This window comes from Sphingorhabdus arenilitoris (assembly GCF_042651485.1).
Lineage (GTDB): Bacteria > Pseudomonadota > Alphaproteobacteria > Sphingomonadales > Sphingomonadaceae > Sphingorhabdus_B > Sphingorhabdus_B arenilitoris.
The window spans coordinates 1-57,671 of sequence record NZ_JBHSDH010000013.1 but is presented as its reverse complement, the minus strand read 5'-3'; the positions used below and the strand labels follow the sequence as shown (position 1 = coordinate 57,671).

Annotated in this window: 49 protein-coding genes and 1 tRNA gene (1 of these 50 running past the window's edge); 26 read left to right on the top strand and 24 right to left on the bottom strand. The window is 54.2% G+C overall.

The window, feature by feature from the left end; genetic code table 11:
- Nucleotides 1-70, bottom strand: partial view of an RrF2 family transcriptional regulator gene (locus ACFOWX_RS04345; RefSeq protein WP_381421686.1) — the beginning only. Its footprint begins 365 nt before the window's first position; the window shows 70 of its 435 coding nt (coding positions 1-70); it begins with the start codon at nucleotides 68-70; its stop codon lies off the left edge, out of view.
- 80 nt (nucleotides 71-150) lie between these two features.
- Between ACFOWX_RS04345 and ACFOWX_RS04340 the strand changes: the two genes are divergently transcribed.
- From ACFOWX_RS04340 to ACFOWX_RS04330, 3 genes are read left to right on the top strand one after another with little or no spacing between them, the layout of a single operon-like run.
- Complete coding sequence (locus ACFOWX_RS04340; RefSeq protein ID WP_381421684.1) at nucleotides 151-603, top strand: group III truncated hemoglobin; 453 nt, start codon at nucleotides 151-153, stop codon at nucleotides 601-603.
- Between the two features lie 4 nt (nucleotides 604-607).
- A complete protein-coding gene (locus ACFOWX_RS04335; RefSeq protein WP_381421682.1) occupies nucleotides 608-1,045 on the top strand; it encodes a hypothetical protein in 438 nt (145 codons plus the stop codon).
- An 11-nt stretch (nucleotides 1,046-1,056) separates the two neighbouring features.
- Nucleotides 1,057-1,356, top strand: coding sequence for a DUF1971 domain-containing protein (locus ACFOWX_RS04330; protein WP_381421681.1), 300 nt, complete (start codon nucleotides 1,057-1,059; stop codon nucleotides 1,354-1,356).
- Between the two features lie 32 nt (nucleotides 1,357-1,388).
- Here the strand turns inward: ACFOWX_RS04330 and rimO are convergent, their stop codons facing one another.
- Nucleotides 1,389-2,783, bottom strand: coding sequence for a 30S ribosomal protein S12 methylthiotransferase RimO (gene rimO, locus ACFOWX_RS04325; RefSeq protein ID WP_381421679.1), 1,395 nt, complete (start codon nucleotides 2,781-2,783; stop codon nucleotides 1,389-1,391).
- Between the two features lie 10 nt (nucleotides 2,784-2,793).
- Here rimO and ACFOWX_RS04320 point away from each other — a divergent pair, with 10 nt between their 5' ends.
- Nucleotides 2,794-3,294, top strand: coding sequence for a DUF1761 domain-containing protein (locus ACFOWX_RS04320; RefSeq protein ID WP_381421678.1), 501 nt, complete (start codon nucleotides 2,794-2,796; stop codon nucleotides 3,292-3,294).
- Between the two features lie 17 nt (nucleotides 3,295-3,311).
- Here ACFOWX_RS04320 and ACFOWX_RS04315 read toward each other — a convergent pair whose 3' ends face one another.
- From ACFOWX_RS04315 to serS, 5 genes are all read right to left on the bottom strand, one after another.
- Complete coding sequence (locus ACFOWX_RS04315) at nucleotides 3,312-4,175, bottom strand: diacylglycerol/lipid kinase family protein (RefSeq protein WP_381421676.1); 864 nt, start codon at nucleotides 4,173-4,175, stop codon at nucleotides 3,312-3,314.
- Nucleotides 4,172-5,203, bottom strand: a complete 1,032-nt coding sequence (locus ACFOWX_RS04310; protein WP_381421674.1) for a potassium channel family protein — start codon at nucleotides 5,201-5,203, stop codon at nucleotides 4,172-4,174. The genes ACFOWX_RS04315 and ACFOWX_RS04310 overlap by 4 nt, the downstream gene beginning before the upstream one ends.
- Entirely contained in the window at nucleotides 5,200-6,315 is a 1,116-nt protein-coding gene (locus tag ACFOWX_RS04305; RefSeq protein WP_381421672.1) for a peptidoglycan DD-metalloendopeptidase family protein, read from the bottom strand. The genes ACFOWX_RS04310 and ACFOWX_RS04305 overlap by 4 nt, the downstream gene beginning before the upstream one ends.
- A gap of 69 nt (nucleotides 6,316-6,384) precedes the next feature.
- On the bottom strand, nucleotides 6,385-7,155 hold the full coding sequence (surE, locus tag ACFOWX_RS04300; RefSeq protein WP_381421670.1) for a 5'/3'-nucleotidase SurE: 771 nt from the start codon (nucleotides 7,153-7,155) through the stop codon (nucleotides 6,385-6,387).
- Nucleotides 7,155-8,435, bottom strand: coding sequence for a serine--tRNA ligase (gene serS, locus ACFOWX_RS04295; RefSeq protein ID WP_381421668.1), 1,281 nt, complete (start codon nucleotides 8,433-8,435; stop codon nucleotides 7,155-7,157). The genes surE and serS overlap by 1 nt, the downstream gene beginning before the upstream one ends.
- 226 nt (nucleotides 8,436-8,661) lie before the next feature.
- On the opposite strand from serS, the gene ACFOWX_RS04290 reads away from it, so the two are divergent.
- The 3 genes from ACFOWX_RS04290 (at nucleotide 8,662) to ACFOWX_RS04280 (ending at nucleotide 11,337) form a co-directional block, all read left to right on the top strand.
- Entirely contained in the window at nucleotides 8,662-9,594 is a 933-nt protein-coding gene (locus ACFOWX_RS04290; RefSeq protein WP_381421666.1) for a hypothetical protein, read from the top strand.
- 697 nt (nucleotides 9,595-10,291) lie between these two features.
- Nucleotides 10,292-10,756 (top strand): RNA polymerase-binding protein DksA, encoded by a 465-nt coding sequence (gene dksA / locus ACFOWX_RS04285; protein ID WP_381421664.1) that lies wholly within the window; start codon nucleotides 10,292-10,294, stop codon nucleotides 10,754-10,756.
- A gap of 173 nt (nucleotides 10,757-10,929) precedes the next feature.
- Nucleotides 10,930-11,337 carry a PilZ domain-containing protein gene (locus ACFOWX_RS04280; RefSeq protein WP_381421662.1) on the top strand — a complete coding sequence of 136 codons (408 nt, stop codon included), beginning with the start codon at nucleotides 10,930-10,932 and terminating at the stop codon, nucleotides 11,335-11,337.
- A 33-nt stretch (nucleotides 11,338-11,370) separates the two neighbouring features.
- On the opposite strand, the gene pgl is transcribed toward ACFOWX_RS04280, so the two are convergent.
- From pgl to ACFOWX_RS04245, 7 genes are all read right to left on the bottom strand, one after another.
- A complete protein-coding gene (gene pgl, locus ACFOWX_RS04275) occupies nucleotides 11,371-12,078 on the bottom strand; it encodes a 6-phosphogluconolactonase (protein WP_381421660.1) in 708 nt (235 codons plus the stop codon).
- Between the two features lie 73 nt (nucleotides 12,079-12,151).
- Nucleotides 12,152-12,766 carry a bifunctional 4-hydroxy-2-oxoglutarate aldolase/2-dehydro-3-deoxy-phosphogluconate aldolase gene (gene eda, locus ACFOWX_RS04270; RefSeq protein ID WP_381421658.1) on the bottom strand — a complete coding sequence of 205 codons (615 nt, stop codon included), beginning with the start codon at nucleotides 12,764-12,766 and terminating at the stop codon, nucleotides 12,152-12,154.
- 20 nt (nucleotides 12,767-12,786) lie between these two features.
- Entirely contained in the window at nucleotides 12,787-14,601 is a 1,815-nt protein-coding gene (edd, locus tag ACFOWX_RS04265) for a phosphogluconate dehydratase (RefSeq protein WP_381421656.1), read from the bottom strand.
- 58 nt (nucleotides 14,602-14,659) lie between these two features.
- On the bottom strand, nucleotides 14,660-15,583 hold the full coding sequence (locus ACFOWX_RS04260; RefSeq protein WP_381421654.1) for a glucokinase: 924 nt from the start codon (nucleotides 15,581-15,583) through the stop codon (nucleotides 14,660-14,662).
- Nucleotides 15,576-17,021 (bottom strand): glucose-6-phosphate dehydrogenase, encoded by a 1,446-nt coding sequence (zwf, locus tag ACFOWX_RS04255; RefSeq protein ID WP_381421652.1) that lies wholly within the window; start codon nucleotides 17,019-17,021, stop codon nucleotides 15,576-15,578. Before zwf ends, ACFOWX_RS04260 begins: the two co-directional genes overlap by 8 nt.
- A gap of 178 nt (nucleotides 17,022-17,199) precedes the next feature.
- Nucleotides 17,200-18,234 carry an ACP S-malonyltransferase gene (locus ACFOWX_RS04250; RefSeq protein WP_381421650.1) on the bottom strand — a complete coding sequence of 345 codons (1,035 nt, stop codon included), beginning with the start codon at nucleotides 18,232-18,234 and terminating at the stop codon, nucleotides 17,200-17,202.
- Entirely contained in the window at nucleotides 18,231-20,438 is a 2,208-nt protein-coding gene (locus ACFOWX_RS04245; protein ID WP_381421648.1) for a thiamine pyrophosphate-dependent enzyme, read from the bottom strand. The genes ACFOWX_RS04250 and ACFOWX_RS04245 overlap by 4 nt, the downstream gene beginning before the upstream one ends.
- A gap of 220 nt (nucleotides 20,439-20,658) precedes the next feature.
- Here ACFOWX_RS04245 and ACFOWX_RS04240 point away from each other — a divergent pair, with 220 nt between their 5' ends.
- On the top strand, nucleotides 20,659-23,181 hold the full coding sequence (locus tag ACFOWX_RS04240) for a TonB-dependent receptor (RefSeq protein ID WP_381421646.1): 2,523 nt from the start codon (nucleotides 20,659-20,661) through the stop codon (nucleotides 23,179-23,181).
- Between the two features lie 101 nt (nucleotides 23,182-23,282).
- Here ACFOWX_RS04240 and ACFOWX_RS04235 read toward each other — a convergent pair whose 3' ends face one another.
- Nucleotides 23,283-24,422, bottom strand: coding sequence for a CaiB/BaiF CoA transferase family protein (locus ACFOWX_RS04235; protein WP_381421644.1), 1,140 nt, complete (start codon nucleotides 24,420-24,422; stop codon nucleotides 23,283-23,285).
- Nucleotides 24,423-24,954: 532 nt separating this feature from the next.
- Between ACFOWX_RS04235 and ACFOWX_RS04230 the strand changes: the two genes are divergently transcribed.
- The 3 genes from ACFOWX_RS04230 to ACFOWX_RS04220 all read left to right on the top strand — a co-directional run bounded on the left by ACFOWX_RS04230 (nucleotide 24,955) and on the right by ACFOWX_RS04220 (nucleotide 29,610).
- Nucleotides 24,955-26,163, top strand: coding sequence for an N-acetylmuramoyl-L-alanine amidase (locus tag ACFOWX_RS04230; RefSeq protein ID WP_381424906.1), 1,209 nt, complete (start codon nucleotides 24,955-24,957; stop codon nucleotides 26,161-26,163).
- Between the two features lie 71 nt (nucleotides 26,164-26,234).
- Nucleotides 26,235-28,778, top strand: coding sequence for a penicillin-binding protein 1A (locus ACFOWX_RS04225; RefSeq protein WP_381421642.1), 2,544 nt, complete (start codon nucleotides 26,235-26,237; stop codon nucleotides 28,776-28,778).
- 43 nt (nucleotides 28,779-28,821) lie between these two features.
- Entirely contained in the window at nucleotides 28,822-29,610 is a 789-nt protein-coding gene (locus ACFOWX_RS04220) for a M48 family metalloprotease (protein WP_381421640.1), read from the top strand.
- 82 nt (nucleotides 29,611-29,692) lie between these two features.
- Here the strand turns inward: ACFOWX_RS04220 and ACFOWX_RS04215 are convergent, their stop codons facing one another.
- Complete coding sequence (locus ACFOWX_RS04215; RefSeq protein WP_381421638.1) at nucleotides 29,693-30,247, bottom strand: LemA family protein; 555 nt, start codon at nucleotides 30,245-30,247, stop codon at nucleotides 29,693-29,695.
- 78 nt (nucleotides 30,248-30,325) lie between these two features.
- Between ACFOWX_RS04215 and ACFOWX_RS04210 the strand changes: the two genes are divergently transcribed.
- From ACFOWX_RS04210 to ACFOWX_RS04200, 3 genes are all read left to right on the top strand, one after another.
- Nucleotides 30,326-31,252 (top strand): DUF3137 domain-containing protein, encoded by a 927-nt coding sequence (locus ACFOWX_RS04210; protein WP_381421636.1) that lies wholly within the window; start codon nucleotides 30,326-30,328, stop codon nucleotides 31,250-31,252.
- A gap of 105 nt (nucleotides 31,253-31,357) precedes the next feature.
- Entirely contained in the window at nucleotides 31,358-32,485 is a 1,128-nt protein-coding gene (prfB, locus tag ACFOWX_RS04205; protein ID WP_381421634.1) for a peptide chain release factor 2, read from the top strand.
- A gap of 12 nt (nucleotides 32,486-32,497) precedes the next feature.
- Nucleotides 32,498-32,986: a hypothetical protein gene (locus tag ACFOWX_RS04200; RefSeq protein WP_381421632.1), complete on the top strand. Its 489-nt coding sequence runs from the start codon at nucleotides 32,498-32,500 to the stop codon at nucleotides 32,984-32,986.
- On the opposite strand, the gene ACFOWX_RS04195 is transcribed toward ACFOWX_RS04200, so the two are convergent.
- A complete protein-coding gene (locus ACFOWX_RS04195; protein ID WP_381421630.1) occupies nucleotides 32,983-33,612 on the bottom strand; it encodes a LuxR C-terminal-related transcriptional regulator in 630 nt (209 codons plus the stop codon). The genes ACFOWX_RS04200 and ACFOWX_RS04195 overlap by 4 nt on opposite strands.
- A gap of 499 nt (nucleotides 33,613-34,111) precedes the next feature.
- On the opposite strand from ACFOWX_RS04195, the gene ACFOWX_RS04190 reads away from it, so the two are divergent.
- The 3 genes from ACFOWX_RS04190 to ACFOWX_RS04180 all read left to right on the top strand — a co-directional run bounded on the left by ACFOWX_RS04190 (nucleotide 34,112) and on the right by ACFOWX_RS04180 (nucleotide 39,144).
- On the top strand, nucleotides 34,112-36,808 hold the full coding sequence (locus tag ACFOWX_RS04190) for a ribonuclease E/G (protein WP_381421628.1): 2,697 nt from the start codon (nucleotides 34,112-34,114) through the stop codon (nucleotides 36,806-36,808).
- 117 nt (nucleotides 36,809-36,925) lie between these two features.
- On the top strand, nucleotides 36,926-38,335 hold the full coding sequence (locus tag ACFOWX_RS04185) for a M48 family metalloprotease (RefSeq protein WP_381421626.1): 1,410 nt from the start codon (nucleotides 36,926-36,928) through the stop codon (nucleotides 38,333-38,335).
- On the top strand, nucleotides 38,332-39,144 hold the full coding sequence (locus ACFOWX_RS04180) for a DsbA family protein (protein WP_381421624.1): 813 nt from the start codon (nucleotides 38,332-38,334) through the stop codon (nucleotides 39,142-39,144). The genes ACFOWX_RS04185 and ACFOWX_RS04180 overlap by 4 nt, the downstream gene beginning before the upstream one ends.
- Nucleotides 39,145-39,171: 27 nt before the next feature.
- Here the strand turns inward: ACFOWX_RS04180 and ACFOWX_RS04175 are convergent, their stop codons facing one another.
- Both ACFOWX_RS04175 and ACFOWX_RS04170 read right to left on the bottom strand, forming a co-directional pair.
- Nucleotides 39,172-39,855: an RlmE family RNA methyltransferase gene (locus ACFOWX_RS04175; RefSeq protein ID WP_381421622.1), complete on the bottom strand. Its 684-nt coding sequence runs from the start codon at nucleotides 39,853-39,855 to the stop codon at nucleotides 39,172-39,174.
- A 14-nt stretch (nucleotides 39,856-39,869) separates the two neighbouring features.
- A complete protein-coding gene (locus ACFOWX_RS04170) occupies nucleotides 39,870-41,114 on the bottom strand; it encodes a Ppx/GppA phosphatase family protein (RefSeq protein WP_381421620.1) in 1,245 nt (414 codons plus the stop codon).
- 179 nt (nucleotides 41,115-41,293) lie between these two features.
- Between ACFOWX_RS04170 and ACFOWX_RS04165 the strand changes: the two genes are divergently transcribed.
- A tRNA-Gln gene (locus ACFOWX_RS04165) sits at nucleotides 41,294-41,367 on the top strand.
- Nucleotides 41,368-41,411: 44 nt separating this feature from the next.
- Here the strand turns inward: ACFOWX_RS04165 and ACFOWX_RS04160 are convergent.
- The 3 genes from ACFOWX_RS04160 to ACFOWX_RS04150 all read right to left on the bottom strand — a co-directional run bounded on the left by ACFOWX_RS04160 (nucleotide 41,412) and on the right by ACFOWX_RS04150 (nucleotide 44,156).
- Nucleotides 41,412-42,125: a hypothetical protein gene (locus tag ACFOWX_RS04160; RefSeq protein ID WP_381421618.1), complete on the bottom strand. Its 714-nt coding sequence runs from the start codon at nucleotides 42,123-42,125 to the stop codon at nucleotides 41,412-41,414.
- A 1-nt stretch (nucleotide 42,126) separates the two neighbouring features.
- Entirely contained in the window at nucleotides 42,127-43,335 is a 1,209-nt protein-coding gene (locus ACFOWX_RS04155) for a toxic anion resistance protein (protein WP_381421616.1), read from the bottom strand.
- A 119-nt stretch (nucleotides 43,336-43,454) separates the two neighbouring features.
- On the bottom strand, nucleotides 43,455-44,156 hold the full coding sequence (locus ACFOWX_RS04150; protein WP_381424904.1) for an arylesterase: 702 nt from the start codon (nucleotides 44,154-44,156) through the stop codon (nucleotides 43,455-43,457).
- A 52-nt stretch (nucleotides 44,157-44,208) separates the two neighbouring features.
- Here ACFOWX_RS04150 and ACFOWX_RS04145 point away from each other — a divergent pair, with 52 nt between their 5' ends.
- The 3 genes from ACFOWX_RS04145 to ACFOWX_RS04135 all read left to right on the top strand — a co-directional run bounded on the left by ACFOWX_RS04145 (nucleotide 44,209) and on the right by ACFOWX_RS04135 (nucleotide 48,064).
- The gene (locus tag ACFOWX_RS04145; protein ID WP_381421614.1) at nucleotides 44,209-44,880 is read left to right on the top strand and encodes an ABC transporter ATP-binding protein; all 672 of its coding nucleotides are present in this window, start codon (nucleotides 44,209-44,211) and stop codon (nucleotides 44,878-44,880) included.
- Nucleotides 44,877-47,384, top strand: a complete 2,508-nt coding sequence (locus ACFOWX_RS04140; protein WP_381421612.1) for an ABC transporter permease — start codon at nucleotides 44,877-44,879, stop codon at nucleotides 47,382-47,384. The genes ACFOWX_RS04145 and ACFOWX_RS04140 overlap by 4 nt, the downstream gene beginning before the upstream one ends.
- Before the next feature lie 164 nt (nucleotides 47,385-47,548).
- Complete coding sequence (locus tag ACFOWX_RS04135) at nucleotides 47,549-48,064, top strand: hypothetical protein (protein ID WP_381421610.1); 516 nt, start codon at nucleotides 47,549-47,551, stop codon at nucleotides 48,062-48,064.
- A gap of 4 nt (nucleotides 48,065-48,068) precedes the next feature.
- Here ACFOWX_RS04135 and ACFOWX_RS04130 read toward each other — a convergent pair whose 3' ends face one another.
- A complete protein-coding gene (locus ACFOWX_RS04130; protein WP_381421608.1) occupies nucleotides 48,069-49,025 on the bottom strand; it encodes a bile acid:sodium symporter family protein in 957 nt (318 codons plus the stop codon).
- A gap of 43 nt (nucleotides 49,026-49,068) precedes the next feature.
- On the opposite strand from ACFOWX_RS04130, the gene ACFOWX_RS04125 reads away from it, so the two are divergent.
- From ACFOWX_RS04125 to ACFOWX_RS04105, 5 genes are all read left to right on the top strand, one after another.
- Nucleotides 49,069-50,127, top strand: coding sequence for a TIGR00341 family protein (locus tag ACFOWX_RS04125; protein ID WP_381421606.1), 1,059 nt, complete (start codon nucleotides 49,069-49,071; stop codon nucleotides 50,125-50,127).
- A gap of 17 nt (nucleotides 50,128-50,144) precedes the next feature.
- A complete protein-coding gene (locus tag ACFOWX_RS04120) occupies nucleotides 50,145-50,756 on the top strand; it encodes a hypothetical protein (RefSeq protein ID WP_381421604.1) in 612 nt (203 codons plus the stop codon).
- Between the two features lie 65 nt (nucleotides 50,757-50,821).
- Nucleotides 50,822-52,639 (top strand): translational GTPase TypA, encoded by a 1,818-nt coding sequence (gene typA, locus ACFOWX_RS04115; protein ID WP_381421602.1) that lies wholly within the window; start codon nucleotides 50,822-50,824, stop codon nucleotides 52,637-52,639.
- Between the two features lie 3 nt (nucleotides 52,640-52,642).
- A complete protein-coding gene (locus tag ACFOWX_RS04110) occupies nucleotides 52,643-53,194 on the top strand; it encodes an AAA family ATPase (RefSeq protein WP_381421600.1) in 552 nt (183 codons plus the stop codon).
- 68 nt (nucleotides 53,195-53,262) lie between these two features.
- Nucleotides 53,263-54,960, top strand: a complete 1,698-nt coding sequence (locus ACFOWX_RS04105; protein ID WP_381421598.1) for an alkaline phosphatase family protein — start codon at nucleotides 53,263-53,265, stop codon at nucleotides 54,958-54,960.
- Nucleotides 54,961-55,316: 356 nt separating this feature from the next.
- Here the strand turns inward: ACFOWX_RS04105 and ACFOWX_RS04100 are convergent, their stop codons facing one another.
- Nucleotides 55,317-57,083 (bottom strand): hypothetical protein, encoded by a 1,767-nt coding sequence (locus ACFOWX_RS04100; RefSeq protein ID WP_381421596.1) that lies wholly within the window; start codon nucleotides 57,081-57,083, stop codon nucleotides 55,317-55,319.
- Nucleotides 57,084-57,671 lie beyond the last annotated feature (588 nt).

The window sequence follows — 57,671 nt, the reverse complement described above, 5'->3', positions numbered from 1 at the left end:
CCATCTCGCCATGCTGCGCCAAAAACATCAGCATTCTTAGCGAATAATCTGTGTGTAAGCTTAATCTCATAAAAGTGGTATATTATATGTTGCTTTAATCGGCAAGCATTCATAAGATGTATTTCAAATACCACTTATTGAGTCGTCACGATGGAACCACATCCAAAAACAATTGCTGCTCGGGAAGATAAAACCATAAAGGCCGAAGCCATCGGTATTGACCCCAGTTTCATCTCCAACATGGTCGAACGTTTTTATGCCCGTGTGCGTGAAGACACGCTTTTGGGCCCAATATTTCAAACTCGTATCGACGATTGGCCTACGCATCTGCACAAAATGAAGGCCTTCTGGAGTTCCATCCTTTATAAAAGCGGCGGTTTTTCGGGGAACCCGATGATGAAGCATGTCGCCATTCCCGGCATCGAAGAGGCTGAGTTTGAACATTGGCTCAAATTGTTCCGCGCCACATTAGAGGAAATTGAAATCAATGACGCGGCAACCAAAACCATTCACGCCCGCGCCGACATGATCGCCGACAGCTTGCTGACCGGCATCCGCATCCACCGCGACGGCAAATTACCAAACAAACAAAGGAAGGGATAATATCATGCTTCATCAAATGAACATTGCGTCTGTCACAGAATATGCCGACTTTGCACCAGCCGAGACAATCGAACTTCCAGTTACAAAACCGCAGCCAGAGCATAGCGGCTTGGAAATACCGTCTGCGATCTGGAAAGCCATGTTCGCTTCTTATGCGGTTTTCTTTGCTGGCCTGGGATTTGCAACAGGCCATAGCGCTGGAGCGATTTTCATGCTGACAATAAGCATCGGATACGTCGTGATGTATTTTGGTACCGCAAGCTTACTATTCAACATGAACGCACCCGAACGGCCCGGCCTGTTTCAAAAAGGCATTGGTCCTTTGCAAACCAATACTGGCTCTATGTCTTACGGCGCGGTTGCTGCCCAAATACTAACAATTCCGTTTTGCCTCGCCTTATTTGGTGTCGCGATGGTTGCGTTCCGTGCACTACTATTTTGAAGGAACACATAATGCCAGACGCGGAAATCCCAGCAGGTGCGATTTGTTACCGCGAGCTTGGCCCGTGGAAGGCCGATCAAGTACCGACCGGCCTGCAGAAACGGCATAATGTCAAAGAAGGCTGCTGGGTGAAACTGCAAGTTCTGGATGGGCAAATATTGTTCATCTGGGATGACAGCGATAATGAAACTAGGGACACCGAAACTTTGCTCAGCGCAGGCGAGCATATCATCATCCCGCCGATCAGACCGCACCATCTGGAGCTGAACTGGGACACGGAAATCAAACTGGATTTCTACCGCGTGGAATAGCGCAAGGCCGCGCCTTTAAAACGCCGGCTCTGTTATCTTTCCACCACGCCAAACAAATCATGCTCGTCTGCATCCTCTATGGCAACATTGACAATATCACCCGGCCGCAAGTCAGCAGCCACATCACGCAGGAATACATTTCCGTCAATTTCCGGAGCATCGGCCTGTGACCGGCCAGTGGCGCCGATGCTGCCATCTTCATCCGCTTCGCCTACTTCATCAATAATCACAGGCAAGATGCGGCCAATTTTCGCCTGTAATTTCGCGGCGCTGATCGCGGCGGTTTTTGCCATGATCCGTTGATAGCGCTCCTCCTTGACCTCTTCTGGAACTGCACCGTCAAGCGCATTGGCCTGCGCGCCTTCAACGGGCTCAAATCGGAACGCCCCCACCCGGTCCAACTGCGCCTCTTCCAGCCAACCGAGCAGATATTCAAAATCTGCCTCACTTTCACCGGGAAACCCAACAACGAAGCTCGAACGTACAGCGATTTCAGGACAAATGCTGCGCCAATTTTGCAACCGCTCCAAAACCTTGGCCTCATTTGCCGGGCGCTTCATGCGTTTCAGCACCGATGGCGCTGCATGCTGGAACGGAATGTCGAGATAAGGCGTCAAAAGCCCCTCAGCCATCAGCGGTATCACGGCGTCTACATGGGGATAGGGATAAACATAATGCAGCCTTGTCCACGGCGCATGGCCATCCGTGGTTTTAAGCTGTCCCAGCTCGCGCGCCAGATCGGTCATATGGGCGCGGACCTCCCGGTCCTTCCACATTTTCGCTTCATGCCGTGTATCGACGCCATAGGCCGATGTATCCTGCGAAATAACCAGCAGCTCCTTTGTCCCAGCAGCAAGCAGCTTTTCCGCCTCGCGCAGCACCGCGTCAATCCGGCGGCTGACCAGCTTGCCGCGCAAATCGGGAATGATACAAAAAGAACAGCTATGGTTGCATCCCTCGGAAATTTTCAAATAGCTATAATGGCGCGGGGTTAGCTTTAATCCGCCAATCGCGTCCAAATTGGGCACCAAATCCACAAATGCCCCGCGAGCAGGAGGAGCGGCTTTATGCACCGCGCCCACGACATCTTCATATTGATGCGCGCCAGTAACCGCCAACACCTGAGGAAAGCGGTTCATAATCAGCTCCGCCTCATTGCCCATGCACCCGGTGACGATCACCCGGCCATTTTCGGCAATCGCTTCGCCAATCGCCTCTAAGCTCTCTTCTTTCGCCGAATCCAAAAAGCCGCAAGTGTTGACGAGCACAACGTCTGCCCCTGCATAATCAGGCGACATATCATAGCCATCGGCGCGCAATTTGGTAAGGATCCGCTCGCTGTCGACCAGCGCTTTGGGACAGCCGAGAGAAACCATGCCCACTTTGGGCGCCTGTTGAATTTTAGTAGCCATAACGGGCTTGCGCATAGGCGCTTTCATGCCGCTTGTCATCAATGGTATTTACGAGCAAGTATCGCACAGCCTTTTGCAACAGATTGCGGGGCAGGCGTGGGACCAACAAGAAAGGGACTTTATGGGAAATATCAATCTATTGGCGGTCTTTGCCGCTGCGGTATCTGCGTTTATGGTGGGCGGATTATGGTATGGGCCGATATTTGGTAAAGCATGGATGAAAGAACATGGCTTTACCGAAGAAAACTTGGCCAAGGGTAACGCTGTTAAAATTTACGGGCTTACCTTTGCTTTCAGCCTGCTTTCCGCTGTCATGCTGGGCCATCTGCTTGCCCGAACGGGAGTTAGCGAAGCGCATATCATCATGATGATGTCGGTCGGTATCGCATTGGGCTTCATTATGCCTGCGATCGGAAGCAATTATCTGTTTTCACATAAATCGGGCCGGCTATTTTTCATCGACGCTGGATATTGGATCACCTTTTACGCCGTGATGGGCGGGGTATTCATATTGCTAGGCGCATAGGTGCGGGGCTCAGACACTTACACGAATATGATGTTGTTTTCCGCCATCCGAACTTGAACCGGTAAGTGGCAGGCAATATCACCGTCCACTTGCACCGGAACCCGCTCCGGCCCTTCAATATCCACGGTCCGGGACGGGAGCCGCAGCCATTTTTTGCTACCCAATGCCGGGTGGATAATTGTCGCGAGTATTAGCCGCAGATAGTCGCGTCGCCGCGCCACTGGCAATAACAGCAGATTAAAATGATCATTCATCATGTCGGCAGCCGGATCGATCATCCAAGGACCAGCGAAATAGCGCCCCTTGAGAACAAAGACAGCTTCGCAGCGATATTCGGCCTCATCGGTCCGCACCTGAATCGCCACACGAGGCCAGCGCCAGAGCAGTTTAGCAAAGGCCGCAGCATAAGCGAAACGTCCAATTCGTTTCTTCAAATCTTCGGAAACCAAATGAACTGCCCAGCTTTCTGGGCCAGCGGACAAGCAAACCAGCATCGACGCATTCCCGGCAACACCATGATGGTGCACGCGCAATTCGCCGGCATGCGGGCCCGTTGTCCGCGCAACAAAGGCAGGAATATCAGCCGGATAACCAGCCTCCCGGGCAACAAGGTTGATGGTGCCGCCGGGAAACATGCTGATCGGCGGTATGGTTTCTGCGCCGTTTAGCCGGGCGATCACATCGCGCAGCGTGCCGTCACCGCCCGATACGCAGAGCTGCGCTGCACCGCTAACCTGTGCTAAAAAATCCGGCGCATAGCTGTCGATTAACAAGCTATCATAACCTGCGGCATCGTAGGCTGATGCCAGCTGTTCCAAACGGTCCAGACGAAAGCTGCCCGATTTGGGATTATACGCTATTGCAATGAATGGCCGGTTCAAAGCGTATCCACGTTAGGAATAATCTCAACGATCGTATCACCTGCTTGCAGGCTGCCCGCTTCCGGCTCCCAAAATCCATAGGCCTTCTCGCCCCTGTATACGCGCAGCCCAACTGCATTTTCGCGCCCGCGCAAAGGCTTGCCAATTTCGTCTTTGCTGACCACTCGTTCGCGCAACATAACGCGCCCCTTCACGGTGGCCAGGTCGCTCATATATTCGGAAATATGTTCGCCATGGCAGGTACCAGCGAGGAGGAAGCCTGCAAAATTGACCGGATTGATAACATTATTGGCCCCGGCCTGACGGGCGAGTAACTCATTATCCGATGCGCGGACAACCACGCTGATCGGCACATTGGGGGCCAGATGCCGGACCGTGAGAACAATCAGGATCGACGTGTCATCGCGCCCTGCCGAAACGATCACGCTTTTTGCCTGCCTTACCCTAACGCTGACCAATGTTTGGTCACGGGTGGCATCGGCATTCAACACATTGCAGCCCAATTTTTCGGCATTTTCCAAATTGTCGTCGCCGCTATCGATGACCACTATTTGCCGCGGATTTTGTCCCCGTCCAATAAGCTCTTTGACAGCTTCGGATCCGGAAACGCCAAAGCCGATCACCACGATATGGCCTGTTAAATTGCGTTGCAATATTTTCATACGCCACCTGTTCCATGATTTTTGCAGCACGAAATTATACGCCGTGCCAAGGAAGATTAACACCACAAACACGCGGATCGGCGTAACTACCAAGGCATCAAACATCCGGGCGGTTTCGGTAACCGGAACAATATCGCCATAGCCAGTGGTTGTGATGGAAATCATTGTAAAATAGACGATATCTAGAAAACTGATATGTCCGTCGTAATTGTCTTTCAGCCCCTCTCGGTCGAACCAGTGGACGGCGATCGCCATTCCCACAAGGCCAAGGACAAAGCCAACCCGCACCATGACATCGGCCCACAAAGGCAAACCCGATTTACGGGTTAGCGTTCGGTAATTACCCAAAGGCGCCTTGCCGCTCATCGTGCAGGCAACATTGTTACAGGGTCAACCGGCTTGCGGTCCCGGCGGATTTCAAAATGCAGCTGGGGCCGGTCAACATAGCCGGTTTCCCCAACGCTGCCCAATTTCTGTCCAGCCTTTACCTTGTCCCCGCGCGCGACGGTCAGCTCGCCCAAATGGCCATAGGCGGTCACCCATCCGCCGCCATGATCGACCAGCACTAGGCCGCCGAAAACGCCAATTTCATTGCCGCTATAGACAACCACACCATCGCCCGATGCGCCCACAGCGGTGCCCAATTCAGCGGCAATATTGATACCGTCATTGACCTTTCCCCCGCCTTTGCTGCCAAAGCTGGAAATGGTTGCCCCCGACAGCGGCCAAGCAAATCGCCCGCCAAAGGCCGCAGGCCGGTCAACCGCTGCGGCAAAGTTGGTTCGTACAATCGGATTGGACGGTAGGCCCGCGTTGGTCTGCGCGAATGCAGGCTCGCTGCCGGTAACAACATCGTCAATATTTAAGCTGAACCGTGCGGCGCGTTGCTCCGGGGACAAATCGCCATTATTGACGGCATAGCTGCCCTCACCGCCGCCGCTGGCGCCAGCGGGCAATTTCAACCTTTGCCCAACACCCAGAATATAGGGCGCTTCCAATCCATTGACCGCTACAATATCGCTCCACGCGACGCCATAGGCCCGCGCAATGGCGATGCCGGTTTCGCCCGCATTCACGCTGTGATACAGGCCAGTTGGGATGGTGAGCCGCTGACCTACCCGCAAAATATAGGGCGGGGAAAGGCCATTTTCGGCCGCAATATCTGCCAAAGATGCCCCGGTTTCCGAAACAATTTTGGACAAAGTATCGCCGGGTTGCACCATATAGCTACCGCCATCGACCTGCCGCGAATTGCGTTCAACAATGGCCGGGCTCCAGCTCGGCGTCGTGTTTATCACTTCATTTTCGGGAACCAGCTGCGGCGCGCTTTCGGTCGGGCGGATGTCGGCCGCACCAGAGCTTGCCGTGCCGTTTATGCGATAATCACCCGAACCTTGCGGTATGCAGGCCGAAACCGCCATGGCAGCCGCGCTTAGCGATATTGTTGCGACCAATGTCCGATTATGATGCCCACTCATGCAGATGTCTTTACGAGCAGAATCGGTTAATGCCAATAAAATAGCGGCTGCGCCCGCTCATCAACGATGCTAATCTCCGCCATAAGCCTGCCCCAAATGGGCCAATGACGGTTGGTGGGTCAGGTCCAGCTGAAGCGGCGTTACGGAGATAAAGCCGTCGCCAATCGATTCCAAGTCGGTTTGATGTTCCGGCGTATGTTCGATGCCATGCAGGCCGAACCAATAATAATCATAGCCGCGCGGATCGGTGCCTTTTACAATGGCTGCACGGGCATAGTCGTGAAATCCCTGCCGCACTACGCGGATACCTTTTACCTGATCGGCGGCCATGGCGGGGAAGTTGATGTTGATCAGCGTGCGGGGCGCAAAATCCATGCCGATAATCGGTTCTAGGACTTTTTTTCCCCATTGCTCGGCTGCGTCAAAGGACACATTATCGCCGGAGGCTGCCTTGATAAAAACCTGGCTCAGCGCGACCGACCTGACACCGGCCAGCGTGCCTTCCATCGCGGCGCTGACTGTCCCGGAATAAGTGACATCATCGCCCAAATTTGCGCCGCGATTGACGCCGGACAAGATGATATCGGGCGGCGTGTCCTTCATGATCACTCCCACCGCCAGCATCACCGCATCGGTGGGCGTGCCGGTTACAGAATACCTTTTTGGCCCATGTTCGCGTATCCGGACCGGATGTGTGAGCGTGAGCGAATGACCCGCGCCGCTATTCTCCTCCGCCGGAGCCGCAACCCAGATATCATCGCTAAACTGACGCGCAATTGCCTCCAGCACTTTGAGGCCGGGGGCATTTATGCCGTCGTCATTGGTCAGAAGTATACGCATCAGGCGGCAGGCTCCAATTTTTCGATACCGCCCATATAGGGGCGTAATATTTCGGGAATGATGACACTGCCATCGGCTTGCTGGTAATTTTCGATGACAGCGACCAATGTCCGGCCCACGGCCAGACCCGATCCGTTAAGCGTATGGACAAATTGGGTTTGCTTTTCCCCTTCAGGGCGAAAACGGGCATTCATCCGCCGCGCCTGAAAATCCCCGCAGTTTGAACAGCTGCTAATTTCGCGATATAGCCCCTGCCCTGGCAACCAGACCTCTAAATCATAAGTTTTGCGCGCGCCAAAACCCATGTCGCCAGTGCACAGCAATAATTTACGGTAAGGAAGCTTCAGAGCTTGCAGGATCGATTCCGCCGCGCCGGTCATCCGCTCATGCTCCGCCGCGCTGTCTTCGGGGCGGGTGATCGACACCAGCTCGACCTTTTCAAATTGATGCTGACGGATCAGGCCCTTGGTATCCTTCCCCGCCGCGCCGGCCTCACTGCGGAAGCAAGGGGTCAGCGCGGTCAAGCGGATCGGCAGCGCCGCGTCTTCCAATATTTCGCCTGATACGCTGTTGGTCAGCGAGACTTCGGCGGTGGGGATCAACCAGCGGCCATCGGTGGTCTGAAACAAATCCTCGGCAAATTTAGGTAGTTGCCCTGTGCCAAAGACCGCCTCATCGCGCACCAGGTAGGGCGTCGCGCATTCGCTGTAGCCGTGCACCGCCGTCTGCTGATCGAGCATAAATTGCCCCAGCGCTCGGTTCAGCCGCGCCATGCCACCGCGCATGAAAGTAAAGCGGGAGCCGGAAATCTTCACGCCGGTTTCAAAATCAAGGCCGAGCGCCGGGCCGATGTCGGCATGGTCTTTCGCTTCAAAATCAAATATGCGCGGCTCGCCCCAGCGGCCAATTTCCACATTGTCATTTTCATCCGCGCCTTCCGGCACATCATCGAAAGGCAGATTAGGCAAGCCAGCAAGCAGCGCGTTTAGCTTTGCCGTAATATCCCGCTCCTGCTCCTCCATTTCAGGCATTTTGGTCTTGAGCGCAGCGACCTCCGCTTTCAACGCCTCCGCCTTATCACTCTCGCCCTTGCCCATGGCAGCGCCGATCGCTTTGGATGCGTCGTTGCGGCGGGCCTGCGCTTCTTGCAATTGCGTTTGAACGGCGCGCTTTGTGGCGTCCAATTCGATGATCGTTGCGGCAACCGGTTCAGCCCCGCGCCGCGCCAGCGCAGCATCGAAGCTTTCGGGATTTTCACGAATATATTTTAAGTCATGCATAATGCAGCGGGCTATGCCGCCCTGCCAAGGCTTAGGCAATAGGAAAGAGGGCTGAATCGAAAAGGGCGGCCATTGCTGACCGCCCTTTTGCTTGAACGTTGAACTTGTTTGGTGCCGTAATTAAGCGACCTGATTTTCATTCGCCTTTTTCTTTGACCGGCGGCGGGCAAACATTGCGGCTGCCGCTGCGCCAAAGAGTAGGACCATTGGGGGTGCAGGAACATCGGTGCCGCCGGTTGAACCGCCGGTTGAGCCACCACTTGACGTGCTACCCCCACTTGAGGACGACGAACTGGTCGATGTTGAACCTGACGAACTGCTGGTCGATCCACCGAAGCTGGAACTGCCGGTTGATCCGCCGAAGCTGGAGCTGCCGCTGGAACCACCGCTGGACGAAGACGAGCTGCTACTTGATGAACTGCTGCTCGACGAGGATGAAGAACTGCCGCCGGACGAACCGCCTGATGACCCACCGGAGGAGCCATTTGAACCGCCGGACGAGGTGTTGCCGCTCGACGTGTTGCCGCTCGACGTATTGCCGCTGCTCGATGGATGCGGGTCGCCGCTGCTAGTCATGCCCGAGCTTGTCATGCCGGAGCTGGTCATACCGGAACTTGTCATGCCGCCGGTGCTCGTAACACCGCCAGAGCTAGATGATGACGAACTGGATGAGGAGCTGCTCGATGACGAACTGCTCGACGAAGACGAAGATGATCCGCCGGTGACATTGCCGCTCGAACTGCTGACGCCGCCCGTTGACGAGCTAACATTTCCGGACGAGCTGCTTACGCCGCCGGTCGATGAAGACACATTAACATTGCCTGATGAACTGCTGATATTGCCCGACGAAGTACTGGTAGAGCCGCCGGTTGAAGAAAAACCACCCGTTGAAGAGCTGGTCGAACCACCAGTCGATGAGAAACCACCTGTCGAAGAACTGGTCGAACCGCCGTTATTGCTATTGTCGATATCAATAACGACGCCCCCATTGGAACCACCATCGCCGCCGCCACTCGAGGTTGACGAGATCACGACGGTACCGCCGCCGCCACCGCCGCCGGAGAAGCCGCCAAAGAAGCCGCCGCCGAAGCCGCCGCCGCTGAACCCGCCAGAGCCGCCGACAAGAACAGGTGCGCTGCCGCCAAAGCCGCCTTCATAAGGTATCGGTGCAGGAGGCGGCACATAAGGTAATGGCACGGGCGGCAAAGGAGCCGCTTGCTGCGTTGCGATTTTCACCACGCTCGGTGTGCAGCTGGTCGTTGTTTTTGTTGTCCGTACAACGCGGCGCACTCTTTTGGTCGACCGTGTGGGCGCTTTGGCAGCGACTTTGCGCGCCTTCACCTTTTTCTTGGCGTAGCTGACCTTACGAACCTGTTGATATTCTGGTCCCGGTGCCCCTGCGGTCACGGAAACCGCGCCCCCACCAATGAGTGCTCCCCCGCAAGTGCAGGCACATAATTTTGCTAAAGCCATGCGTACTGACATAATAATAACCTTCTTCAGCTTGGAAAGCTTTGGGTCTTTTCACCAATATGAACAAAACCAACCGCTTTCGGATGGGCCTAGAAAGACAGAAGAAAAGCAGGCCGACAATCGCGTTAACCCTGTTTGAGCCTGTCCATTGTTGTTTTTTGTGAAAAATCTGTGGCCTGCTGCCCAATCGTCCCGATGTGGAACTGTTTTTTGGTAAAGCGTTGATCGGTGACTCATACGAAACTGGCTTTTCGCCGCTTGCACCTGCGCTTTACCAATTGGGTCTTGTGCCATTATCGCCCCGAGTCTATACGCCGCCGCTAAGCGGTAGGCTTTTGAATCGGCATGAGCATTAGCCGTAAAAAAATGGCGGAGAGTATATAATGGGCGCAGGCGCCACATCAGACAATAAAGCCAATAAACATAATGGCTTGGACATTGACCTTGATCCCGATTATGTCCCCAGCGACAGCGAAGAATTTATGAATGAAAGGCAATTGGCCTTCTTCAAAAATCAGCTGAATAAATGGCGTAATGAGCTTTTAGAAGAATCGCGCGGTACGTTGAATCAGCTTCAGGATGCACCGATCCGCGAACCTGACCTTAATGATCGCGCATCGAGCGAAACCGATTGGGGCATAGAATTACGGACCCGGGACCGTCAGCGTAAATTGGTGGCAAAGATTGACGCTGCGCTGCGCCGGATCGAAGAAGGCGAATATGGTTATTGTCAGGTGACAGGCGAACCAATATCGCTGGCACGGCTTCAGGCTAGGCCGATTGCAACCATGACGTTGGAAGCGCAGGAGCGCCATGAACGGCAAGAGCGCGTTTCGCGCGACGATTAACCTTCGGCGTTACCCATGGATTGGCCCGATGATAGGGCCGAATGGCTGATCAAGCGATAATTTTTCGCCTTTACAATATTCTACAATTCATACCGGCGTTAACCTTTTTGCTACGATTATCTGTCACATCATGGCGGATAACATAACTGAAAAGCATTTCGGAACCGCGCAAAATGAACGAAGCCTTTGAAAAACATTCCGTTAGCAGCCCTGCCGATATTAAACGCGGTCAGGACCGGGACAGCTTGTTTTTAAAAGCAATATTACGCTTTCCCTCTTCAGAGGCCGAAGGCGAAGTGCGTATCCGCAATTTGTCTGCTGGCGGTTTGATGGCGGAAGCCCCCGTCCGCGTGACACGCGGCGAAAAAGCCGAAGTTAATTTGCGCAATATCGGTTGGATCAGCGGCAGTGTCGCGTGGGTGACCGAGGGACGCATCGGCATCGCCTTTGATCATCCCATCGATCCTAAAGCCGCCCGCAAGCCTACTGGGTCAAATCAGGCGGACAAACCGCTTTACCTGAAGAAGCTTGATGAGGCGTCGAAGATTAAAACCGACCCAAGCCGGTTGCGCCGCATATAAGGCGGGAATCGGTTTAACTTCGGGGCGCGCCCTTTAATTATCCAGCCAATATATATCCACCGGCACAGGAATTTTCGCCAAAACCTTACCTATTGGATATGCCGACTTTGCGCCTTCCTCAATCGCTTGATCCAGCACCGCTTTTTTCTCTGCGCCATTGCACACCACCAAAGTGGTCTTCGCGCTCGCTATTGCACTTGCGGTCAAAGTCACGCGGTTAACCGGCGCTTCGGGGGGCAGCGGATCCGGCGCAACGCCAACGGCGCGAATATCGTCGCCTGCTGTCATTGCTTCATCCAGATCAGGACCAGGGAATATCGACGCTGTATGCCCATCTTTACCCATGCCCAGCCAGATAAGATCAGGTGGCCATTGTAAATCCTGCAGCCGCGCATTGGCCGCGCTGCCCGCTAGCTTGTAATCTTCCGCCTCGCTATTCAACGGCAACACGCGCGCGCCCAGCGGCAAAAATGCCTTGGCGATCATCGCTACGTTGGACAAAGGATTATCAACCGGAACCAGCCGGTCATCGGTCGGAATGATCGTCACATTTTTCCAACGAATAGAAGATTCGGCAAGCTTGGCAAATATCGGAGCGGGCGTTGAACCGCCGGGAAAGGCGACCAATGCCTGACCACGGGCATCTAATGCGCTTTCGATGATGAATTTAATGTCACCCGCAAGCTGATCAACTAATTCATCCTGCGCATCAAAATCCCACCATTCAATTTCTTCTGCCATAAATGCCACACTCCCAAATCATTATTAAAGGCCCACAACTTCGGCCTGCGCCGCTTTTGCGCGGCCGGTAGGATCAATGCGCCAGAGCGGCCGCCGCTTTTGCTGCTGCGGTGATCGCCGCCGAATCCGGCTCGCCCTTTCCTACCAACCAGCTGCCACCAACGCAAAGAACCTGTTCAAGCGCAAGCCAATCGGATGCGGTTTCCTGCTTAATCCCGCCCGTGGGGCAGAATTTGCACTGGCCAAATGGTCCGATCAGAGATTTGAGCGCGGGCAATCCGCCATTTGCCTCTGCCGGGAAAAATTTGAAATGCGTCAGACCAAGGTCCAGCCCCCGCATAATATCACCCGCGTTGGCGATACCGGGCAACAACGGAATATTGCGCGCGATCGCTGCTTTGCCCAGCGTATCGGTGAGTCCGGGCGAAACAATGAACTCGGCGCCCGCTGCAATAGCGCTTTCCAGCCCGGCGACGTTAATCACGGTGCCAGCACCGACAATCGCGCCAGGCACTTTCTTCATCTCAGCAATTGCATCCAATGCGGCTGGCGTGCGCAATGTTACCTCAAGCACCCGCAAACCGCCCGCGACCAGCGCTTCTGCAATCGGCCGGGCATGGGCCACATCCTCAATCACCAACACCGGAATAACCGGTGACGTGCGCATCACCTTTTCTACTGCTTCCATTTCATACTCCTGAAAATAAATTACAAACCAGCCGCTGCGAGCATAGCAGACCCGCCTTTTTCGGCTTCGTCTGCGGTGGCGCGCATAATTGCGAATAATTCCCGGCCGGTGCCAATTCCGTCATGGGGGACAGCGGCCAGCGGACGGGCATCCCACTCCGCCGCATCGACCAGTGCGTTGAGCGTGCCTTTGTTGGCGCAGAGCCTAACGATGTCGCCGTCTTTCAACTTCGCAATTGCCCCGCCCCTTGCGCCTTCTGGGCTCAAGTGGATGGCGGCGGGAACCTTGCCCGATGCCCCGGACATACGTCCGTCGGTTAGCAACGCCACCTTAAATCCGCGGTCCTGAAGCACGCCAAGCGAAGGGGTCAGCTTGTGCAATTCGGGCATTCCGTTGGCCGCTGGCCCTTGGAACCGGATAACGATGATAACATCGCGCTCCAATTCGCCTGCCTTGAACGCCGCGACCGCGTCATTCTGATCGCTGAAAATCCGGACGGGTGCTTCGATTGTCCAGCGTTCCTTTTCCACGGCGCTGGTTTTGAAGGTGGCCCGGCCCAAATTGCCCGTAACCAGCCGCATACCGCCATCGGGTTGAAACGGGCTAGTCACAGGGCGCAGCATTGTGTCATCTGCGGACAACGCTGGCGCATCATGCCAAATGAGCGCTTCCCCGTCCATATCGGGCTGCTTTGCTCCATCACGCAGGCCTTTGCCATATACAGTCAAGATATCATCATGCGCCAAACCTGCGCCGACCAGCTCGCGAATGACAAAGGGCATTCCGCCTGCCGCCGCGAAATAGTTCACATCGCCCGAACCATTGGGATATACACGGGCAATAAGCGGCGTCACCGATGACAGCTCATCAATGTCATTCCAGTCGATTATGATCCCCGCAGCACGGGCGATAGCGGGAATATGCAGCACATGATTGGTCGACCCGCCCGTGGCGAGCAAGCCAATGACGGCGTTCACAATCGCTTTTTCATCGACGCAATGGCCGAGCGGGCGATAATCATCGCCGTCCCACCCAATTTCGGTGAGCCTATGCGTCGCCGCACGGGTTAGCTCCTGACGCAATTTGGTGCCGGGATTGATAAAACTGGACCCCGGCATATGCAGGCCCATCATCTCCATCATCATCTGGTTGCTGTTGGCCGTGCCGAAAAAGGTGCAAGTGCCAGCACCGTGATAGGATGCAGCTTCTGCTTCCAGCAATTCTTCCTTGCCGACTTTACCTTCGGCAAACAATTGGCGCACGCGCTGCTTTTCCTTATTGGCCAAACCCGATGGCATCGGCCCTGCAGGGATCAATATCGTCGGCAAATGACCAAATCGCAGTGCACCGATCAGCAGGCCGGGTACAATCTTGTCGCACAGACCCAGCAACATGGCGGATTCGAACATACCATGGCTTAGCCCAACGGCGGCAGCCATGGCGATATTGTCGCGGCTGAAAAGCGACAATTCCATGCTGTCCTGCCCCTGCGTCACGCCGTCGCACATGGCGGGAACACCGCCTGCAACCTGCGCCGTTGCACCGCGTTCGCGCGCGAATATCTTAATCTGTTCAGGATAACGGCCGTAGGGCTGATGCGCTGATAACATGTCATTATAGGCGGAAACTATGCCGATATTCATCGCCTTGCCGCCCCGAATGGCGGGCTTGTCGTCGCCGCTAGCGGCAAAGCCATGCGCCAAATTGCCGCAGGACAAGGCGTCCCTGTTTACGCCCTTGTCGCGAGCCTGTGAAATCAGGTCCAGATAGGCCTGACGCCCGGACTTTGATCGTTCGATAATGCGGTTGGTGACTTTTTCGACGACGGGATTCATAATCGCTTTCAACTATTGGGTGAGATGCTGTGTGGTAATAGAAGGGTAAGGCGCATAATCAACTGCTATGATGCGCAGCCATCATCTGCGCCACTCCCGGAAGATTGCTTGCTTCCCGGTTCGCTAGGAAACGCGGCACAGGCCGTACGACGCTGGAAAATCCAGCCTTGCTCTCAAATCGGCGGTTGAAAATGCTGGCCAGTTCCGCATTGGATAGAATTTGAGTTTGGTCTCCATGCAAATATAGCCCCGACCATCCAGCGAAAGCCAATGTCATATCGCCTGCAAAAGAACCTAAAATGCCGGCCCGGATGCGATCCTTTGCATGACCGTCCAGTGGCCGTGATAGCTGGGACCATAATGCATCGTCGCGGTCTATGAACAAAATACGTTCATAGGTGACGCGCGGATCTTTTTTGGCCAGTGCCTGCGATATTTCCAATTCCATATCATCTTGCGGCGAAAAACCGATGTGACCACATTCGCTTTCCGACGATAATAGAGGCTGCCCCTCTGCGCGAGTGAGGAGCGAAGCGCCAAGGCCGCGATGATAGTTTATCGTTGTCCATTTACCGGGCTTGGAAAAGTCCACCGCACTCATCCCGCCGATTTTCGGGAACATGCCTGCGCTGCTCCCCAGATTGAGCCAAGCTTTGGCGACGCTGTCGTTCATCACCATCGGACGGCTGCCCGTCAAATAAGCGATACCGGTGATAGAGATGATCCAGCGGCATCTTTGAATACGTAATGTATCGCCATTGACCGCGCCGGAAATGCTCATACCGCAGGGCCGGCCAGCCAGCCTGATACCAATGTCGCTGGCATAACGGCTGAAACAATCGGTAGCCGTTGGAAAATCGTTACTATTATAGGTTTTTTGGCTGTGAATAGCAGGCTGGGCGGCAGGTTTGGCCAATCCGAAAGTGACGATTTCTCCGTCAATATCGACCAACAACCAATCGCCCTCGTGCAAATCACTCATGCCAACTCACCCCTTCCCTCTCGGTTAGCGCGACCGATGCGCTGGGGCCCCAACCACCGGCAGCATACGGTTTTGCTTCAATATTGTTTTTCGCCCAATTGGCCCGAATGCCATCGACCCAAGTCCATTGAGCCTCCACTTCGTCGCGGCGGACAAATAAGGTTTGATCGCCCTCAATCAAATCCAGCAGCAACCGTTCGTAAGCAATCCGCCGCCGCTTTCCGGCAAATGCCGTCGTCAAAGATAGGTCGAGCGGTACTTCGCGCAGTTTTACATCACCCCGGTCCAGCCCGGGCTCTTTCGCCATAACCATCAACCGGACATATTCTTCGGGTTGCAGGCGGATAATCAAAACATTCGGCTCCAGCTTACCTCCGCGCCCACCGAAAATATTATGCGGTACGGATTTGAACTGAATCACAATCTCGCTGCGCCGCTGCGCGAGCCGTTTGCCCGTGCGCAGATAAAAAGGAACCCCCTGCCACCGCCAATTATCGACATATGCCTTTAACGCGACAAAAGTTTCCGTGTCCGATTGACCCTCCAAGTCGGCGGCATAGCTGCGCACCGCTTCGCCATTTACAGCACCGTCGCCATATTGACCGCGCACACTATCGCCCTCCGCTACGGGACGCAGGGACCGCAATACCTTCACCTTTTCATCGCGGATCGCCGTTGCATCAAAATTGGCAGGCGGTTCCATTGCAATGATCGACAGCAATTGCAGCATATGATTTTGCACCATATCACGCAACGCGCCGGTATCATCGTAAAAGCCAGCCCGCCCCTCAAGCCCAACAGTCTCACTGACTGTAATCTGCACATGGTCGATGGCATTGGCGTTCCACAGCGGTTCAAACAGCATATTTCCAAAACGGAGCGCCATTAGATTTTGAACCGTTTCCTTGCCAAGATAATGGTCGATGCGGAATGTCCGTTCTTCCGGAAACACCGCATTGACCGCATCATTAATCTGCGCCGAAGAAGCAAGATCATTGCCCAATGGCTTTTCAAGGCCAATCCGTACATTGTCTCCGGCGAGCCCGGCATGCTGCAAACCTTTGATCGTCGGTTCGAACAAAAAGGGTGCGGTCGACAGGAATATCGATAGCCCGCCTGAAATGTCGCCAATTTTCTTGGCCAGATCATCAAAACCGTCCAGCGTTGACGCATCGAGAGCTTGATATTGCAACCGGTCCAAAAAACTATCGATCATATTTTCCGCCTTGCGATCTTCAGGCAAAAATTCTTCCAATGCTGTGCGGGCAAATTCGCGATATTCATCGTCCGACAATCCGCTGCGCGCAGTGCCGAATATCCGCAAATCAGGGGCAATTAACGAATCTGAATGGAGCGCATATAAAGACGGCAGCAACATCCGCCGGGCCAAATCGCCGGTCGCTCCAAACAACAACATAGTGGAGCTACGGTCGCTCATCTGTTCGCTCATTACTGATAATCTCTCTATCTTTTTAAGTCATAGTGCCAATTTCGCGCCCTATATAACGATACGCTCCGATTTTCGAAGGCAAAATAGCTATTTCGGTGCAAAGTAAACATGTCACCCCATGACAACGATGCCATATTTGTATCAGATCATTTGCAAAAGTCACCCCTTAATGACCAGTCGCGATATGCCGTTGATCCTCCATGGCCATCGACAAAATAACCGGGTCCTCCTGCTGCGCGGCCAAGAATATTTTTTTGCTCGATAACCCCCGCCAACCTATTGCGATCAGCGCCTGCATCGTGGGCGCGCCCATTGTCGTACCGGGGCCAGTGATGATGATTTTTTCCGGCATATACTCCCGGACGGCAACTTGCACCGCACGAGTGAAATCATAAGTTTGGTTGATTTGCCGGCCTAAGGTATAGGCGTAAAGGGCCTCTACGGCGAATGCTGCCGGCGTCCATATCCGTCCTTCGCCATCAACCGCCGGTAATGTACCGATGCCAAAATCGTCCTGTGGATTGGTCGCCTGCGCCATCGGAATAATGGCGTTCAGCAATGGGCTGTGAAAAGCCGCATGATGACCCAGGCGCATTGGAAAACGGCCATCAGTGGGAAGCTGCTCGATAAGCCAGCGGAGCGCAGCCTCCTCTCCTGCAAAAACGATCATCGCGCCAAGCCGGATGGAAACACATAACAGCAGCCCTTTATCTTTCGCCGCCGCGAGCAGCTGGCTCGCCAAATCCTGCTTGGCGGGATCGATGCGCCAGTCTTCGTCTGCCATGGACCAGATCACCTGCCCGCCCGCGCCGTGATGATGCATCAAGGTGCCCATATTATTGACCAGCCTCGCCCCGGCTTTAAAGCTCAGCATACCGGCACACGCAAGCGAGAGGTACCAGCCCATGCTATTGCCCGTCACCGCAACAATGTCATAGGCATCGCGGTCAATCGCAGCAAAGTCAGCCATCGCACAGGCATAAATCAGCAGCGACGCATTATCCCCGGTCATATGGAGCGAAGGCGAGAATTTGTCTGCGCTGTCGAGGTCGGAAATGGTTACTTGATCCATTTGCCGCCGCAGCGCATCGCAACGGGCCACAATATCACCGCCTCCGCCATGATATTTGCGCAAATAGCCCAGGTCAGTCGCATTATAGCTTCCCCGGCCGGGGCAGATCACAAGAGCGGTTTTCTTCATGCCGTTTTTCCGGTGGCGGCCAGCGCGGCGCCGACTATCGATGCTTTGCTGGGCAATAACAGCTCAGCCGCAGGACCAAGCGGAATAAAACAGTCATCGGCGGTTATCCGGCTAACATCACTTCCCCGGCCTGCTTCGGCAAAGATGGTCATCAATTTTTCGCTCAGGCTTCCCGACCGGCGTGCCTCATCGACTAGCAATATCCGTCCGCAAGGCTCGGCTGCTTTCACTATCGCGTCGGCATTGAGCGGGTGGAGCCAGCGCAGGTCAACGATGCGGACATTCATGCCATATTGCCGCGCTAAAACCGCCTCGGCCTGACGCGAGAGATAATAGCCATTGCCATAAGTAATAATGCACAAATCCGTGCCATCACCATGAATAGCGGCTTCGCCAAAAGGGATTGGTTGCGCTTTTTCGGGCGGAATATAATCCGCCGTCCAGCCGCCATCGCCCGCTTCATGCAAATCGGCCATATGGTAAAGCGCGATTGGCTCAACAAATATAATCACGCGGCCATCTTCATGGGCCAACCGTGCACATTCGCGCAGCATTGCGGGCGCATCTGCTGCATTGGAGGGACAGGCCAAAATAATCCCGGGAATATCGGTTAGCACCGCAAGGCTGTTGTCATTATGGAAATGACCGCCAAAACCCTTTTGATACGGAAGCCCCGCGATACGGACAATCATCGGGTTGCGATATTGCTGGTTTGAGAAAAAGGCGAGCGTTGCCGCCTCACCTCTTATCTGATCCTCTGCATTATGCAGGTAGGCGAGAAATTGGATTTCCGCGATAGGAAGAAAGCCATTATGCGCCATGCCAATTGCCAGCCCCAAAATCGTTTGTTCATCCAGCAAAGTATCAAAAACCCGCGCCGCGCCGAATTTTGCCTGCAAACCCTGAGTGACGCCATAAACGCCGCCTTTGCGCGCCACATCCTCTCCAAACACTGCGCTATTCGGATAGCGCAGCATCAGGTCGGCGAGGGCAAAATTCATCGCCTTTGCGAGTGTCACTGGCTTAGCTAAATTGCGCGCATCTTTGGCAAATAGAACCGACCTTGCCTGCTCGTCAGCCGGCGGCGGTGAGCTTTTGGCCGATGCCGGAGGTTCGATCGACGCCATGACCTGCGCCGCAGATTCCAGACGCTTCTTGCAAAGCGCCTCGGCTGCTACTCTGTCTACCCGGGCGCGCATCGCCTCATATCGCGCGACGATCTCTGCTGCTGAAAAACTGCATTGTTCAATGAGCAGACGCGCACTGTGCAGCAACGGATCCTGCGCCTCGGCAGCTTCGATGCTCGCCAGATCGGCGTAGCTTGCCTCGACATCGGCGCCCGCATGGCCCATTAATCGCACCGTGCGCATATGCAGAAACACCGGCCGCCTGCGCGTGCGCGCATACTCCACTGCTGCTTCCGCTCCGCGCAGAGCGTCCGCCATATCGACACCGTCGCATTGTATATAGTGTATCGCGGGGCGCTGGCTGAAATTCGCTTCGATCCAACCGCCTGGCGTTTTTACCGAAATGCCTATGCCATTATCCTCGCATAGAAAAATGATCGGCATCGGCAAATTTTGATAAGCCGCCCAGCTCGCCGCGTTGAACGCACCCTGCGCGGTGGAATGATTGGCCGACGCGTCGCCAAAAGAACATATGATAATGCCATCACCGCGCAATTCAGCTTCGGTATTTTTGAGCCGCTGGGCCATACCGATGCTGTGCGCGGCTCCAACCGCTTTGGGCAGGTGCGAGGCAATTGTGCTGGTTTGTGGTGGGACAAAATTATGAGCACAACCCAGGACCTTATGCCGCCCCCCCGATATCGGGTCATCCGCCGACGCCGCAAATGACAATGCCATATCATATAGCGGGGTCAAACCACCTGCCTGCTTTTTGCGCTGAATAAGAAATGCGGCATCGCGGTAATGCAAAAATGCCATGTCGTCATTGCGTGATGCAACCGCCAACGCTGCGGTGCCTTCATGCCCGGAACTGCCTATTGAATAAAATGTCTTACCCTTTGATCGGCGAGCCCAAAGGTCCAAATGGCGGGACATGATCTGTGTATCGAACATATCCACCCACAAATGCTGCGCAACATTTTGCAGCGTAAGCGCACCGCTACGGGCGCCGGGAAGCCGCCCCGACAGAAGCTTTTCAGCAAAGCCTTGGTCAATAATTGTTGCGCGGTCGAACATTGCGACGGATGTATAGCAGCGCGGCAAAAAAGCCACAGTGATTTTCGATTTTCAATCGCGTGGTTAAATCGCTGGATTTCCGTTTTTTCTCTGCTATTGATGGTGAGGAGAGAGAAATACCCCTAGGAAAAGCACAGGCTTTTGCCGTTATGGGCAGTGTGACATACAGAACCTACAGGTCAAAATGTTGCGCAGCATTTTTTTGAGGAGGAAAACCAAAATGCGAAAATTTAACCGTTTACTCACAGCAGCTCTATGCAGCTCGATGCTCATACCAGCCACCAGCTATGCGCAAGAAGCACAGAGTGATGAACAAGGCGCCCGAAGCGATGATGTAATCATCGTGACCGCGACCCGCCGTGCCGAGGATGTTCAAGACATTCCGTTGGCCGTGACCGCCGTCAGTCCAGTTCAATTGGAACGTCAAGGCGTCGTAAACGTGCAGCAACTTTCGCAGGTTTCAACCAGCTTTTCGGCATCAAACGCGCAAATCTCATCGGGTTCCATTGTGCTGCGTATTCGCGGTGTGGGCACCACATCCAACAATATTGGCTTTGAAAGCGCGGTCGGTATTTTCATTGATGGCGCATATCAATCCCGGCCCGGCGTCGCGCTAAGCGAATTTGTTGATGTTGAACGGGTTGAAGTTCTGCGTGGTCCGCAAGGCACACTTTTTGGCCGCAACACATCGGCAGGCGCGCTGACCGTTACCAATGTCCGCCCTGACCTCGACGAATTTGGCGGATTTGCCAATGCGTCTTATGGCAATTTCAACCTCATTAACGTGCAAGGCGCGGTGAACGTGCCTGTGGTGAAAGAAAGTTTGGCTCTCCGCGTAACTGGTTCCTATCGCAAACGCGACGGTTTCGTTGACATCCGCGGCGTGGGCGGAGCAAAGGTTGGAGAATCGAATGATGCGGACCAATATTTGATCCGTGGTCAACTCGGCTTTGACTTTGGCGGTATTGATGGCCGCATCATCGCCGATTATTCGCAAAGCAAAGCAAGCTGCTGCACCGCGATCGAATTGCTGCCAGCTGCGAGTGAGACAAGCGGTTTGCTCAATGCTTTCGGGCTTGGTGCGACTGGAGGACAATTCCAAGATAACCGGGGCTTGCAAGCAGTTGACGACCGAATTTCGTCTGCCAATTTCCAACCCATTGGCAATGTCAAAAACTATGGTGTGACTGGGGAAGTCAACATTCCAATCGGCGAAAATGCGGACCTGATCTATATCGGCTCCTACCGAGAGTTTAAGGCTCGTGAAACCTATGACACGGATTTTACTGCGCTGGATTTGTTTAATGTCGATTTGAACAACACTCGCATTAACACAATGACCCACGAACTTCGGTTACAGGGTGAGGCGCTAGGCGGAAAGCTCGAATATCTGGTTGGCGGCTATTATTCGACGGAAGATATTCGCCAAGAAGTCAGCTTTAGCTTGGGTACGCAATATGCCGCCTTCGCGAATGCGTCATTGTTCGGACTAGCCGCTCAGCTGGGCATCCCCTCTTTTGGCCCCACCGCATTGCAAACGCTTTCGGGCGGTGCAAACCCGGCCACAACGCGGGCAACCAATGGCTATACGCAGGATAGTAAAAGCTGGTCATTGTTCACGAACAACACATTCAGCATTACCGATGATCTGAAATTCACCGTCGGTCTGCGCTATTCGGATGAATCCAAAGACGGTTCATATGCGTCATTGGCAAATAGCAACGCAACCTGTCTTGGTATTTTGGGTAACACAGGGGCGCTCAATTTGACCAGCGCCGATCCCCGCGTCAGGGCTTTGGGCGGGACTGCATTGGTTCTGGGCTGCCTCCCGTTCCTTGCGCCAGCCGACACGCCCGCCGGCGCTGTCTTGCCGCTACCGCGCAGCTTTTCTGGTAAGTTTAAAGATAATGAGCTGATCTATACCGGAAAGCTGATCTATGATTTTGGTTCGGTCAATGCGTATGCCAGCTTCACCCACGGCTATAAATCCGGCGGCTTTAACCTTGATAGTACAGCGGCCATTGGCGGTGCGGATCCTCGTTTCCGTTCGGAACTGGTCGATGCGTATGAGCTGGGTTTGAAAGCGAAGCTGCTCGACAATGCGGTTACGGCAAACTTGGCATTTTTCTTGGAAGATTTTACCGACTTCCAAGTCCTCGAATTTACAGGGACGCGATTCCAAACATTTAACGTGCCTAAGGCCCGGTCAAAAGGTTTTGAATTGGAAACTGTTATCCGTCCAGACGATAATCTAACCGTAAACGCAGCGCTTACTTATGTTGATGCAGAATATCCGAATGATTGTGCAGGGACATCGACGGAAATCAACGTCGCCAACCTATGCGGTGCGCCGCTGACCAATGCGCCGCAAATCACGGGTATTGTCGGTGCGACCTACAGCAATGAAATTGGCAATAGCCTGAAATTCTTCCTGAATGGTCAGGTGAAGATGGAAAGCGACTCTCGCACATCCACGCAGCCAACCGTGTTGCCAACCACATTGGCTGGTGTCGGCACCACGCCGCCGCTGCCATTTGATATTCAGGACGGCAATGTCAAAATCAACCTTCGCGCTGGTATCGGCGGGGTTGATGATCAATATGCCATCGAATTTTGGGCACAGAATTTGACCAATGTTGGAACACGCGGCGTCACGTTCAACACGACGCTTCGTACCGGATCACGTTCGACCTTCATCCTCGAACCACGTACATTCGGTGTCACCGTTCGCGGCAAATTCTAAATAACTATCTCACGGGAGGAGATGGGCCGGCTTCGTTTGAAGTCGGCCCTTTTTTTTCGTTCCGGTTAAATCTACCGACAGGTAACGCGAGTATGTAATGCTCAACCTTTGGCTGCAATCACCGCGCCGCCATCCACTAATGCGGCCACATGGTCAGGCTCGACCCCAGCAGTCGCTAATATAGCGGCATAATCCGCCCCTTTTTCCGGCTTTGTAAATGCGGTGGCCAAGGGTTGGCTCGCCAAGCGCGGCGCTGTCTGCGGATGGGTCCAACCGGGCTGCTGGATATGCGTTTGGCGACCTGCATTGGCGGGATGCACCACTGCCTCTTCATAATCCAGTACCGGCGTGACACAGGCGTCGGTGCCCGCAAATATCGCGTCCCACTCATCACGATCTTTGCTCGCAAAAACCGTTTCCAGCATCTGATGCTGTGCAGGCCACTTGCTGCGGTCATTCTGTCCGCCATATTCCGCCAGATCGACGTCCAGCCGTTCCATCATCGCCGCAAAAAATTGGGGTTCGATACAACCCACCGCGACAAATTTCCCATCGGCGCAGGCGTAGCAGCGATAATAGGGCGCTGCCCCGTCGAGCAAATTGGCTTCCCGCGCGACCTGCCAAGCGCCAGCGCCTTTCATACCATAGACAAAGCTCATCAACGAATTGACACCGTCGACAATCGCGGCATCAACGACATCGCCCTGCCCGGTTTTTTCTGCGCGCAGCAGTGCCGCGATTATTCCGGTGACTAGAAACATCGACCCGCCACCAAAATCGCCGACAAGATTCAACGGCGGCATGGGCGGTTCGCCTGCGCGCCCCATCGCGTTCAGTGCGCCGGTCATGCTGATATAATTGATGTCATGCCCCGCCATATGGCTCCACGGCCCCGATTGCCCCCAACCGGTCATCCGGCCATAAACGAGCTTTGGATTAACCGCGTGGCAGGCGTCAGGGCCAATGCCAAGCCGCTCGGTCACTCCGGGCCGCAGCCCTTCGATCATCGCGTCCGCACCGGCAATGATTTTCAACAAAGCAGCAATGGCTTCCGGCTTTTTCAAATCCATCACGATCGATTTTTTACCCCGCGCGTCAATGCCGCGCATTGCAGGGCCGGGCCGCTCAACCACTATGACCTCTGCGCCCAGATCAGCGAGCAGCTGCCCCGCATAGGGGCCAGGGCCGATGCCCGATAATTCCACAATCCGATAGCCCGAAAGCGGCCCTTCATTCGCCATGTCATTCCTCCGTTTTTAATCGCTCGATTAAATTTATGGATGTAACGCAGATAAGGCAAGGAAATTACGGATGGCGGTTTGAAAACACTATAGGGCGTCACACTGTTCGCAGATATTTGCAAAATAGGTCCTGAACCTCAATTCAAGCCGTCACATGCTGTCCCTAAATCGCAACTTTCCAACCTGAATTTTTTACAGAATTATACCCGTATAGTTTTTTTCAAAATTCACCTGTAGCTATTGAATCATCCCTCCTGCCAAATAGCCTAGGTCCCCCGAAACACCGTTTATGGCATTTGGCAAGCTGATCCGGGTCAAGTCCCTCTTGGCCCGGATCATTTTTTTGTAAATTTGACATATGGGCTTTCTTTGCGGGTTTGCAGTTATTCATACCTAATTTGCCGTTAACCCTATCTGGACACTGGCTTTTACCGCTTCATGATTAATTTGCTCTTCATCATGAAGAGGACGTTGAACCGTGGCTTTAAAAAATTGCTGGACCAATCCGCATCTGAATATACATAAAGCATCCATGCTTCTAACCGCATTGATAGCTTCCGGTCTGTTCACCATAACTCCCAGCCTCGCCGGGACCGTGCGGCAAATTGCGGCCACCGACAATGCGGTGACAATTTATTTTGACGATGTCGTCAACAAAGCCTCGATTTTCACTTTGTCGGGACCTGACCGGATTGCGGTCGATATAGTAGGCGCGACAACCGGTGGTTCGGCCAATGCTGGCGGACCTGTCGCCGCCGTGCGGCAAGGACAATTTGATTCAGATACCGCGCGGATCGTTTTTGATCTTGGCCGCCCGGCTTTAATCACCGGCGGGCAATTTTCCGACGATGGACGCAGCTTGCATCTGAATTTACGCCAAGCAGCCTTTGGCGAGTTTGTCAGCACATTGGGCCGGGGGCGAACAGATATAATCCCACCCCTGAATTTTCGGGCATCCCCGCCCAAGAAACAATATGAGGTGACTGCCCCCATTGGCAGCGGCCGGGATTCTAAAAACCTCCCCAAAATTCATGGCCCTGCGGATGACAGCCTTCCTCTGGTGGTAATCGATGCCGGCCATGGCGGACATGATCCCGGCGCGATCAGCCCGCATAATGGAAAGCGGGAAAAAGATATTACGCTCGCCATCGCCAAATCGATCCGCGAGGAACTGGTCAAATCTGGCCGCGTCCGGGTTGCTTTAACGCGTGATAATGACCGCTTCATCATTTTGCAGGATCGGTTCGGCATTGCGCGGAAAATGGGCGCCAACCTGTTTATATCTATCCATGCCGACGCCGCAGAAAACCCAGAAGCAAATGGAGCCACCGTCTACACCTTATCTGAAACCGCATCGGACCGAGAGGCGCAGAAACTGGCGGCGCGGGAAAATAAGGCGAATATTATCAACGGCGTCAATTTGGGCGGCGCGGATAGCAATGTCTCCTCGATCCTGATCGATTTGACCCAACGTGAGACAATGAATGTATCGGCTGACTTTGCAAAGCTGCTATTGCGCGAGGCAAAGCCGAATATAACGCTGCGCTCCAACAGCCACAAATTCGCATCCTTTGTCGTGTTAAAGGCGCCCGATACACCGTCGATCCTCTTTGAAACCGGCTATATTAGTAATGAAAGCGACGGTGCGTTTTTGGCATCCGCGGCTGGTCAGCAAAAAATTGGCCGCAGCGTTGCCAGCGCGGTACAAGTCCATTTTGCCCGCCGTCTTGCCCGCCGATAAATGATAAAAAGCGGCAAAATGCCCGAATAGAAACTGGACCTGTTCCGCAAATCCGTTAGATATGGCGGGTAATGGACGAAACAGAATCTAATAATATCAGTTATAAACTGACGCGCGAAGTTGGCGGGCTATGGGAAAAGCTGCAGAAAATGTGGCAGCATCCCTGGTTCCGCTGGTTATCCTACATCTCGGCGGCGGGGCTTTTTTTCTTGCTGCTCCTGTGGATTTTTATCATTCGCAACTTGCCGGACACTGATCAGCTGCTCGAATATCAATCGCCGCTGCCGACCGTGGTGCGTGACATAAATGGCATGCCATATCATAGCTATGCCCGCGAAAACCGGGTGCAGTTGGATTACGCCGATTTCCCGCCGCTGTTGGTCCGCGCCTATCTTGCGGCGGAGGATAAGACATTTTTCCAGCATGGCGGCATCGACTATCCCGGTATCGTTAGCGCGGCTTTAGGCAATTTGACCCGAGATGGCCGCCCGGTTGGGGCATCGACAATCACGCAGCAGGTGGCAAAAAACCTGCTTTTGACCAATGAGCTTAGCTATACTCGGAAATTGAAAGAGGTTTTTCTCGCCCGGCGTATTGAATCGACCTTGAACAAACAGCAGATTTTGTCGCTATATCTGAATGAAATTGCGCTCGGCAGGCGATCTTTCGGCGTTGAGGCAGCGGCTCAGGCCTATTTCAACAAAAGTGTCGATCAACTGCAATTGCATGAAATGGCCTTTTTGGCGATTTTGCCCAAAGCTCCTGAAACCTATGGTCGATTGAAAAATGCCGAATCCGCGCTGAAGCGCCGGAACTGGGTCCTGGGCGAAATGTATAATAATGATTGGATCACCGAAGCGCAGTTGGCAAAGGCAAAGGCCATGCCACTTGGCCTCGTCAATAGCAGGTCAAAGGAATATGGGCGCATCGGCGGCTATTTTGTGGAGGAAGTCCGGCGGCAATTAATCGAACGATTTGGCGAAACCGCCGATGAAGGCCGTAACCCCTATAGTGTCTATGCAGGCGGTCTGTGGGTGCGCACATCCATGAATCCTTTTTATCAGGAGCTGACCACAAAAGCATTGCGCGACGGTATGCTGCGTTACCATGGCGGCCAAGGTTGGAAAGGCCCAATTGCAACCATTCCAATGGATGATGGAAAATGGCAGTCGCGGCTGGCCGGATCGAATATCGGTATTGATTATTCCAACTGGCGCGCCGCCGTGGCAATTGGCATGAAGGGGAGCAACGCCGATATTGGTTTTGCCGATGGATCAACAGGATTATTGGTAGGCCGTCCCGCTGCATTAAAGCTAGGCGACATCATCGCGGTCGCGCCGAGCGGGGGCAAGAATTTTGCTTTGCGGATCATTCCAGAGGTTGGCGGCGGTATGGTTGTCCAAAACCCGCTGAACGGCCGCGTACTGGCCGTCCAAGGTGGATTTGACTCGCGCATCTCAAGTTTTAACCGCGCAACACAGGCACAGCGTCAGCCCGGATCGACGATCAAACCATTCGTATATGCCACGGCGCTCGACAATGGCATGACGCCGGCCACCATCATTGTCGATGGACCTTATTGCGTTTGGCAATCGGCATCGCTGGGCCGCAAATGTTTCCGCAACTTTGGCGGGTCGCGGGGCGCGGGGCCCAAAACCATGCGTTGGGGGCTGGAACAGTCACGTAATTTGATGACCATTCGTGCCGCGAGTGATTCCGGTATGGCCAATGTGTCCGAAACCTTCAAAACCATGGGGATTGGCGAATATCCGCCCTACCTCTCGTTTGCATTGGGGGCGGGCGATACAACGGTGCTTAAAATGACCAATGCCTATTCGATGCTGGTCAATCATGGCCGGGAGCTGAAACCCACATTCATCGATTATGCTCAGGATCGCCGCGGTAAGGTGATCTGGCCGTCCAAATGGAAACCATGCCAAGGGTGCAATGCGAAGGATTGGGACGGCCGCGCTATGCCGCGCTTTACCGCCGCCGGTAAACAGTTGATGGATCCGGTTACAGCCTATCAGGTCGTCCACATGCTGGAGGGTGTGATACAGCGCGGGACAGCAACGATATTGCGCGACTTGGACCGTCCTTTATTTGGTAAGACCGGGACTACTTCTGGCCCGACCAATGTATGGTTCGTTGGTGGTTCGCCCAATCTGGTGTCGGGCGTCTATCTCGGATTTGATCAGCCGCGCAATATGGGCGGCTATGCGCAGGGCGGTGCACTGGCCGCGCCTATCTTTAAACAATTTGCGCGTGAGGCGATGGCCGATATGCCCAAAACGCCTTTCATCGCCCCCGCAGGTGCCCGGCTCGTTCGAATCGATCGGACAACTGGCAAGCGCGTATTTGGCGCATGGCCCGGCAATGATCCGAAAAGCGGCGTGATATGGGAGGCATTCAAAGCGGAAACCGAACCCAAAAGGTCGATCCGCAAAGAAGAGATTGCAGCACGGACCGACCGGAAACGTCCGAAATCTGACACCCGGAAAGCCAGCGGTAATCAGGATAACGGCACAAGCGCCGCTGCACCGGCCCCGGTTCAAGGAGCATCGGGCACGAAACGCGACCAAGACTTTATTCAAGAGCAAGGCGGTATTTATTAACGCCCGATCTTGTCGATCTCATTAGACCCATGGAGGACCAACTATGACAGACAAAATGAAAAGCGAGAATGAGGGGATTCAGCTAACCCGCCGGCAAATCATGACGATCAGCGCTTTGGCTGGTGGTATCAGCTTTGCAACGCCAGCTATGGCGCAATTTAAGTTAGGCAAAGCCTTAGGCGCAGCAAAAGATTTGGCTGAGGCCGAAACGCTGAGCGATGAGCAGTTGAAAAGCAATTTTTCCCAAATGGCGGCGGAATATGACCGGCTGAATCCCGTTGCTGGCCCCAAAGATCCCTATGGCAAGCGTATTGCTGCTCTTTCAAAAGGTTTGGAAAAGCATGACGGGTTGGATTTGGACATTAAAGCCTATCTGGTTTCCGACGTGAATGCCTTTGCGATGGCCGACGGGACGATCCGCGTTTTTGCCGGATTGATGGACAAATTCACCGATAATGAAATTCGCTATGTGATTGGCCACGAAATCGGTCATGTGCAGGCAGGGCATAGCCGCAAACGGATGCAGGCAGCGCTTCGGGCCAGCGCACTGCGCAAAGGAGCATCGGCCGCAGGCGGCACCGCGGGTAGAATTGCTGAGGGTGAGCTAGGCGGGTTGATCCAGCAGGTTATGGTCGCGCAGCATAGCCAGAAAAACGAAAATGAAGCCGACGACTATGCGATGAGCTTTATGAAGGGCAAAGGATATGATGCGCAGGCTTGTGTGACGGCTCTGGACAAATTGGCCGAATTGGGAAGCGGCGGCGGCCTGCCGTGGCTGCAAACTCACCCAAGCCCAGAGGCACGCTCCAAAAGGATGCGCAAGCTGGTGTAATAGCTCCAGCGGCGCTGCCATAAAAACCAAAAAGCCCGCTCGGACAACCCGGCGGGCTTTTTTGTTGCCGTTATTTCTTTGACTAAAATTCAACCTTTGGTGCGGATTCCAGCAGAGGGCGATCATCGGCATTTAATTCCCAGAATTCCTGCGCCGTAAAGCCAAAACCGCTGGCGAACAGCACGGCGGGAAAGCTTTCCCGCGCTGCATTATAATCCGCTGCCGCCGCGTTAAAGGCCCGCCGCGATGCAGCAAGCTTATCTTCAACATCGGCCATTTCCCCTTGCAGCGACAGGAAGTTCGTGTTGGCTTTTAAGTCCGGATAGTTTTCCGCAAGCGCAAACAAGCCTTTTAGCGCGCCGGAAAGCCCTGCCTCGGCCTGTGCCATACGATCGGGGCCGCGGGCGGAAATGGCGCTGTTACGGGCAGCGACCACCGCGTCCAGGGTTTTGCTTTCATGGGCGGCATATCCTTTGACTGTTTCGACCAAATTGGGGATTAAATCGTGGCGCTGGCGCAATTGAGCGTCAATATCCGCCCAGCCTTGTTTGCAATTCTGACGAAGGCCCACCAAACGGTTATAAATGAAAATCAGCATGATTGCTGCCAAAATAAGAACCGTAATAATGATCCACATGTTCGCTTTACTCCCCCGTTTTAATCCACCAGATAGACAGGTAAAGTGGTATATCATCTGCAGGGGGAGATGCAAAATATGATTGAATTACCCGATGTAGACAGTTTGTTTGACGGCGGACTGGGTGAATGGCTTGAAGGACAAAAAGCGGCACGGGCGCGCACCGCCGCTAAGCTATTCAAGATCAGAATATGGGGTGTCGCTGCGGCCGCTATTGTTGGCACAATTGCACTGGTAATGGGCTGGGGTACCTTTGGTTATTTTGCAGCCGGTATCATCGGCTTCGGCTTTTTTGCCTATGGGCAACATATCCAGCAGCAGATGGTGAATATCCTCAAACAGGAAATGAACGGATCGCTCGCAAAAGCGCTTGACATTAATTATTCAGTTGATGCTTTCCCCGGTCAGGAATTCAAGACGGCACGCACCTATCGTTTGCTGCCAAGCCATGATGATAGCTATTTTCAGGATCAATGGCATGGCAGCATAAGTGGTACAGATTTCCTGCTCTACGAAACTAGATTGACGGAAGAGCAGGGCAGCGGGAAAGATAAACAGACGGTCACCGTATTTTCCGGTATTGTGCTACGCCTGCAATTCGCGCGCAGTTTTCTGGGGACGACACTGGTCCGGCGCGATGGTTTCAAATTCACCTTGTTCGGCGATAATAAAAATTATGGCGGGGAAAAGCTCGAGCGGATCAAAATGGTGCACCCGGATTTCGAAGATACATTCGATGTATATGGCAATGATCAGGTCGAAAGCCGCTATTTGGTCCATCCGGAATATTGCGAACGGTTGTTAGCGATTGAGCGGGAGTTTGACGGATCGAAAATGACAGCCTTATTCAAGGAAGGCGATATTATTTTGGTAATGAAAACCAATGATATGTTTGAAAGCGCTTCGCTTGATCCGGCGCAGGATCGCGAAAGACTGGGCAAGACAATATCGCAATTTGCTACTATCGCGGCGTTAGTAAAAAAATTGAATGAACGCCCGCGTTAATCCGCGATTATTCACGAAAACCGGCTTTTCATTGCTGGCCTGTCACTTTACATCGGCGTGCATTGCGCTAAGGCGCGGCAATTCATTTTTCATTTGGAGTGTTCCATGCGCGCCGACGCAGAAGGCTTTGTTCAAACTATTGATGCCGCGCTTAATCTGGTGCGCATGTCGCTCGATTGGGAACGAGCGCTCCGGCGGTTAGATGAATTAAACGCGCGGGTCGAAGATCCGACCCTGTGGGATGATCCGAAGGCGGCCGAAGAAGTGATGCGCGAACGCCGCCGCCTCGATAGCGCGATTACAACGGTGCGCGAAATTGACGCGGCCAAAACCGGCACGGTGGAATTGATTGAGCTGGCCGAAATGGAGGGCGATGAGGCGCTGGCGAATGAAGGCGTAGCTGATTTGGAAAAGCTCGCCATTCGGGCGGACAAGGATAAGGTTGCTGCGCTGCTGTCCGGTGAAGCCGACGGCAATGACTGTTTCATCGAAATCCACGCAGGCGCAGGCGGCACCGAAAGCCAGGATTGGGCCGAAATGTTGCAGCGTATGTATATGCGCTGGGCCGAGGCGCGCGGCTATAAGGTCGAAATGATGGAATATCAGTCGGGCGATCAAGCGGGAATTAAGACCGCCACGATGCAGATAAAGGGCGAAAATGCCTATGGCTATGCCAAGACCGAAAGCGGTGTGCACCGGTTGGTCCGCATTTCGCCCTATGATAGCGCGGCGAAACGGCACACCAGTTTTTCCTCTGTCTGGGTCTATCCCGTGATTGACGATAATATCGAAATTGACATTAATGAGGGCGATTTGAAAATCGATACCTACCGCGCGTCGGGCGCCGGCGGGCAGCATGTTAACACCACCGACAGCGCAGTGCGGATCACCCACAAACCAACGGGCATCGTTGTCGCTAGTCAAAATGACCGCAGCCAACATAAAAACCGCGCCACTGCGATGGGAATGTTGAAAGCGCGGCTGTATGAGGCCGAGCTACGCAGGCGAGAAGAAGCGGCGGGCAGCGAGTATGAAGCCAAAACCGAAATTGGTTGGGGGCATCAGATACGCAGCTATGTCCTGCAACCTTATCAACAAGTGAAGGACCTGCGCACCGGCGTCGTCAGCACCGCGCCCTTTGACGTGCTCGACGGTTCGCTCGATCCCTTCATCGCCGCTGCGCTGGCGCAAAAAGTCACAGGCGAAGCGGTCGATGTGGATGATAACGATTAACAAGCCGCGTGTATGATGCCGATGCCGCATATGTTGCCGGATAACGCCTTACACCGGCACTATCGCGACGAAGGCGGTTATGCCGATTGTTATCATGTGAAGGTCAGCACGGTTGTTACTCTGAACGAATTTGTGCAGGCGTTTTACACCAGCCGCTTATTCAAATTTGAACGGCTGATATTGAGGTTGTTGATCGCGAAGCCCTCGACCGATCATCAGGCCCGGCTATTGGCCCATGGTGAAATAGAAAATTTCTCGGCCTGGACGGTCGAAACGCGGAGCGAAGGGCAGCTCCTTATGCGGGACTATAAGGGTATGACCTTGTCTTGGTTCATGGTGACTGAGGATCAGGGCAGCAAGCTATTTTTCGGCACAGCAATAGTGCGAGCCAAAGGCAACGGCAGCCGTATTCCCCGTTTATTTTCGGCAACATTATGGTTCCACAAACTATATTCACGCGCTCTGCTTTGGTCCGCCGTGCGTAATCTGCCAACCACCTAAAGCCCTGCCTCTACGGCGATCCTAACTGCATCGGCGGCGTTTGACGTTTGCAGCTTTTTGAAAAGCAACATCCGGTGCATTTGCACGGTTTTTTCGCTCAATGACAATTGATAAGCAATTTGCTTGGTACGAAAACCAGCAGCCATTTTCTGCAAAATCTCTTTCTGCCGGGGCGAAAGGTGGCTCACAATTTCAACGGCATTTTGATGACGGTTGACCGACGGAGCGTCGGCGTCCTCGGGCAATTCAACCTGTGATCCGATGAAATATTCCAAGACACCATCATCATCAAAAGCAGGGGCGATCAACACCGCGTTGCGGAACGGCGTGCCGTCGCGTTTATAATTGAGGAGCTCGACCAGAACCGGCTTTTGTGCGGCTATGCCTTCCCGCAGTTTTTCCGTTAGCCAAGGCTCCGTCCCCTCGCCTGCCAAAAATTTGCAATTGCGGCCGATTATCTCTTCCTCAGGATAGCCGGTCAGCTCTGAAAAAGCTTTATTGCTCGCAACGATAGGATTATTTTTTTGACGCGGGTCGCTAATGACAGTGGCTATCGGACTATGTTCGATAGACGCCAAAATTGGATTTTTGCGATTTCCACTTTTCAATTGTGTTCCCGTTGTCATGTCAGCGTCTAAGCTGAACCAGTTTGGCGGAAAAGGCAACGGAAACATTGATTGTTTTTCACGGTCAGTAAAACAACATTTTTATTGCAAGGCCAAACGGTGTCCGGGGGCGCCTGCTGTGATATTTTTATCCACCCAATATACTTGCCGCAAGGAATAAGCGGTGCTACCACCGTAACAGCTGCATTCAAAAGGAATGTATTTGCTGAATTAAGCCGCTTAATCATCTGATATTAGCAGCGGCGCATTACAGGTTGAAGCTGCATGAGGTATATTATTTCCACCATGGCTGTCCCGCAAAGGGCCGCCGCATGGTATGGAAGTAACGCACGCGCGAAAAGCGTCTGCTATGCCCGTCCAGCCAAAGCAATTTTCATAATAACAAAACAATCCCGCCCCTATTATTCATCCGGCTTACCAGCTGGCACGGGCGGACTTAACCATAGAGATGGCAGGCTACGGTCTATGGCTGCGGCACGCGCCATCCGGAGAAAAATAAATGACAACGCGTATGTTAATCGATGCGCGGCACCGGGAAGAGACCCGTGTCGCCGTCGTCACAGGGAACAAAATTGAGGAGTTTGATTTTGAATCTGCTGAGCATAAACAGCTCAAAGGCAATATTTATCTAGCAAAAGTAACACGGGTCGAACCGTCGCTTCAGGCGGCATTCGTTGATTATGGCGGCAACCGTCATGGTTTCCTCGCCTTCGCCGAAATCCACCCTGATTATTATCAAATACCAAAGGAAGATCGCGAACGACTACTTGCCGAAGAGGCAGAGGCAGCCGCCGAAGAAGCCGCGCTGCGTGAGCAAGAAGAGGAGGAAGGCGACGAGCCAGCCGAATTGATGCGGTCAGAAGCCGTTGGCGACGAAGATAGCGATGTCATCGAAATTGACGATGACGACAGTGTCGACACGATTGACGTGAGCGAGGGCGAAGAGCCCAAGTTGGATGATGAAAATTCCGACGATGATGACGATGCTGGCGATAATGAAGACGGTGAGGCAGACGCTGAAAATAGTGAGAATGGCCGCGAACGAGGCCGGGGCCGAAATCGCCGGGGACGTGGCGGAAAAGGGAACAATGCCAAGAGCGGCAAACCCGGCCGGGGCAAAGCAAAGGCCAGCGATGAAGCCCGCGCAAAGCGGATGAACATTCGCCGCCGCTATAAAATTCAGGACGTCATTCACCGCCGTCAGGTTCTGCTCGTCCAAGTCGTGAAAGAAGAGCGCGGCAATAAAGGTGCGGCTCTGACCACCTATTTAAGCCTGGCGGGACGCTATTGCGTGCTGATGCCCAATACCTCTCATGGCGGCGGGATTAGCCGCAAAATCAGCAGCGCATCCGACCGTAAAAGGTTGAAATCAATCATTTCGGATATGACCCTGCCCTCCACCATGGGCTGCATCATCCGCACGGCGGGCCTTGCCCGGACTAAACCAGAGATCAAGCGGGACTTTGATTATCTCGCCCGGCTTTGGGATGGGATCCGCGAACAAACATTAAGAGCGTCCGCGCCCGAATTGATCCATTCCGACAGCGACCTGATCAAACGAGCCATTCGGGACATTTACAATCGCGACATTGGAGAAGTCATTGTCGAAGGCGAGGATGGTTACCGCGCGGCCAAGGACTTCATGAAGCTGCTGATGCCCAGCCATGCAAAACGGGTGAAACAATATGCAGATGCCGTCCCGCTGTTCCAGCGCTATGGCGCAGAAGATCAGTTGAACGCGATGTATCACCCGATTGTGCAATTGAAATCAGGTGGATATATCGTCATCAACCCGACCGAGGCGCTCGTTTCCATCGACATTAACTCGGGCAGATCGACCAAAGAGCATGGCATTGAACAAACGGCGCTATCGACCAATTTAGAAGCCGCCCGCGAAATCGCTCGTCAATTGCGTTTGCGCGATATGGCCGGATTGGTCGTGATCGACTTTATCGACATGGAGCATCATTCGAACAACCGTAAGGTTGAACGCGCAATGAAAGAGGCGTTGAAAAATGACCGCGCCCGGATACAGGTCGGCCGGATTTCTAGCTTTGGCTTGATGGAAATGTCGCGGCAGCGCCTACGCACTGGCGTGCTAGAGGCATCGACCCGCGAATGCCCGCATTGCGAGGGCACAGGATTGGTCCGCACCGAAAGCTCCTCTGCATTATCCGCCCTTCGCTTGATCGAAGATGAAGCGGCGCGCGGTAATGGGAGCCAGATCCAACTGCAAGCCAGCCAAGAAGCCACAATTTACGTGCTCAACAACAAACGTGCGGAGCTCGCAGAAATCGAAGAACGCTATCATGTCAGCATCTCAATCATTCCCAATGGTGAGGATGAGGGCGCAAAAATGTCGGTCAGCTGTTCAGGGCCAAAGCCCGACCGTCCAAATTTGCCTGCCCCAATCATCGACCTTGTCGAAGATGATGAGGATGAGGAGGAAGAAGACGGCATCAACGATAGCACCGATGACGTCCAAGAATCCGCCAGCGACGAGACGCAGGCAAACGGCAATAAGCGCAAACGCCGCCGAGGACGACGGGGCGGGCGCAACCGTGACCGCCGAAATCGCGACGAAGATGGCGCTCAAAATGAAGCTGCGGCCGACGGTGAGAGCAAACCTGCTGAAACAGCAGAAGCAAACACGGACGATAACAGCGAAGAGAAGCCAAGAGCCAAACGCTCGCGGCGCGGCCCTAGGGCGAAGGCCGCACCTGAGGTGGACAGCGCCGTTGCTGAAGCCGACAATGCGGGTGAAGGCGAGCAAGTAGTGACGGAAAAGCCGAAACGCCGCCGCACTCCGGCAAAGGCCAAAGCAGACGCCGCAAAAAGCGCTGAGGTAGCTGCCGAAACCAGTCAGCCGGAAGCTGAAATTGCGCAAAAGCCGAAAGCCAAGCGCCCGAGCCGAGCAAAAGCAAAAGCGGCCGTAGAAGGTGAACCGGTTGCCGCAGACAAACCGGTCGCCACGCGGAAGCCTCGCAAAAAGGCCGAACCCAAGGCGGCTGCGGAGACCGATGAGGGCGCATCCGCAACCGAAAAAGCGGCTCCCAGAAAGCGCGCATCGCGGGCAAAAAAGACTGAAGCTGCATCGGAATCCGTTACAGCCTCTGAACCGGCAACCTCGGATGACAGCGACAGCAAAGACCAAAAACCATCACGCAGCGGATGGTGGCAGCGCACATTTGGTTAAATGCATCTGTGGCCAAAGGCCTTATTTGACATAATAAAAGCCCCGCCGGTTTTCCAATCGGCGGGGCTTTTCATTTCTTCATTGCGTGTTCAGCTACGGCGCGTCATGTTATGCGTTATGAACCTACCCCTCTTTGCAGCCATGCGTGCGGCAATCACCTTGTTGCTTCTCATCGTGCTGTCCGTTCAACCGGCAATGGCGCAATCCATATTGCGCGATGCGGAAACCGAAGCTTTTTTCGATGAAATATCGGAACCATTGATCCGCGCCGCTGGCCTCAATCCCAATAATGTTGACATTATCTTGGTTAATGATCGGTCGATCAATGCCTTTGTCGCGGGCGGACAGGCGGTTTATATTCATGTCGGCCTGATCGAAGCCGCCGATAGCGCTAATGAGGTTCAAGGCGTAATCGCACATGAATTGGGCCATGTGGTTGGCGGTCATGCGGTGCGTTTTGGTGAAGGCTATAAAACTGCCACAGGAATTAGTATATTGAGCCTGATCCTGGCGGCAGCCGCCATCGCGGCAGGATCGGGCGAAGCCGGCGCCGGGATATTGGGTGCGGGCCAACAGGCAGCGCTGGGCAAATTGCTTGCCTATACACGCGGTCAAGAAGGTGTGGCCGATGCGTCTGGCGCGGAATATCTTTCGAAGGCAGGGATTACCGGTAAAGGTTCCATCGCTTTTTTTAAGAAGCTTCAGAATTTCGAATTTCGCCTCGGCATCCCGCAAGAGGATAGCTATAACCGGACACACCCGCTGTCGGGCGAGCGTATTTCTGTATTGCAGGATACGTATCAAAAAGATCCTGCATGGGAAGCGGTCCCCAACCCGAAATGGCAAGAGGATTTCTTGCGGATAAAGGCAAAGCTGCTCGGCTATATTGATGATCCCAACCGCACCTTGCGCACCTATCCCGAAACAGATCAAAGTATCCCAGCCCGCTATGCCCGCGCCTACGCATGGCATCAGGCGGCCTATCCGCAAAAAGCATTGGATGAAGCGCAAGCGTTATTGGCGATAGCGCCTAAAGACCCCTATTTCCTTGAGCTTTACGGGCAGATATTGCTCGAATCCGGCAAACCCGCCGAAGCGATCACACCGCTGCGTCAGGCCACAACGCTGACCAACAATCAGCCGCTCATCGCCGGGATTTTTGGTCATGCCCTAATTGCGAGCGAAGATAGCAGCCGATTGGAAGAGGCCGAACGCGTGCTGAAAGCGGCGATTGTTAAGGATAACCGAAACCCATTCGCATGGTACCAATTGGGTGTGGTTTACGCAAAACGCGGCGATGAACCTCGGGCCGCGCTTGCCAGCGCAGAGAGAAGCCTGATGATCGGTGATCCTGACGCAGCCCTGCGCAATGCGCAAACCGCGATGGCCGGGTTGAAAGAATATACGCCGGACTGGATCCGCGCGCAGGACATCAATCTGGTCGCGCAGGCGCAATTGGAACAATTACAAAAACAAGGAAAGAGGCGATTGCGTAGCGGGGTGACTTTCGATAATCCCCGCGCATGACCGAAACCAAAAACGCGAGCCGCCTGCCCTTTTACCTGTTACTGATCGGCGTTTTTTTGATCAGCAGTTTTGCCGTGTACATCTATCAAAATAGGAGCAGCGCGGCGAGCAGCGACAGCAGCGCCGCATCGAAGGATGCCGATGACGCGGTCGCCGCTGCCGGAATGAGCGATGCTGAGCGCAAGGCAACCGAGGCATTGGTGCGGGCCTATATCCTCGAAAATCCCGAAATCATCACCGAAGCAATCGGCGTGCTGCAAAGCCGGGAAATGGCGCAGCGGCTCGAATCCGTTGGTGACGCGATCAAAACTCCCTTTGCCGGCGATGTCGCGGGCAACCCCAATGGCGACATCACTATTGTCGAATTTACCGATTATAACTGCGGCTTTTGCCGGCAAACGGTGGCCGATGTCGACCAGTTGTTGAAATCCGATGGCAATATCCGCCTGATCTACCGCGAAATCCCAATATTAAAACCATCGAGCCGAACCGCCGCGCTATGGGCATTGGCAGCGGCAAAGCAGGGTAAGCATGACGCCTTTCACCGCGCGATGTTCGCCGCTGGAAAACCCGATGACGCCACCATCCGAAAAGCAGCGCAAAATGTCGGCCTGGATATGGCCGCAGCCGAAAAATTTGCCAGCTCCGCCGAGGCCAATGCGGAGTTAGATAATAACTTGGCGATGATGCAGCAAATCGGATTTAACGGCACCCCGACCTTCATCATTGGCAATCAGATTATCGAAGGTGCGCAAGGATTTGACCGGCTGAATGCCGCCATCAAAAAAGCGCGTGAAAGTAAAAGCTGATCAAGGGTCCGGACCCTAAGTCAGCGGTTATTTGCGGCCCATGGCTACAACATACCATTCAACGCTGCCCTTGCGGCTGGCGGGCGGCTTTGCATGTTTGACCACCGTGAAATTGCTTTTCAATAATTTCAGCAATTCACCATCAGTGCCGCCGGCGAAACATTTGGACACAAAATGACCGCCGGGCATTAATGTTTGAATAGCAAAATCTGCGGCCGCCTCAACGAGGCCCATTGTGCGCAAATGGTCGGTTTGTTTGTGACCAACTGTATTGGCCGCCATATCCGATAGGATCAGGTCCGGCGCAGAGCCCAGCGCGTCTGTCAGCAAATCGGGCGCATCATCCGCCATGAAATCCATTTCAAACAGCGTGACGCCCTCAATCGGATCGACGGGCAGCAAATCAATGCCGACAACCGCCGCTTTGGGGCGCAGCCGCCGAACAACCTGCGCCCACCCACCGGGCGCAACGCCCAAATCGACGACCGCCTTACGCCCGTCCAGAAAATGGAATTTATCGTTTAATTCGGTTAGCTTAAACGCTGCGCGGCTACGATATCCCTCGGCTTGCGCTTTTTGCACATAGGGATCGTTCAATTGCCGCTCCAGCCAGCGAGTCGATTGCGCCGTCCGGCGTTTCGCGGTCTTCACCCGCTGTTTACCAGCCACGCTGCGGTTAGAGATTTTGCCGCCAAAGGGAGTTTTTGCCATTTTCGCGATCGCTCCTATGGGTGCCGTGATTTCGGGCCGCTGCGTTTTTCGTCGCTGGCCATTAATGCACGTAAAATACCTTCTCTTATTCCCCGGTCGGCAATACCGAGCCGTTCACCGGGCCAAATATCCAATATCGCTTCCAATATCGCACAGCCAGCAACAACCAAATCGGCGCGTTCACGGCCAATGGTTGGAAATTCGGCGCGGCCGTCGGGGCTTCGGCTTGCAAGTTCGCGGCTAATCTCGCGCATCGCGTCGGATGGCAAATGCAACCCGTCAACTTGTTTGCGGTCATAATTGCGCAGGCCCAAATAAACGCTGGCCAATGTTGTCACCGTGCCCGATGTACCCAAAAGCCGCAAATCGCCTCGATCATTTGGCAAACGCTCCGCAAATTCAGCAAAGCTGGCCAACACCTTGGCGCGCATGGCGGCATAGCCAACCCGCCGTGCCTGCTCATCTTCCTGATCGAAAGGCTCGCTTTCGGTCAAGGACACAACGCCCCAAGGCACGCTGACCCAATCAATAATTTGCGGAACCACCCCATCTGTGGATACCAGCACCAATTCGGTTGAGCCGCCGCCAATATCAAATATCAATGCGGGTCCATCACCCGGTTCCAGCAGCGCATGGCAACCCATCACTGCCAAACGCGCTTCTTCCTGCGGCGGAATGATGTCCAGCACTATTCCGGTTTCCAGCCGCACACGTTCGATAAATTGCGCGCCATTCACCGCTTGCCGGCAAGCCTCCGTGGCGACCGACCGCGCCAATGTCACATTCCGGCGCTTTAACTTGTCAGCACATACCGATAGCGCTTCGACCGCGCGGTCCATGGCTTCATCGCTAATCTTTCCCGTGGCGGTCAAACCTTCACCCAGCCGAACAACACGCGAAAATGCATCAACAACCGTAAACCCATCGGCCCCGGCACGCGCAATCAGAAGCCGGCAGTTATTGGTGCCAAGGTCGAGCGCAGCATAAGCCGAGCGTCCGATCCAGCTGCGGCGCGGATCAAAGGATTCGGATTTGCGCGATTTTGGGCTTCGGCCATTACCGCCATTATGGTCGGCGTTTGAATTCCGAGCGAACGAACGCGGCTTTCCCGTTTCAGGATCAGCCTTTTTTTCTGCCGCTACCGCGAACGTGTCCGGCCCTATTGAGCCAGCTTTATGAGCCGCATTTTTGCGACGGGCGCGTTTCCGCTTTTTCCCGCCGCGACCATTTTGCGGCGATGGTGCGACGGGTTCGCCCATGACCGTACTCATTTCTTATCTTCTATCCAAAACGCAAACCGCTTTGGTACCTGACCGACAAGCTAAGCCGAACCGGTTAATAATTCAACTTTATTGCGCAAATGGGTCGCATTTCATGCGCAGGTAATTGATGAAAGGGTTGACAATCCAGCATGGCACACCCATTTGCAGCGCGATATTCCCCGGTCGTCTAACGGTAAGACTACGGACTCTGACTCCGTCTATTGAGGTTCGAATCCTTACCGGGGAACCATTTCCTATATGGCGAAAACAATTGGCATTGACGCGATACCGACGTTATTGGTCGCCTGCTCCGTCATATCGGAGTTCGAGATAGCGGTCGCGGATGGCGAGCTTATCGAGTTCGCCGCGTGCAATCTGACCGGTTACCGTTTCAATTTCACGGTCGATCAGCTTCAACCCGCTAACCAGCTGCTCCTCGGGGGTTTTGCCTTTATTATCCTGCTGCTTCAAACTGGCAGGGATACGTTTATAGCCATTGACCAGTTCGGGCAAATGTTCGCCGACCAATTTCCGCACTTCACGGGCCGCCGGATCATTTTCGTTCAGGGTTGATAGCTGCGGCGCCAATTGGTCGAGGCGCACGCCAATATCCTGCATAATTTTTACCGCTGGCGCTGGTAACAGCGGCTGCTGCGCTTCCAGCCAGATTTCGGTCTTACCAGCCAATGTCTCCAAATCGCTATGCTTCAAGCTTTCCGTGGTGGGCATGGGCATATCGGGATAGCGCATCAACACAAATGCAGCCGCCGCGCCCGCAATGCCGGTGATCATCACCCCCCAAAATCCGATGCCGTCAATCACTGCGCCGACAATGCCCGCGCCAATCAACACCGCGCCCACAGCCAGCGCAGCATTGCGCACCTTGCCCCAAAAATGCGCTTTGCGCAGCGCGCGGGCTTTCATACCAATAGGCACCGTTTTTTGGGCACGAAGCGAATTGGAAGCCGCCCGGATAATCTCATCGGATTGTGACGCGATATTGTTCAAATTACCCCTCCAACGCGCTCAACAATTTACTCTCGCTCCCACTGCCCAGCCCCTGTGCCTGGCCTTCGGCTCTCGCGATATAGCCTTTGGATTTCTGAAGTTCCTGGTCGAGCGCTTCGGATGTTTGCTTCATATGATCGAGCGCTTTCAACTTGAAGGTATCGATCGCATCCATCGTATCGTAGATATTCTGAAAAGCGCGGCTCAATGTCTCGAGCGGTATCGTGCTGTTGGCGGCTTGTTCATGGATCGCGCCGGTATTTTCGCGCAGCAGATTGCCCGTGCTATCGATCAGATTAGCGGTGGTTTCGTTGAGCGCGTTAATCTGACTCAGCACCAACCGCTGATTGGTCATCGCCTGCGCGACTGTAACCGCAGTGCGCAATGCTCCGACGGTCGTGGTTGACGCCCGGTCGACACCTTTGACCAGCTCCACATTATTCTTTTTAACTAAGTCGAGCGCCAGATAGCCTTGCACCGTTACCGCCATTTGGGTGAGCAGATCCTGAGTACGCTGACGCACATAAAATAGTGCGGTTTCGCGCACGGCTCTCGCCTTTTTCGGATCGGATGCGTCAAGCTCTTCGGCTTTTTCCTCCAGCTTCCCATCCAGCTGTTTCGACATGACGATCATCTGTTCCAGCTTGCCCATCGACGCCCACAAATTCTGACGCTCCACATCAATTGCGGCATTATCCATCAGCAATTCGTCTTTGCCATTGGCAAGCCGCTCCAAGATCGAACTGATATGCGTTTGCGAGCTTTGATAGCTGTCAAAATAATTCCGCAGCTTATTACCCCACGGGATAATGCCGAATAATTTTTCCTTGCTCAGCAAATCGCCTTTTTTCGAAGGATCGAGGTCCTCCACCGTCCTGCGCAATTCGGCCAGATCAGCGCCGACGCCGCTGCTGCCGTCCATTGTCCGAATGGGTTTGTCGAGGAAACGGTTGCTTTGCCCCGCCGCCTCCATAATTTCCTTACGGCCCATATTAGTCAGCTGATCGACGCGCTTGCCAAATTCCGGGCTATTCACATCTTGCGCGATCAAATCTTCGATATAAGCCTCAACCCGTTCTTGAAGCTTGGTTTTTTGCTCATCAGTTACCGGAACCAGGCCTGCTGATTTTTCGGCCGTAACCACAGGCACCGGATCGGGCGGGGTTAACTTCAAATCAGTTTCGGTGGCAGTCTTGGTTTCTGTTGACATAAATCCCTCTTCCTAATGGGCAGATTTCGCTGTTTCTGCCAAGATGGAGGGAAAATGGGCGGATTTCAAGTCAATCCCGCCCGCACTGTATTATTTTTATAAGACAGCTTGAAAATTCGCTATTCATTCGCCTTTAACGCGCTTGCAATAACCGGTTCGATACCGGTTACGATTTTGCTCACGCCTTGCTTGTTCGGGTGAATACCATCGGCGAGCATCAGTTTGCTGTCGGTGACCACGCCGTCGAGGAAAAAGGGATAAAGCGGAGTATCATATTCCTTTGCAAGGTCGGGATATATCGAATTGAATTTGCTGGCATAATCTGCTCCTAAATTCGGCGCGGCGATCATACCTGTTAACACCACATCGATCCGCCGTTTTTTCAGCTCATCCATCATTGCGGTTATATTGGCGCGGGTTTCCTCGGGCCGGATACCGCGCAGCATATCATTGCCGCCTAGGCCCAATATCACCATCTCCACCTCCTGCGGTGCGTTATCGAGCACGAAATTTAGCCGCGCCTTTCCGGCCGCCGTGGTATCGCCCGAAACACCGGCATTGAGGACGGATACGGCAAAGCCCTGTTTCCGCAAGGCAGCTTGCAATTGCGGCGCAAAGCCGTCCTTTGGGTCCAATTGATATCCAGCATATAGGCTGTCCCCAAATGCCACCACCAAACGGGTCGGTTCCGCATTTTGTTTGGAGGCCATTTGCTGGGTCTGCTTCACCTGATCCGGCGGCGGGGCGGCATCACAGGCAACAAGCCCTTGGAAAAGGAACAGCAGCGCCCCATATAGCGATAAATTCCGCAGCGAAATCATTCTAATCAACGGGGCCTCTCCTTTGTCACTTCCAAACAGCCATGAAACGGATATGGCAATCCGCGCGTCAAATGTCACGCTTACACTCGGCACAAAAACCGCGCCGGTGTCAATTTTGCGCGGCGTCGACCTGTCGGTCCCTTATGGCAGCAGCATCGCATTGCTCGGACCATCTGGGTCGGGCAAAAGCTCGCTTATGGCCGTGCTCGCAGGGTTGGAGCGCGCAACCAGCGGCAAAGTCGAAGTCGCTGGAACCGATTTCACTGCACTAGACGAAGACGGACTGGCCAGAGCGCGGCGCGGGAAAATTGGCGTTGTTTTGCAGGCATTTCATCTGCTTCCCACCATGACCGCGCTCGAAAATGTGGCTATCCCTATGGAACTGGCGGGGATGAGCGATGCGTTTCAGGATGCGGAGCGCGAATTAAATGTCGTCGGCCTTGGCCACCGCGTTGACCATTATCCCTCACAGCTATCGGGCGGAGAGCAGCAGCGCGTGGCGATTGCGCGGGCGATGGCGGCAATGCCAAAGATCATCTTTGCCGATGAACCCACCGGCAATCTGGATAGCGAAACCGGCGCGGGCATTATCGATTTGCTTTTCACCCGGCGCAAAGAGTTGAACGCGACGTTGCTTATCATCACCCATGATCCGGAACTGGCGAAACGGTGCGACCGCATTGTGACCATGCAAAATGGTGTGATTGTGGAGCAAGCGATTTGATCCGTCTTTGGACGATAGCTTGGCATATTGCTCGGCGCGATTTGAATGCGCGGATACGTGGGCTGCGCTTGCTTGCCGTTTGCTTGTTTCTGGGGGTCGCGACCTTGGCCGCAATCGGCAGCTTAACCGCCGGTATCGCTACTGAATTGTCAAACCGCGGCCAATCCATTTTGGGCGGCGATGTTGAGGTGGAAACGGCACAGCGCATGGCAACAGCCGAAGAATTGGCGGCGCTGCGCAGCATGGGGCAGCTGTCCGAAACCGTTCGGCTTCGCGCGATGGCGATTGGCGGTGCAGGCCAAGACAGCTTGCTGGCCGAGTTGAAAGCCGCCGACAGTGCTTATCCCTTTTATGGCCAGCTAACCCTATCCGACGGCCGCGCCGTCAAAGCGCCGCCAAAAGGGCAGATTTACATCGGCCCAACATTGGCCGACCGGTTGGATATTAAAACAGGCGGTATCGTGCGATTTGGCGAGGCGCGCTTTACGGTTGCTGGCATTATCGGTGAAGAGCCCGACCGGCTGGGCGAAGGCTTCACTCTGGGGCCAGTTGCGATCATCAGTCTGGACTCCCTGCCCGATACCAAGCTGATCCAACCAGGTAGCCTGTTTCAAGCCAAATACCGCATCAAACTTCCCGCCAACGCCGACCCGGCGGTAACGGTTAAACAGATTGAAAGCCGCTTCCCCTCCGCCGGATTTGAAATTACCGACCGTTCCAATGGTGCACCGGGGACAAGGCGCTTCATCGAACGCATGGGGCAATTTCTGACATTGGTTGGCCTCGCCGCATTGGTCATTGCCGGAATTGGAGTGGGCAATGGGGTCAGCAGCTATTTGGAAAGCAAGCGGCCAAGCATCGCGACTTTGAAAGTTACTGGCGCGGATAGCCAAATGATATTCCGTATATTCATGATCCAGATCATGGCCGTTGCCGCCGTTGCGATATTGGCCGGTTTGTTGATTGGCAGCATCGCCCCTCAGGCAATAGGGTTGATTATCGGCGACCTGCTGCCTGTCCCTGCTGGTTTTGCGCTATATCCCATTCCTTTGATGGTCAGCGCCGTCTATGGATTGTTGATCGCCATCGCTTTTGCCTTGCCGCCGCTGGCCCGTGCCCGGACGGTGCCAGCTGCGGGGCTATTTCGTGCGGTAACAAACGGAACTTCGCGGCCAGACAAAAAAAGCATCGCCGGAGTGTGTGCGGCGATTGCGGCCATCGTTGCGCTCGCCGTCGGCACTGCGCGCGAGCCGCTATTTTCGGCTGGCTTTATTGCCGCCGCCTTCGCATTGCTGTTGATCCTGACGGCGATTGCATTTGCCGTCCGCTGGGTCGCCATGCGCCTGCCCCGGCCCAAAAAGCCGTTGTTCCGGCTGGCGCTGGCCAATTTGCACCGGCCCGGGGCGCAGACACAGGCATTGGTTGTCGCGCTAGGCCTTGGCCTTACTTTATTCACCACGCTGGCTACGATTCAGACGAGCATCAACAATGAAATTGACCGCAGTGTGCCCGAACGCGCTCCTAGCTTTTTCGCACTCGACATTCCCCGCCCGGATGCACAGCGTTTCCGTGATATGGTGACCAAAGCCGCACCCGATGCACAAATCAACATGATCCCCGCGCTGCGCGGACGGATCATCGCCTATGCTGGACAGCGCGTAGATGAAATGGACGAATTGCCGCCCGGCGCATGGGTGCTGAACGGCGACCGCGGCCTCACCTATAGTGCCGTCCTGCCTGCGGGCAGCGAAATTACTGCTGGCCAATGGTGGGATGCGGGTTACCGGGGACCGCCGCTGCTTAGCATGGAGGAAGAGGTTGCGGCCTCGCTTGGCGTTGGCGTCGGCGATGATATTACGATCAGCTTGCTGGGCGTCGAAGTGACCGCGAAAATAGCATCGCTGCGCAAAGTGGAATGGGACAATTTCGGGCTCAACTATGTGATGGTATTCTCGCCCGGCTCGCTCGACGCGGCGCCGCATAATATGGTTGCGACGCTGACCGTGCCCGAATCCGCCGAAGCCGCGATTGCAAAATCCATTCCTCCGGCATTCCCCTCGACTTCGCTGATTGAAGTGGGAGAGGTTGTGACACAGGTTACCGGCCTGCTGACGCAAATGGCGCAGGCCATCGCCGCTGCCGCCTCGATAGCAATATTGGCCGGTATCGCAGTGCTGGTCGGCGCGATTGCTGCCAGCCGGGCCAGCCGCATTTATGACAGCGTGATTCTGAAACTTCTGGGTTCGACCCGCAGCCAGATATTGGGAGCGCAGGCGATGGAATATGCCATATTGGCGCTATTGCTTGGCTTGCTCTCCCTCGCACTGGGCATGGGCGCTGGCTGGTATGTGGTGGTGCAGATATTCGATTTCAAATTTGCACCCGATTATGGCGTGCTCGCGGTCACTTTGGTCGGCGGCGCTGGGGTGACGTTCCTGCTGGGGCTGTTGGGATCGCTGCCCATCTTGGCCGCCCGTCCAGCAGAAGCATTGCGCAGCCTGTAAAAAAAAGGCCTTGGAAATTTCGGGGATTTATAGCAGTTAGACAGCGGGTCATTTAATACGGGGGGTTTCCTATGTCATTTGTCCTGTCTTCTTTATTTTTATTGACCGCGGCCCAACCGCTGAGCTGTGATGCAGCATCCGGGAACGCATGCGCGGCGGAGAGTTTGGACCAAACGGAAACAGCAGGCGGCGAGGAAGCCCCGCTGACTGCCCTGCCCTGCACAATACAGGATGCGGTTTATACGATTGCCGGCGAAAAGGCGTGGGAGATTAGTTTCACCCAGCCTAAGATACGCCCCAGCGCCGCGTCGGATCTGCTGCTGATGGTGACGGGCAGCGCATTTGTCCGCGATTTTTCCTTTGAAGCTTCACAAGGCTTTGGCGGGACCTATTTGCAAGTGACCGTCGATGATGCAGAATTAGGACAATCCATGCCAGCGGAGGACCAGCCCGACGATCCGATTGCATTCCATGGTTTTGCACAAAACCAAGCGGGCGGGCTTGTTCGCTTACCCGATGCACCGCAATCTGGCGATATGGCGCCTGTTGCGATCTATATTCCCGACGTCTCCAAATATTTTTGGTATGACGAAAAATATACAGATATCGAAACCGGCGAAACGCTTGATGAACCCGTCGCTCTGCCGCAGGGACTGTTCATGGGTAGCTGTTTGAAATAGAGCTCTATTTGGGGTGGTTGCGGGCCAGCCGCGCGGCGAGCGGTGCGCTAATCACTAACTGCGCCATGTGATAGAGAATGGCGGGCAGGATGATCAGCCCCGCATTACCACCAAATAATATCGCCGCCATCGGTGCGCCGGTTGCGATGCTTTTATGTGCGCCTGCGAATATCAGGCTGATCCGGTCGGCCCGCTCCATCTGCAACAGCCCGCCGAGCAGCATCGCGCCGGCAAAGGCCGCAGCCAGCAATAACGCGAGCGTGAGAGCCAGCGCCACCCAAATCGGTCCATCCAGCTGCATCAACGCGCCCGATGCCACGGCCCCGGCAAAGCTGATGTAAACCGCAAGCAATATGACGCCTTTGTCAAAAAAGCCGAGCAACGCCTTTTGCCGCGCCGCCCACTCGCCCAATAGCCGCTGCGCCAATTGGCCCAGCGCAAAAGGCAACATCAGCATCGTCGCAATTTTAACGATGACATTGCTGTCCAGCCCCACACCCGCCGCGCCCAGCAATAAGGCAGCCAGCGCCGGAGTCAGCACGATACCGGCCAAATTGGATAGCGCCGCCCCAATGACCGACGCCGCGACATTACCTTGTGCTATCGAACTATAGCTGATTGCCGATTGCACAGTGGAGGGCAGGATCGCGGTGTAAATGATCCCAGCGACCAGTAACGGCGGCAGCGCGGGTGATGCCGCACTGGCAAGGCCCCAGCCCGCAATGGGCATGGCAATGAATATAAAACCCATCATCGCCGCCTGCACGCGCCAGCTTCGCGCTGCTTTCACCACTTCACCGCGCGGCAGGCGAAGGCCGTGCAGAAAAAATAGCAGGAAAACGCCGATAAAAATTACATTTTGCGCAACATCGAGCGCGGCCCCGCCGACCGGCAGCAACCATCCAGCCGCCAAAGCCATCAATATCAGCACTATAAATCGGTCAGGGAGTAATCGAGACATTGCACCCCCCCTTGCCGGAGGCAGCCGCGAACAACAATAGGCATTGGGCAATTTCGAAAAAACCAGTATCGTCGCAAACATGACTGCGCGCCTGATCGAAATAATATTACCCGATAGCCAATATAACAAGCTGTCCCAAATATTGAGCCACCAAAGCAGCCGGTTTTGGCGGCAAACCGTACCCGGACAGATGGAAAAAACCAGTTGCATCGTGCAGCAGCGGCGCGTCGATGCATTGCTTGATGAATTAATGACCGCATTCGCCGATGTCGAAGGCTTCAACGCCTATGTGTCGATCCCCGAAGCGATCATTCCGCCAGTATCGGAAATTCCGGGCAGCGAAGTCGCTTTTCCAGCACCCACACGCGCGCCAACAGCCATTGAACGCTTTTTTGTTCGTGACCGGATCAGCACAGAGGAAATTTATGACGATATTCAGGAAAGCCTGCATATAAGACCAGCCTTTTTGCTGAATGTCATTTTATCATCGATCATCGCGGGACTGGGTATGCGTAGCAATCAAGTTGCTGCGATAATCGGTGCGATGATTATTGCGCCACTGCTGGGACCGTCGATCGGCACGGCGTTGGCGGCCACCATCGGCGATATGAAATTGGGCCGCAAGGCTTTGCTGACCTTGATAGTCGGCAGTATTTTTGGGATAGCGTCGGGCCTCATCATTGGACTGACTGCGACGATTGATCCAATGGCATCTGAATTACATAACCGGACGATCGTGCACCCTGCTGATATCACTTTAGCGTTAGCCAGCGGGATGGCCGGTGTATTGGCATTCAGCCGCGGATCGGCCTTAACGCTGGTCGGGGTTATGATCGCCGTCGCGCTCATCCCCCCGCTTGCGGCCACCGGAATTTACGCTGGGATCGGGGAATATGGACTGGCGGCAAGGGCGCTATTCCTGTTTGCGACAAATTTGGTCTGTATCAACATTGCTGGCATCGCCACATTTTTGATCCAAGGCCTGCCACCAAAGGAATGGCGGATAACGGGCGGGATATTATTTGTCTGGATCGTCATCTTATTTCTCTTGGCGGCGTTAATCACTGGCCGTTCGGTGTGGGAATTGGGGATGCTGATGTGATAAGCCGCCTTGGCTCCATGATATTTTTGCTCGCGGCATTTTCATTGTTGCTTACCGCCTGCAAGGAACAGCATTCCAAGCCTTCCGACGATGAATATCGCCGTTGGATCGCACAAACGGACAATACAAAAAATGTCGCAGCGCTGGAAAACTATTTTGCGGAAAGGGACGTTGCGCATATTCTGCCAATTGCGGAGCTGCTGCGCAGCGACGTCCGATGGAAAAAATGCGGTGCCGATCCATTTTCTGTTCCGCCTCGCAAATATTGGCCCAATATGGTCGCCACGTTAAAATTGGTCCAGCGCGAGATCATTCCGATTTTAGGGCCAGTGGAAGCCGTCTCTGTATTTAGGGAGCCGAGCATAAACACATGTATTAAAGGTGCGAGTAAAAGCTTCCATTTGCGCTTTTTTGCTATTGATATGCAACCGGTGGGCAAAATGGATCGCCCTGTTTTGATTCAAAAACTCTGCACTTTGCACAGGTCCAAGGGCAAATCTGCGCAAATGGGCCTTGGTATATATCGCGGGACGCGGTTCCATATTGATACTGCAGGCTACCGTAATTGGGGCAAAGATTATTCATCAAAATCATCACCCTGCCGTTCCGTTGTTGCGCCGCAGCACTAACCGCGCTAAAGGCGCGCGCATGAATGGCGGTATGATGCTGCCTTACTCCCAAAAGGTTTATTCGAATGTCTTTGCGTAATATCGCCATTATCGCCCACGTCGATCATGGCAAAACCACCCTGGTTGATCAGCTTTTCCGCCAATCCGGCACCTTCCGCGAAAATCAGCGCGTTGAAGAAAGAGCGATGGACAGCAACGATCTGGAAAAAGAGCGCGGCATCACGATTCTCGCCAAATGCACCAGCGTCGAATGGCAAGGCACGCGGATCAACATTGTTGATACACCTGGACACGCCGATTTCGGCGGCGAAGTTGAGCGCATCCTGTCGATGGTTGACGGCGTCATCCTGCTCGTTGATTCCTCCGAAGGGGCCATGCCGCAAACCAAATTTGTTACCGGCAAAGCGCTCGCCCTCGGCCTGCGCCCTATCGTCGTCGTCAATAAAGTAGACCGCCCGGATGAGCGTATTCAAGAGGTATTGGACGAAGTGTTCGACCTATTTGTCTCGCTCGATGCGACCGATGAACAGCTTGATTTCCCTGTGCTGTTTGCATCGGGCCGCAATGGTTATGCCTCGCTCGAACCGACTGCGCGCGAAGGCGATTTGACGCCGATGTTCCAAACCATCGTCGACCATGTACCAGAGCCAAAGGCCGATGTAGACGGTGAATTTAAAATGCTGGTCACGTTGCTCGACCGCGACAATTTCTTGGGCCGCATCCTCACTGGCCTCGTATTGTCGGGGCGGGTGAAGGTGAACCAGCAAATTCACGCGCTGAACCCCGATGGCAAAAAGGTCGAAGCTGGCCGTGCTTCGAAAATCATGTCTTTTCGCGGATTGGAACGTATCCCGGTTGATGAGGCAAAGGCCGGCGACATCATCTCGCTCGCGGGCCTGACCACCGCGACTGTCGCCGATACCATTGCCGACATTACAGTGACTGAACCGCTTCAGGCGCAGCCGATTGATCCGCCGACATTGTCGATGCGTTTTTCGGTGAATGATTCGCCAATGGCCGGCCGCGAAGGTGACAAAGTAACCAGCCGTATGATCCGTGACCGTTTGCTGCGCGAAGCCGAGAGCAATGTCGCCATCCGCGTCACCGAATCCGCCGATAAAGACAGCTTTGAAGTTGCAGGCCGGGGTGAATTACAGCTCGGCGTGTTAATCGAAACGATGCGGCGCGAAGGATTTGAATTGGGCATTTCGCGCCCGCGCGTGTTGTTCGGTGAAGACGAAACCGGCGCCAAAACCGAACCTTATGAAGCGGTTGTGATCGACGTTGATGATGAATTTTCTGGCACGGTCGTCGAAAAAATGGCGGAGCGTAAAGGCGAAATGACCGATATGCGTCCATCGGGCGGCGGCAAAACCCGGATCAGCTTTATCGCACCATCGCGCGGCTTGATCGGGTATCATGGCGAATTTCTGTCCGATACGCGCGGCACCGGCATCATGAACCGCCTGTTCGAAAAATATGGCCCGCATCGGGGCAATATTGGCGGCCGCAAAAATGGCGTTTTAATCTCCAACGGCAATGGTGAGGCCGTGGCGTACGCGCTCGGCCCATTGGAAGAGCGCGGCATATTGATGGTCAGCCCCGGTGAGCCGCTATATGAAGGCATGATTATCGGCGAAAATGCGAAGCCCGATGATTTGGAAGTCAACCCGATGAAATCGAAGCAGCTGACCAACTTCCGCTCAACCGGAAAGGACGACGCCATCCGCCTGACGCCGCCATGGCGCATGACGCTGGAGCAAGCGATCGCCTATGTGGATGATGACGAAATGGTGGAAGTAACGCCCAAATCCATCCGTTTGCGCAAAGCGATCCTTGATCCCAACGAACGCAAAAAAGCGTCGCGCAAAAAAGCCGCCTAAACAATGCCGCCCCGCCGCATCGTCATCTCCGGATGTTCAGGCGGCGGGAAGTCATCAATGATTGATGCCTTGGCAGAACGTGGTTTTGCTACTGTGCAAGAAGCAGGCAGGATGATTGTGCGTGAAGAAATGGCCATAGGTGGCGGTGCCTTGCCGTGGTTAAACCCAGAAGCATTTGCGCTAAGGTTGGCTGAAAAAGCCATTGCTCAATTTCAAGATACCGAAAACCAAGTCGGCCATGTGTTCATGGACCGCAGCCTGATTGACCCGGTTGCCTACCTCGAGCAACACAACTTAGCCGTTCCAGCGGAACTCACCAAGGCCATACATACTTATCGTTACCACAAATCGGTCTTCATCGTGCCGCCCTGGTCCGAAATATACGTCAAAGATGCCCAGCGGCCTAAATCTTTTGATGAGGCGTTGTTGGAATTTGCTCCGCTGCATGCGGCCTATCAAAAGGCCGGTTATTCGATCATCAAATTACCTAAAATACCTATTGATGAGCGCGTCGATTATCTTCTTGCGAATATATCGCGTGTCACACCACCGTAAACTAAGCCTTCCATAACGCTTTCATTTGCTTATGGTGAGCATATTCGTTTTTTGCGTTTGAGGTGCCAATGACCGCCAATATTTTTCGTAGCAGCCTGTCTGTAATCGCCCTGCTTTGCGCGGCCCCGATGCCCGTCACGGCGCAAACAGTGGTATATCAAGCCGGAGCCCCGATCGCCGATGCCGCGCCGCCGGCTGACAATGCTCCACCCAAGTTAATTGTCGCCATTTCCGTCGATCAATTTTCCGCCGACCTGTTCGCCGAATATCGCCGCGAGTTTACAGGCGGGCTGCAACGGTTGCAGGAAGGCGCGGTTTTCCCATCGGGCTATCAAGCGCAATCGGCCACCGAAACCTGCCCAGGGCATTCCACCATCCTAACCGGCGTTTACCCAGCGCGCAGCGGCATTATCGCCAATGACTGGATCGACCTGAATACCGGGCGCGAGGATAAAGGCATTTATTGCGCCGAGGATGAAAGCGTTCCCGGAAGCAATTCGGATAAATATACGGTATCCGACGTGCATCTGCTGGTCCCCACCCTGGGTGAGCGGATGAAAAAGGCAAATGCCGCCTCACGCGTCGTTTCCGTGGCGGGCAAAGACCGCGCCGCAGTGATGATGGGCGGGCATGACGTTGATGAGCTATGGTGGTGGGATAACGACAGCAAAAAATTCACAAGCTATGCCGGGCGCGCCGTGCCGCCCGCCGTTCGGAAAGTCAATTCACAGGTCCAAACCGCGATTGCATCCGCGACAAGCGACGAAAAACTGCCCGGATTCTGCCAAGCACATAGCCGCGCCGTCGCCATAGATGATGGCAAAACGGTCGGCACCGGACGATTTGCCAGAGCGGCGGGAGACGCCCGCGGTTTTCGCGCCTCCCCCTATTCCGACATGGCGTTATTCGGTCTGGCCACCGGTTTAGTCGCGGATATGAAGCTGGGTCAGGGCGAGGCCACCGACTTGATCGCAATCGGCGCATCGGCCACCGACTATGTTGGCCATACCTACGGCACATCGGGCAGCGAAATGTGCCTCAACCTGTTGGTGCTGGATAACACATTGGAGGTATTTTTCCGCGCGCTGGATGAACAAGGCACCGACTATGCCGTTGTGCTGACCGCCGATCATGGCGGCCATGACCTGCCCGAACGATTGCGCAGCCATGCCGTGCCAGAGGCGCAGCGCATCACCGCCAGCATCGCACCCGAAGTGATGGGCGCGGCTATCGCATCAAAGCTGAAACTCGCGCGGCAACCGCTGAACAGCCGGGGCGTGGGAGATGTTTGGATTGACAAGGATTTGGACGCGAAGACAAAGGCGAGAGTGCTGGACGAAGCGCTTGCCGCCTACCGCGCGCATCCTATGGTCGCCGCCGCTTTTTCGCGGGCCGAGTTGCTGGCAACAAAAGTCCCCGCAGCGGGCACGCCGCCCGAAAGCTGGAGCCTGATCGAACGGGCCCGCGCCACATTCCACCCCGACCGTTCGGGCGATTTCTACGTCGCGCTAAAACCGCGCATCACGCCAATACCCGATACAAAACGCGGCACGGTTGCCACGCATGGTAGCATATGGGATTATGATCGGCGCGTGCCGATACTATTCTGGCGCAGCGGTATGGCCCGCTTTGAACAGCCTTTGTCGGTCAGCACGGTCGACATAGCGCCCACATTGGCAGCGCTCATCAAACTCCCGGTGGAAACAAACGCCTTCGACGGCCGCTGCCTCGATCTGGATGCCAGCGAAGGGACAAGCTGCGAATAGGGGGCGTTGCCAGAATTACCGAATTACCGAGCAACTGCCATCACCCGCCCATAATTTCACGCAAAGACCGCAAAGATTATCAAGGGGGCGGAGCTGCCCTGCGCCCTCACCACTCTGCGCCGCCATCTTCAAAATCTTTGCGCCTTCGCGTGAAATACCCAGCCCCCGCCGCGCTAGCCCGCTTCCAGAATTCTTCAGACATAGAGCAACTTAGGGCACAATATCAAATAGGATGCCGTTGCCACTGACCTTTTTCTGATGCGAGGGTGATGAAGGTCCGAGCCACTGGGGAAAACGTCATGAATTTATTCTTGTGTCCCGGTAATTCCCGCTAGAATGAATGCAGGCACAATCTATCAAAAACAATATTCGGTTCCGTCACCATTATCTTGACAATAAATTTTGCTGCCGTCAGCGCGTTCAATTGAATATGATCGCCGATTTTTCAGTGCTTCTAGGAATTCTTCTGCCCCAGTTTTGCGTCGGTATTTGGACCTTTCTTTAGCATATTCCTCTTCTTGTTGCCTTTGTTTCTCATAATAAGCCTTCAGCTCGGCCTCACGAATAGCGCGATCCCTTTCACGCTCGGCGGCCTGTGCAGCTTTCTCTTGTTGGTATAAGGCCATCCTTCTGGCATATTCGCGGTTATGTGCAAGTGCTTGTTGGCCAAATGCAAAAAACGCCTCTGTCGAAGTATTGTAGGCCATCTCCCCAATCCTTCCCTCGGTTGCGGTGAAGCTTATGCTTGGCCAATCAATTGCACGGCGCCATTTGTCGGGCAATGCCCCTTGCGCCGGCGTTACGCCATCTGGCTCATAGCGGTCAAATGGCCTGACAATCATCGCATGATTATCATCGGCAATACGTGAGAAGCCAAAGCCCGAGAACATTTTGAGCGTTTTCTCGTCTAAAAGAACATTTTCAGCCCTCACCAAAGCAGGATATTCGACAGAGCTTGATGTGCGAGCGGAGATTTTAAAGCCATATCCGGTCGGAAGGGCATAAACCAACAGCCAGTCTGAGAAATATTTCTGTGATGTCGACAGATCGCCGTAACTGTCGCGACTATAATGTAATCGAGCCATTCCTATAAAGTTGGATGGTGCAGCAACTCTCTCGCCGTTTACGTCAAGTGGGTGGTACAACCGGTCATCTTTTAACGCTGTGTTAAAAGGCAGTCGGCCAATGACTTCTACCAATTGGGACTGCGTATTTTTCGCATATCCGGCTCGATTAGCTCCGAAATTGAGAATGCTGCGGACTTCAGCTGGCGGGCGATAACCAATCACCGAACCGTCAGCTCTGAACCAGAGAGAGGCCCGCTCACCGGTCGCAGGCTCTAAGGCGGACATAACAAAATTGTCTTTACTATTCGCATAGATACTGACTTCGAAAGAGTCAAAATTATCGCGCCGTTTATGCAAAAGGATGTTGTTGAAAACGGCGCGTTCCTGACCATAACTATCATATTGCCGAAGGGTGACAGTGCCCCGCGCTGTATCTCGCCCGATAAGTTCGAAAATCTGCGCTGGAAGGTCGCTGTAATAACCTCCAACATAATAAAGATTAGCCGGATCGATCCCGGGCTGTTCAGGTTTAGTGAGCTTGCCGTCCAGATTTACAAAATAATATTTATTGACCGGAGTGTAATATGGACTATTTTTCTGATAGAAAGTAGTGCTAGTGTTAGCTAGTGCGAGTGCGACTTTGTCAGATATCGGCAGTATATGTGGATAAAGCGCCGGTTCAATTATTTCGTTTTCGGTATCAAGCATGACGCCGAAATAAGACCTCTTGGCGAGAGCTTTCTTCGTGTAACTGTCATTCTTGGGGAACAGCGGTTCACCCAACGTTTTCGCTGTTTTTGCAACATCGGCATAGGACAGGCTCGTGCTTTCAATCAGCGACAATCTTGTGACGCCCGATCCGTCTGCTTTGTTGACAATAAAGGGACGGAAAATCTGCTTGCAAGCCTTGCTACCCTTAATCGGGGAACATTGTCCTTTTTCACCAGGGGGCGTCCAGGTAGGTGGGGCGGGGCCGTCAGCTCTCGCTACCGTTGCGGCAAATGCAGAGAGGACTAAAAGTGCGGGGAGGCCTAGGGCAGCAATAGTGAATTTCATTGTTTTGATCCTCAAGGCCAAACTAAATATTTGGCAAATGACAATCGACCCAGGGGCAGTTTCATAGCATAGCGGCAGCTTTGTCAATGGCGGATTCGTCACTTAAACGACTTATTTATCGGGAACTCTAGGAACACTATACTAAACGAATACCAGATATGGGAATGATGTCACACGTAGCATAACTCTCTGCTCCAGCAACGGCCTGCGCGAACAAAATGGTAATTGAAGGCTCCGCCGCCCCCTTCTGCTCCTTTGTGCCTTTGCGTCTTTGCGCGAAATATAGGGCGCTGCGGTGACCGCGGTCCCCTTTTACTGCGCCGTGTCACTGTTTATCAGGCACATACCGGGTAGGATAGAGTTGCCAGCCGCTTTGTTCTGATGCAAGGTTACCGTCAGTCAACACAGACCGGCGGAAAAGATGGCTTGAATTTAGTTGTCTAATTGATATTCGCATTGTTCTGCTTTCGTGACGTTTTTTTACCCGATTACCGATGGTTGTCTTCGAGGTCTGCGAACGGCATTGGAGCCTTTGGTGTTCGAGCCTTCATGATCGCGGTCAGGCGGTAGGTATGGACGTCTCTATGT

Bases quoted from the DNA above. Each gene is read 5' to 3' on its own strand.
- ACFOWX_RS04340 (WP_381421684.1), top strand. From the start codon at position 151: ATGGAACCACATCCAAAAACAATTGCTGCTCGGGAAGATAAAACCATA.
- ACFOWX_RS04335 (WP_381421682.1), top strand. From the start codon at position 608: ATGCTTCATCAAATGAACATTGCGTCTGTCACAGAATATGCCGACTTT.
- ACFOWX_RS04330 (WP_381421681.1), top strand. From the start codon at position 1,057: ATGCCAGACGCGGAAATCCCAGCAGGTGCGATTTGTTACCGCGAGCTT.
- rimO (WP_381421679.1), bottom strand. From the start codon at position 2,783: ATGCGCAAGCCCGTTATGGCTACTAAAATTCAACAGGCGCCCAAAGTG.
- ACFOWX_RS04320 (WP_381421678.1), top strand. From the start codon at position 2,794: ATGCCGCTTGTCATCAATGGTATTTACGAGCAAGTATCGCACAGCCTT.
- ACFOWX_RS04310 (WP_381421674.1), bottom strand. From the start codon at position 5,203: ATGAGCGGCAAGGCGCCTTTGGGTAATTACCGAACGCTAACCCGTAAA.
- ACFOWX_RS04305 (WP_381421672.1), bottom strand. From the start codon at position 6,315: ATGAGTGGGCATCATAATCGGACATTGGTCGCAACAATATCGCTAAGC.
- surE (WP_381421670.1), bottom strand. From the start codon at position 7,155: ATGCGTATACTTCTGACCAATGACGACGGCATAAATGCCCCCGGCCTC.
- serS (WP_381421668.1), bottom strand. From the start codon at position 8,435: ATGCATGACTTAAAATATATTCGTGAAAATCCCGAAAGCTTCGATGCT.
- dksA (WP_381421664.1), top strand. From the start codon at position 10,292: ATGGGCGCAGGCGCCACATCAGACAATAAAGCCAATAAACATAATGGC.
- ACFOWX_RS04280 (WP_381421662.1), top strand. From the start codon at position 10,930: ATGAACGAAGCCTTTGAAAAACATTCCGTTAGCAGCCCTGCCGATATT.
- pgl (WP_381421660.1), bottom strand. From the start codon at position 12,078: ATGGCAGAAGAAATTGAATGGTGGGATTTTGATGCGCAGGATGAATTA.
- eda (WP_381421658.1), bottom strand. From the start codon at position 12,766: ATGGAAGCAGTAGAAAAGGTGATGCGCACGTCACCGGTTATTCCGGTG.
- edd (WP_381421656.1), bottom strand. From the start codon at position 14,601: ATGAATCCCGTCGTCGAAAAAGTCACCAACCGCATTATCGAACGATCA.
- ACFOWX_RS04260 (WP_381421654.1), bottom strand. From the start codon at position 15,583: ATGAGTGATTTGCACGAGGGCGATTGGTTGTTGGTCGATATTGACGGA.
- zwf (WP_381421652.1), bottom strand. From the start codon at position 17,021: ATGAGCGACCGTAGCTCCACTATGTTGTTGTTTGGAGCGACCGGCGAT.
- ACFOWX_RS04250 (WP_381421650.1), bottom strand. From the start codon at position 18,234: ATGAAGAAAACCGCTCTTGTGATCTGCCCCGGCCGGGGAAGCTATAAT.
- ACFOWX_RS04245 (WP_381421648.1), bottom strand. From the start codon at position 20,438: ATGTTCGACCGCGCAACAATTATTGACCAAGGCTTTGCTGAAAAGCTT.
- ACFOWX_RS04240 (WP_381421646.1), top strand. From the start codon at position 20,659: ATGCGAAAATTTAACCGTTTACTCACAGCAGCTCTATGCAGCTCGATG.
- ACFOWX_RS04235 (WP_381421644.1), bottom strand. From the start codon at position 24,422: ATGGCGAATGAAGGGCCGCTTTCGGGCTATCGGATTGTGGAATTATCG.
- ACFOWX_RS04230 (WP_381424906.1), top strand. From the start codon at position 24,955: ATGCTTCTAACCGCATTGATAGCTTCCGGTCTGTTCACCATAACTCCC.
- ACFOWX_RS04225 (WP_381421642.1), top strand. From the start codon at position 26,235: ATGGACGAAACAGAATCTAATAATATCAGTTATAAACTGACGCGCGAA.
- ACFOWX_RS04220 (WP_381421640.1), top strand. From the start codon at position 28,822: ATGACAGACAAAATGAAAAGCGAGAATGAGGGGATTCAGCTAACCCGC.
- ACFOWX_RS04215 (WP_381421638.1), bottom strand. From the start codon at position 30,247: ATGTGGATCATTATTACGGTTCTTATTTTGGCAGCAATCATGCTGATT.
- ACFOWX_RS04210 (WP_381421636.1), top strand. From the start codon at position 30,326: ATGATTGAATTACCCGATGTAGACAGTTTGTTTGACGGCGGACTGGGT.
- prfB (WP_381421634.1), top strand. From the start codon at position 31,358: ATGCGCGCCGACGCAGAAGGCTTTGTTCAAACTATTGATGCCGCGCTT.
- ACFOWX_RS04200 (WP_381421632.1), top strand. From the start codon at position 32,498: ATGATGCCGATGCCGCATATGTTGCCGGATAACGCCTTACACCGGCAC.
- ACFOWX_RS04195 (WP_381421630.1), bottom strand. From the start codon at position 33,612: ATGACAACGGGAACACAATTGAAAAGTGGAAATCGCAAAAATCCAATT.
- ACFOWX_RS04190 (WP_381421628.1), top strand. From the start codon at position 34,112: ATGACAACGCGTATGTTAATCGATGCGCGGCACCGGGAAGAGACCCGT.
- ACFOWX_RS04185 (WP_381421626.1), top strand. From the start codon at position 36,926: ATGAACCTACCCCTCTTTGCAGCCATGCGTGCGGCAATCACCTTGTTG.
- ACFOWX_RS04180 (WP_381421624.1), top strand. From the start codon at position 38,332: ATGACCGAAACCAAAAACGCGAGCCGCCTGCCCTTTTACCTGTTACTG.
- ACFOWX_RS04175 (WP_381421622.1), bottom strand. From the start codon at position 39,855: ATGGCAAAAACTCCCTTTGGCGGCAAAATCTCTAACCGCAGCGTGGCT.
- ACFOWX_RS04170 (WP_381421620.1), bottom strand. From the start codon at position 41,114: ATGGGCGAACCCGTCGCACCATCGCCGCAAAATGGTCGCGGCGGGAAA.
- ACFOWX_RS04155 (WP_381421616.1), bottom strand. From the start codon at position 43,335: ATGTCAACAGAAACCAAGACTGCCACCGAAACTGATTTGAAGTTAACC.
- ACFOWX_RS04150 (WP_381424904.1), bottom strand. From the start codon at position 44,156: ATGATTTCGCTGCGGAATTTATCGCTATATGGGGCGCTGCTGTTCCTT.
- ACFOWX_RS04145 (WP_381421614.1), top strand. From the start codon at position 44,209: ATGGCAATCCGCGCGTCAAATGTCACGCTTACACTCGGCACAAAAACC.
- ACFOWX_RS04130 (WP_381421608.1), bottom strand. From the start codon at position 49,025: ATGTCTCGATTACTCCCTGACCGATTTATAGTGCTGATATTGATGGCT.
- ACFOWX_RS04120 (WP_381421604.1), top strand. From the start codon at position 50,145: ATGATATTTTTGCTCGCGGCATTTTCATTGTTGCTTACCGCCTGCAAG.
- typA (WP_381421602.1), top strand. From the start codon at position 50,822: ATGTCTTTGCGTAATATCGCCATTATCGCCCACGTCGATCATGGCAAA.
- ACFOWX_RS04110 (WP_381421600.1), top strand. From the start codon at position 52,643: ATGCCGCCCCGCCGCATCGTCATCTCCGGATGTTCAGGCGGCGGGAAG.
- ACFOWX_RS04105 (WP_381421598.1), top strand. From the start codon at position 53,263: ATGACCGCCAATATTTTTCGTAGCAGCCTGTCTGTAATCGCCCTGCTT.
- ACFOWX_RS04100 (WP_381421596.1), bottom strand. From the start codon at position 57,083: ATGAAATTCACTATTGCTGCCCTAGGCCTCCCCGCACTTTTAGTCCTC.